Here is a 55917-nt window from a genome sequence, read left to right as displayed (position 1 = left end):
AGCCTTAAAAAGGCTTGCGACCTGCGTTACCGACAGTTTCCACCATCGAGCCATTTAGTTAGACAGGAAGGCCTAAAAGTCCGGACTTTTAGGAGCAGTACGCGCGCGTACGCACGCGCGAAGGAAATAGCAAGGGCAATTCGCCCATCCAAGCGATAAAACGCACTGCTACGCTTTCCTCTCCACGGAGGAAACACAATGCTGAACTCAGACCTGCTCCCGTCCTTACTCTTCAAAATTAACCAAAACCAACTCGCTCTGGAGGCTGCCATCATGGAGCTCACGCTTTGGGTTGAGCAGCGCGGTGCGACTGAAGTAGGCAACAATATCCGCGGTGCCCTTCAAACGATCGACAAGAACGAAGAGTTCATCAAGGTGGCGCTTGCGGTGATGATGACGCCGGAGTGAATGTAACCAGCTGGAGCGAAAACATCCGATGAGGCTGTTTTCGCTCCAGCCGCATCATCAGCGTGCTCGAAAACATCCCTTACGCACCTCCCAGAACGTAGCAAACCACCAGCAGCAGCCTTTATGAAGGATGATTAAGTCAATTTTGTGCTTGGCGAAACCCTTCGGGGTCTTTGAACAAAAGATACTTGGCGACGGCAACCAACAGGCATTATTGATACCAGCCTTTACTGTGCGACTCGGCTTCTGAGGAGCATCCGTAGCCGCAGGAACAATCGCTGATCCAGCATCAGAACTTAAACCGGCATTGGTGAATTGAGCTTATGAGATTCCATCCCGACGGCCCTTCCATACCGGATATCCTCCTAGAACGCTGTGATGCTGGCCGCGTCGTTTTTTTGTGCGGTGCCGGAGTTTCGCTGCCATCCGGAATGCCTACTTTTGTTGGCCTTACTCGGTACGCCATAGAGTTCTTTGACCCTCCGGCCGACTCAGAAATAATGGCCGCGTTTGGGCCATGGCTGGACGGTCAATCAGCGGCGAATGTCCCACTCGACCAAATCTTTAATCTCCTCCATCTTGAATACGGCAAGGATGAAGTTAACTCCTTGGTCACAGAGCGGCTGAATGCCCCTCTACAAATCGAAGGTTTTGGACATGAGCACGATCTGATCAGGCGGATTTCTTCGAGTCAAAGCGGCGTGCCACAAATTGTCACGACAAACTTTGACCGATTGTTCGAAGCGGGGCGGAAGGGAGAGCATCTGGTCTGGCACGTGCCGCCTGCTTTTCCTGATCTGAACTTCGGATCGAAGATTGAGGGAATAACTTATCTACACGGGCGACTGGTGGACGCAACCTCTGAAAGTCACCCCTATGTGCTGAGCAGCGCCGACTTCGGGCGCGCCTACCTCTCAGAAGGATGGGCCACCAACTTCATCAGGCACCTACTTGAACGATATACGGTCGTTTTAGTGGGTTATCAGGCGGAAGACCCTCCAGTCAAATACCTCCTTCAGGGTCTCAACCATGACGGGCAGTATGACCGGTCTAGACTCTATGCCTTTGACCGCGGGCTTTCTGAGGAAATTGAAGCCAAGTGGCGTGATCGAGGCGTTACAGCCATAGCCTATTCCGACCACACGGACCTCTGGAAGAGCATGGAAGCCTGGGCAAACCGCGCTGACGATCCGCGCAGGTGGCGTACATCCATAATTGCTAAAAGCCAGCAGGACCCGAAGGATCTAGCCCCGTATGAGCGAGGCCAAGTTGCTCATACTCTTCGCACAGTACAGGGGGCGAGATTATTTTCGGAGGCTGATCCAGTACCGCATCCTGAATGGGTGTGTGTGATGGATGCGAATGTCCGATCAGGAAAACGGAGTAGCGGATATGGCGGCGATGCAGAAACCTTCGACCCCATGGCCGCGTACGGGCTTGATGACGATCTGGTGGATATCTCTGAGGATGATCGCAGACAGGGTGTCAGCAATGACCATCTCCTAGTCTGGCGCGACGAAGACGACAATCCCCATGAGTCCCATCGGTTGGCTGGGCGACAGGCAGAAGGTTCCGAGGCAACGCCGGTTAGGCTTCGCCACCTTACTACCTGGATCAGCAAGTCCTTCGACAGTCCAGTGCTGGCCTGGTGGGCCATTCGACAGACCGGATTGCATCCACGATTGCTGCAACAGATCGAGTGGCAAATGGAGCATTCGAAGACACTCAGCGAGCGCGCTCGTCTTATCTGGAACCTCATCCTCGAACACCATCGAGACCCTCGCAATCGTCAGTGGAATGGCGAATGGTTCGACTTGATGAACCGGATCAACGCGGAGGGGTGGACGGCTAGTGTCCTACGAAAATTCCGGAGTGTCGCGACCCCGCGATTGGAGATCAAGCTACCGTTTGGCTTGGCGCAGTCCAAGCCACCGTCGATACCTTGGGAGGGAATTCATCTCGGCGACCTCGGCCAGTGCGAAGTCGTGTTCCTTGAAAGGCACAACGAAGATTTAAACGTCCCCGAAGATCTATTGCCGCAGGTATTTAGCATCTTAGAGGAGCAGTTAACCGTCGCATCAGGGCTACTGAGAGATATCGAAACCTCCTACTTCCATACCCCGACCTGCTATCCGGGCCGTGAAGTCGATGGGAATGATCGCGTCACAGACGCCGCGGAGACTGTGACTTGGTTCGTTCAACTTTTTGACCGGTTGGCAGCAAAATGGCCAGAACTGGCGAATGCACATGCAACGACTTGGCCTGCTACAGATCCTTTCTTCTTTCGAAAGCTCAAACTGTATGCGTTTAGTAAGGTAGAGGCCTTCGAGGCCGACCATGTTGCCCAGGAAGTCTTGCGCTTTGATCAGGAAGCATTCTGGGACATCCATGTAATTCGAGAGCTTCTTTTCCTACTGGCAGATCGATGGACTGAGTTCTCTCAAGAAAACCGGAACCGACTCACCGACCGCATCTTGATCGGCCCCGACCAGCTATCTCATTGGCTTGACGAGGAGTTCCATGGGCTGCGAAACAAGTTCGCCGTCAAATACGCTCGGTATCTCGAACTAAAGGGCTGTGAACTAACGGCAGATCGAAGTGAACGCCTTGCCAATATGACTAAAGACATTCTCGAATGGAACGACGCTTGGGCGACCTCAATGGTCATCGAACGAGGTTCTTACTCGGGGTGGGTCGATACGGATGAGAGGCCCGATGGTGTCTTGGACCTTCCCGTAACCGAAGTGGTCGCCAAGGCAAAAGAAGACCTGAAGCGTGACTTTCGTAGCCTCACTGAGAAAAGACCCTTCACCGGTTTGGTAAAAGCCAATCCGCGAAAGGCCTTGTCTGCGCTTACGATTGCAGCAAGGACTGGCGACTACCCTGAGATGTTTTGGTCGTCGATGATCAATGAACTTCCCGCAGACATCACGCCTAGGCTGAGACGGGTGTTTCTCAGCCGAATAACGCGACTTCCACATGAGGTTATCGTCGAACTGCGCCATACCTTGGGCCGATGGCTCGAAGAGAACTTGGACGAGATTCTTGAGTTTGATGTTGATCTCGGTTGGGCAGTCTACGATCACATCGTCGATGGCATCCTGAGCGGGGGAGCAGACGCACCGGGTAGCGGTCTTGACGAAGTCCGCCAAGGTGGGAAAGTCATTCAACGATCTCGGCGCACATACAACCATGCGCTCAACAGCCCAGTCGGCATGTGTATTGAAGCCCTTTTCAAGGCAGTCCCCGGAGAGAAGAAGGAGGCCGTTTCAGTAATCCCAGATTATTTAAAGTCCCGCGCTGAACGCCTGTTCTCGGCGCCAGGTGAAGGTTCAGATCATGCTGTGTCGGTTGTGTGCAGAAAGCTGAACTGGCTGATGTTCGTAGATCCTGCCTGGACTAAGGAAAACCTAATTCCAATGCTGGCGTTCGAGCATCCAGCTTCGGAACCAGCATGGAACGGGTTTCTTCATAGCGGACAGGCGCCTTGGTCGCCGTTGGCAGAAATAATCAAACCGCTCCTGCTAGAACTCATTCCGCGGATCGATGGATTTTCTTGGGATCGTGATCTCTCAAACGTAGCGGCTCAATGGCTAGGCATCATGCGGATATTTCACTCGAATAAACCGAGCGGCCTTTCACAGGGCCAAATGCGCTCGGTCTTTCGAGCGATGACTGACGATACTCGGAACCGGTTCATTGGGTGGTTGGGCCAGGTTGGGCAGGCAAACCAGAACGGCTGGGCCAATCATGTCATCCCCTTAATCAACGAGGACTGGCCGAGAGAACGCCGATACAGGACTTCTGCATCCATGAGAGCGTGGATAGGCTTGCTTGGTGGCACTGGCAATAGTTTCCCCGCAGTCTACGAAGCGGTGAAGAAATTCTTGGTCCCAGTGGAGACAAATGACCACCCGTTCTACAGGTTCACTCGAGAGATCAATGATGAAATACCGATTACCGCACTATTTCCTGAAGCGACTCTGGATTTGATGAACAGAGCTACGCCTCAGGCTCTCACTCATCCGACATTCGAGTTACCGAAAGTGCTAGCACTGATTGCGGAAACAGAATCTGACCTAACATCAGATCCACGCTATTTGCGTTTGATCGATCTCGTTGAACGAAGCTAGCTGTTGGGGAGCATTACGCTCTCTCACAACGTAGATTTCTGGTCTGAACACGTAATGCCGTCCACCAAACGAAAGCCCAGTGCCGCCAGGCGTGCGCAGGAAAAACAGAAAAAGCTGAGTGATCAATGGAGGCAACTCCGTAGTCTGGGGCTCCAAGCTTTTAGAGACTATTTCAGGGAAGGCCGCGATGGAGGCGAGATTCCGGAGGCTTTCCAGGCGCAAGCTGATAGAGGCCTTAATAACTTCAGCGCTCGGTTCTAGACTTTACGTCCTTGAATTTTGTACCGCCTGATGGACGCTCGCTAGATCTAGGCGGGGTGCGGTGACCTACCTTTTGTGTTTGTAAGCCTTTTCTGACCAACTGATCAGTAATTACCTACAGGAACGGCACTTCATTTGCGTAGAAGATGTCTTTAGGGCACAGTGCGGAGCTTTTCACACTGCCTGTGACCGCTGTAGCGGACCGATCGTCGGATTAGCCTTGCTTGAATTTTTGCTTTAATCCCTCTATGTCTATACACAGAAGCTCGGACCACCACTTCACTAACCAGCGCTAAGGAGGAAGGAACTATGTCAGTACAGAAAGCCACCTCAAGGGCGAGCAAGGTTCTTGAATTGTGCTGGGACGGCAGTCTTCCCGTGAACCCACAAGATCTCGCGGAAGACCTTCTGGTAAAAAACTACAGTCTTGACGATGACGAAAAGATCCCTGTCGTCGTGAAAGCACGCTCGTCTGCGCTTTTGAAGGGCGCCAGCGGCCAAGCGCGCTTGGAGCATAACGATGACGGATGGCTCTATGTGTGTGAGTACAATCGCGACGAGGTCAGCTATCGCAACAGATTCACAATTGCGCATGAGCTAGGTCATGTTGTGTTGGGGCACGTGACTGATGAGCGATCCCCAAAGCGCGATACGACTTTTACTAATGACGATCCTGATGAGCGGTATGCCAACGCTTTTGCTGCGACGCTCTTGATGCCCGAAAAGTACGTGCGGAAGCTGTACAGGTCGGCGCGAAACGTTCAAGAGTTAGCGGATGCCTTCGGGGTTTCCACTGCTGCGATGAATTTCAGGTTAAAGAATCTAGGAATAGTTTGATGGACGATGAGCCAGGGAGTGTTCTTGCGGCGAAGGGTGACGATTTGGGAGGGAGACCTGCTGAGAAGTGCTCCCCTAGTGTTGCCGATAGGCTAACCAACGAAGAAATTGAGAAGGACAAGCTTGGCCGGAAGATGGCATGGATATTTGCTTCCGTCATGGGGCTGCTGTCAATTTCATGCGTTATTTTCGCGCTTTGGACGGGTTATCACTTTCTCTACAAGCTCGATGACTTGGCGAGGCAAGATGATGTCACCAAACAGGCTCGATTGCTGGTCAGAGAAGTGTTCTTGGCCCAAGCGGCTCAAAACGGTACTGAGGTTAAAGTTTCCTCTGTAGTGGCTTCGCTGCCTGATAAGACTGTGGTCGAGAGTGCTGTAGAGGCACCCAGCGATAAAATATCGCTTCTTGCCCCTTTGATCCCCGCTACATTCTCTTCCGCACTTGGACTAATAATTCTGGTCACTTTGGCTAGGTTTATCTCTAATTTTGTATTGTCAGATAAGCGAAACCCGCCGAAAGAGCAGGACTACGGAGCCATCTCTGTTTTGGTCAAAGAGATTGGGTCTGTTGTGAGCACGCTTAGGGGCAAGGATAAATCTTAGTTCCGCTGCCATCATCCTTTGCGGTTCCGTTTTCTCAGAGTTTTGATCAGAGCTAAATTTTGGCAGGGATATTTCTGTAAAAGACCAGATTGAAGGGGTGTCCTCATTGTTGGACACCCTTTTTCATTTCATGAAGGGACTTTGAAGCAACCTCAGAGACGGTAACCGTCGCAGGGGGTTGAAGAGTAATCAGCCAGCCACTCCTCGTCTGTTTGTTCTTGCGGTGACTTACGCGAAACAACAGGTTCGTTAACTGCCGTATATTCGCTTGTACTGATTACCGTTTTACCGTGGTTGTCAGTCCCCGTGGTTGGATTCCCCTTGAAGCCTTGATTTGTCTGGGCTGTAGTCAAATCCTTGTCCGGCACTTTTGTCCGGCAGTTGTCCGGCAGTTGTCCGTCAATTGTCCGTCCCTTGTCCGGCTGAAAGGCTTTGCGTACCTCGACAGCAGTGATGTAAAGGGGGCGGAGCGATCCGGTGTCTAGCCGATTGTTTTGGTCGGCTGTCATATCTGCCGTAAACAGAATTCCCCGCAAATTGCCCAAGTAGTCATGGAACGACGACATACGCCTGGGCGTGGGAAGCCCGGTTGATTGCCAGAAACGATAGAGATGACTGCGTTTACCAATGCGAAAGTGCCCCTTCGGCAGAGGGGTGTCTTTCTTCCCCGCTTTGGTGGAAAGTTTACGATTCAGCTCCGCGTTGAAAATGGCGTGAGTATCCAGGCCACCAACAAACGACGGAAGCTGGATCGTCACACCAGCCGCCTTGTTTGTGCCATACAAGCCCGTCGAATAACCACCATACTCATATGCATCCATTCTGAGCGTAACCAGAATCTCGCGTAGAAGAGCTGGTGAATATTTGTCCCGCCAGTCCAGGGGTACAGGCATACCACTGGACGGGCGAATGACGAGCTGGCCATGCTCAATACTGATTTCGTTTCCTCGGGCGAGCAACTTCTCGACGGTGACGGTCATTAGAGTGCCAAGGCTTTGGTCAGTTTGTCCTCCAGCGCGATCAGGCCAACAACCGTGACCAGCATCAACAACTCGACGACGTGCGGGTGACGATGAATCCAGACGGTGACTTTCATCAGACAAGCCGGGGCCAGCAGGGCCAGGCGGGCGCGCAGATTAGTCATTGGATTCGCCCTCATTGGTGAAACGGTTTTTGTGCTTCAGGTAGGCCAGCACCTTGTCCGTCTTGTCGTGCTCACTGGACGGCAGGTTATAGCGCTTCACTAGGCAAGGTTCGCCCCAGCGGTTCGGGACGCGCTCGAAATGGCGATCAATGATCAGGTCGTGACAGCGGCCCAGCTCCGAAATAGTGCTAGGCAGGCAATGGTCACCAATGCGCTCAGCCTCGAAGCGGTTAAGGCTGATACCCGACCGCAGAACGGCCAGAATGCGGACGATCTTGCTTGGAGCTTCGGTGTTAGGCTGGTCTTGCGACGGGCTGCTCTGCTGGGATTGGGGGCGGCTCTTTTTCATTACGCACGCTCCTCGCCGGTATGGTTGGCGGTGCGGCTGGCCAGGAACGTGGCAAGGTCGCTGACGCGGTACTTCACCAGACGGCCTACCTTAAGGAAAGGCAGGTTGTAGCGACCGGTCGAACGCCACACTGCGAGAGTGTTCGGTTTAACGCCAAGAGCGTCGGCGGCTTGCTTGTCGTCTACTTGAACGGGTGGGTTGAGCGGGTTACAGCCAAGTGCTGCGAGAATCTCGGCTTTGATGGCGTCAATATTGGTTTGCATTGGGAAAGCTCCGTATCGATGTATAGATCGGAGCCAATTCTTGTTGGCTTCTTTGGATAAGGCCGACGTATCCAGCCCACTATCCACTTATCCACTTATCCACTTATCCCCTACCCATTACCCGAGCTTTGTTTGCCGAGGCGCTTGCGGATCGTATTTTTTGAGTCAGGTAGGTTGAGACGCTCTTTCACCAGAACCGCAAGCTCTCGAAGGCTGGCGGGCCTTTGCCGTAGTCGCTGAATCTCATCGGCGGTATCGCGCCATCGCTGGTGCTCGACGTCTCTTGCCTCATGTCGCTCTTGATTCTTCTCGGCAAAGTCCCGATTTTGCTTACGGTAATACTCACCCAGTGATGCGTCGGACTGATTCGGAGCAATGGCGGAGCTGGAGGTATCCAGCGTCGGCTGGGCCTTCTGTGTCTCAATCACCTCAAGCAGCTCGTCTTCATTGATGGGCACTTCATGGCCAACATTTATTGCCCAATCAAGAAAAGTCTTGAGTTCCTTTAACGTGAACGGGAAGGCGAGTACCGGCTCATCTGGCGTTCCTCTGGGGTGCTGCATAAGGAAGGTACGTTCAAGTTTCGTCAGGGAAGACAACACCCTGTCATCCGGCATTTTCAAGTAAACACCAGCTTTCCTGATCTCGAACCAGCTTCCGAAGTCATTCAGTGGTAGCCCGCCATGCTGGTCGGGCTCCACGATCCTGATGAAGTTGTAAAAGTCGATCCGAACACCTGCAAACTCGGGGCTTTCCAAATCCAATTCAAGCTCAGCGCCTTCCAATTCAGTTTCGCGAAAACCCATACCATCCTCAGGTAACTATTAAAGAAATATGTAACGTAAAGCCGTTGGTGGTTCGATTAACTACGGCGACGGTTCGGAATCAAAACCACTGGGGCGGTCTGCTTGACCCCCGCAGCCTCCAGCATGGCTTGCGTCGCCGTCTCGACAGACTGACGCACCGGATCGAGGTCGAGGCGGGCATAGATCGCCGTGGATTGGTGCGTCTTGTGATTGAGCGACTTCCCGATGATTGCCAAAGATGCGCCGGTCTTGGCTTGCCAGCTTCCAAGGGTGCGCCGCAGATCATGGATGCGTAGGTCGGTCATGTCGTAGAGCGCCGGATCAATTTTCAGCGCGGCAGCTATGGACCGAAAACGCTTCTCTGCGGCGGCTGGCGCAGTTGCGATCTCCTGACCCGCCTGTTTGCGCTCCTTGGTAGAAAGCTTGCCGAGCTCGCTCAGGTGGTCGAGAAGGCGGCGCAGGCTGGCACGCAGCAGGACGGCCGCCCATGCCTTTTTCGGCTCGACCAGATGGCCAGTCTTACCCTCGCCCGGAAACACGAAAGGAGATGTGCCAGTCGTGCGTTTGCGAGCCTTGAGTGCGGCCACGGCTTCAGGCGATAAAGTGACGTTCTGCGGTGTGCCATTCTTGGTAATGTCGATGCGCCAGACGCGGGCCTCCAGGTCAAGGTCGCGCCAGGCCATTGCCTGTACATTCGAGCGGCGCGCACCAGTGAGCAGCGCCAGCAAAAAGAAGTCGCTCAAACTTGACTCGCCGATGGCGGCGAACAAATAGGGCAGTTCGGCGGCTTGGGCGAAGCGGTCACGCGACACCACCATGTTTTTCTGAATGCGGCTGGCCGGGTTGGTGTCGCTGAAATGTTCATGGTCGGTTGCGTAGCCAAAGACCGAAGAAATGATAGCGACGGCTTTGTCCGCTTGGCGTGCGCTCTTCTTGCTTACCTTACTGTGAATCGCCTTCACCTCGGATCGGGTGATATGCGACAGCTTGTTGTTGGCGATGGCCACCATGTGAAGCCGTGCGGTATCGAGATAGTCCTTTTTTGTACGCTCGGTGATCGGAGAGCCATCACGCTTCTTTTTCTTCTCCAGCATCTCGGCCAGCATCTCGGCAAAGGTCGGCTCTTCGCGGATGGCGCGGCGAACGGCAGCCGGATTAGCCCCGGCCTCAATCTCGGCATTGATGACCGTGGCCTGCTTGCGCGCCTGTTCGACGGTCATAGTAGGGAAGCGGCCCAGCGTGACCCGCTCCGGCTGGCCTCCTTTCATGCGGCGATAGACGGAAAAGGTTTTAATGCCGGTGTACGACACTCGAAGCTGTAGGCCCTGAATCTTGGTGTCGTGATAAGTGGCGCGCTTGCCGGCCTCGGGTGTCGACAACGCGGTCAGTCGCTCCTTGCTAAATGAGATATGGCTTTCGCTGCTCATGTCTTCCTCGCCAGTTACGGGGTTACACTGGGGTTACGTTTCAGGTCGAAAATGGTGAATTTTCGTGTAACCCCGTAAAGGCAAGAATAGGCTTAAAGCCCTATTCTGTATAGGTTTATGGAGATTCGTAAATCAGTGGGCTTCGTCGAACCCTCTGACTTGTAATCAGTAGGTCCCGGGTTCGATTCCTGGTGCCGCACCATACAAAACAAAGCCCCTGCAGAAATGCAGGGGCTTTGTTGTTTCCGGGGTTTGAAAAAGCGCTTTCAGTGCCCCGCGCTCTGACCACCATCCACGTGCAGGATTTCGCCAGTCACGAACTTGGCGCCGTCCAGATACACGACCGCTTGCGCAATATCATCGATCTCGCCCATGTGACCGACCGGGTGCAGATTGCCCAGTGCTGCGTGGCTTTCTTCGCCGTGCATCGGGGTCTTGATGATGCCCGGGCTGACCGCGTTCACCCGGATCCCGCGCTTGGCGTATTCGATGGCCAGGGATTTGGTTGCTGCGTTGAGGCCGCCCTTGGTCAGTGAAGCCAACACCGATGGCACGCCGTCGATGGCGTGGTCCACCAGGCTGGTGGTGATATTGACGACGTGGCCGCTGCCTTGCTTTTCCATCTCGGCGATGGCGAGTTGGGTGATATAGAAGAAGCCATTGAGGTTCACCGACAACACATTGGCGTAGTCTTCTGCGGTGTACGCGGTGAACGGCTTGGCGATGAAGATCCCGGCGTTGTTGACCAGGGTGTCGATGCGACCGAAACGGGAAAGCGCTTCACGGATGACACGCTGGGCGGTTTCCGGCTCGCCGATGTCACCGGCCACGGTGTGAATGTCCGGATCGGTGGACGGCTTGATCGAGCGCGAAGTAGCGACGATCCGGTAACCGAGTTCACGAAAGGCTTTGACCATACCGTCGCCGAGACCCTGGGATGCGCCGGTGATGACGATGACTTTTTTCGAAATGCTCATGATGAAGACCTCTGACAATAAAGAATGGGGTAGAAAATCTGTAATCAGGCTTCGGCCGGGGCGTTCGCCACTTGTCGTAACATCTGTTCGTAGTACTCGACCGATTGCGAACCGGACACCAGGTGGCGACCGTTCAGCACCATGGCCGGGACCGAGTTGATGCCGTGCTGGCGGTAATAAATTTCAAGCTCACGCACTTCGCTGGCGAATGCGTCGGACGCCAGCACCTCGCTCGCACCTGCCGCATCCAGCCCCACTTCAGTCGCCAGGCGCACCAGCGTCGAGTGATCGCTCGGGTTCTGGCCTTCGCTGAAGTAGGCCCGTAGCAGCACCTTCTTCAGCTCGACCTGCCGGCCTTCCTGCAACGCCCACAGCAACAAGCGGTGCGCATCGAAGGTGTTGTAGAAGTGCGTGCGCTTCTCCAGATCGAACTTGAAGCCGATGGCCTCGCCGCGAGCGATCTGCATGGCCTTGCCGGCGGCGACGTCGTCGGCCGTTCTCCCGTACTTGCGCATCAAGTGCTCGACCGCTTGCTCACCTTCGGCCGGCATGTCCGGGTTCAACTCGAATGGCTTGTAGGTCAGCTCGACCGAGACTTCCCCGGCCACGTTCTCGATCGCCTGTTCCAGCGCCGTCGCCCCCAGTGCGCACCAGGGGCACACCACATCGGAAATGAAATCGATGGTGACGGAGAACGTCATGACTGCCCTTGCGTCTCGGCCAGTTGCTTGCGGTACTGGGTGGTGGTGATGCCGGCGTAACCCCAGTTATCGGTGTCGACTTCCTCGATCACGATGTGGGTCAGGTCAGGGCGTTTATTGAGCACGCGCTCCAGTGTTTCAGTGATCTCGGCAATAACCTGAGCTTTCTGCTCTGTGGTAACGCCATCGCGGGTGATGCGTACGGTTACGAAAGGCATGAGGGAAACTCCAGTGACCTTCCCGTCGGGATGATGGGAGAGGCGTTGGAGATGAATGTATGGGGTTGGCGGGAGGGGATAAAGGTGGGGGCGGGAACTTCATTCGTTACGTGGTGTAATGAATTAAAGAGAAGGCATGCAAAGTACTGGCGCCCATCGAGAAACCTGCCGACTTTCTCAAAAGTCGGCGATGTGTTGAGAATGGAGTTTGCCTTCTTAGCTAAATCGCTTGAAGGTCACGCAATGCCTCAGGATGCTGACTCGCCACACGCAACAGCGTCTGCGCTGCTCCCGTCGGTTGCCGCCGCCCCTGCTCCCAATCCTGCAACGTTCGCAAACTGACTCCAATCAGCTTGGCGAATGCACTTTGAGATACACCGACTTTGGCCCGTGCTTCAGCTGCCGTAGACAACGGCACCTCTGTCACGCGAGCGGCTTTGCCTGCTTTCATTTGACGCACAGAGTCCAGCAAGTCCTGCTGGAATTGCTCCAGTTCATTGACCATTGCTGATTTCCTCCTTCAGTTGCTTGAGGAAGGCCGCGGGTAAATTGTCGAACTTCGCCTTGGTGTAGGCGATTAACAACCAGATTGAGCCTTCAGAAAGCGTGTTGTAGTAAATCACACGGGTACCGCCTCGTTTGCCCATCCCGTTACGGGACCAACGGACCTTGCGAAGACCACCGCTGCCAGGAACCACATCGCCGGCCAGCGGATTAGCCGCCAGCCAGGTAATGAATTCATGACGTTCGCCATCGTCCCAGATGGATTCAGCATAACGCTTGAAAATTTCGGTTTCGATAATCGTGAACATGGACCCAACTATACGGCATTGCCGTATATGCGAGCAATCGATTTGAAGTGCTAAGACGTGTCGCAATTTTTCACTTTTTGCGACACGTCTTCCGAACATGTCGCCGCGGACGACACGTTCGAAAGACGTGTTACCGAAATCGAGTTTTGGCGACATGAGCAAATCAACAGCACAAAAAAGCCCCGAACCAGTCGGGGCTTCTTCATTCTCAGCCTTGCATCAAACCTCGACACCACACCCCATCATCAAAAGACGTTGATCGGGTAATCCACAAACACACGCACTTCGTTGCCGCTGACGTTGTACTCGCTCGACTTCTGCGACACACGCAGGACGGAGCTGCGCAGTTTTACGCTGAGGTCTTTGGCCGGGCCGCTTTGGACGACGTATTTGATCTGGTTGAAGATTTCGCGCTCGGTGCCGCCTTCGCTGGTGGAGGTGGTGATGTTGTCACCGCGCACGTAGGCCACGTTGTAGCTCAGGCCCGGTACACCGAAGGTGCTGAAGTCCAGGCCGTAGCCGACCTGCCAGCTGCGTTCGTCTTCGGCGTTGAAGTCGGACCAGTAGGAGTTCGCCAGGTAGATGGTATTGCCGCCGTCGCCGATGCGACCCTGGTCTTTCTGGTAGCCGCCGTAGGCGTAGCCCAGGTTGCTGTCGCCGGTGCTGCGCTGGTGAGCGAGGGTGAACGAGTGCGGGCCGGTGATGAAGGTGGCCGCCAGGCTCCAGATCTTGTTGTCGTCGCCGGTGATACCGTTTTCGCGGACGTAGGAATCTTCCAGCTTGGTGCGGTAGCCGTTGAAGTCCAGGGTCAGGGACTGATCCTTGTCGATCGGGAACACGTAGTTGGCGTTCACGTATTGCTTCTTCAGCACATCTTCGACGTCGGAAGCGTACAGCGCGGCCTTGAATTGCTCGGTGAACTGGTAGCTACCGCCCAATACGTTGATCGACTTCAAGCCACCGCTGTCACGGCCTTCGGCGCTTTTTCGCGACTCGGCGGTGAAGCGACCGGCGTCCAGTTGCAGGCCATTGATCTCTTTGGAGGTGATCAAGGTGCCGGTGTAGCTTTCCGGCAGCAGGCGCGAGTTGTCGTAGTTCAGCACCGGCAGGGCCGGCATCTGGTCGCCGTAGGTCAGGGTGGTGCTGGACAGGCGGAACTTGATCGCCGCGCCGCCCTTGGACAGGTCGTCGGCCGGTTGGCCGCTGTCGCCCTTCTTGAAGAAATCGATGCCTTGCGCGCCGCTACGGTCCTCGCTGCGTTCCAGGTTCAGGGCGTACAGGCCGAAAGCGTCCACCCCCACACCGACTGTGCCTTGGGTGAAGCCGGACGAGAACGTGCCGATGGCCGCCTGGCCCCACTCGGATTTATCCGGGTTGCCGTCTTTGTAGTCACGGTTCATGTAAGCATTACGCAGCAGCACTTTGAGGCTGCTGTCTTCAACAAAACCCTTGGATTCGGCCTGGTCGTTCGCCATGGCCTGTGTCGCACTCAACATCCCCAGAGCGATCAGGCTGATTCGCTTGTTCAACATCGTGTTCTTTTCCTTATTTCCGGTTGATACGCGCTGTGTCGAACGGCCGAAACGGCGCTATCGCGCTCTTTTTTCATGGCGAAAACAAAAAGGCCCGCCCACGATTTCTCGCGGCGGGCCTTTTTATAATTGTTGATCGTGGCAGTCGGCCACAGGCGTTGGGCCGAATCGTAGCTGCGCCCTCAACGATGTGTCAATTTCATGAATCTTCTAAAAACAGGCGAAAACCGTCTAAGAAATGGCTTTACGCGGCAGGAATATTCAATCATCGCAGCCATTGAGGCCACAGGCTGCTACGGAAATGGATGCCCCCTGATCAGGTAGCGACTGACCCAGCCACTGCGCAAATGCCTGGGGCTTGCCTAGCCATGGCCCGATATCGATCAGGGTGAATTGGTCATCGTGCTCAAGCGCCAGGGTCGGAAAGCCCTGCCCGCCGACCTTGGCCAGAAGAGCACGGCTGTTCCTGATATGGCCTTCGGTGTCGGCCGACCTGAAGGCTTTTTCGAAGGCTTCGCGGTCCAGCCCCATGCCCTGGGCAAGTTCAAACAGTACCGACTCGTCGGCGATGCGGCGCCCCTCAACGTAGTGAGCACTTTGCAATTTCCCCAGCAACTCCAGCCCGCGACCGGTCATTTGCTCGGCAGCCAGCACCGCAGCGATGGGTGGCGCCGAGTCGAACACGGCGCTGTGATCACGCAGCAACCCTTCGAAATAGGCTTCACCGAACGGCTGCCCGCTGTATTCGGCGATGCGCCGGTCGTGAGGCATGACGTAATTGCGCAGTTGTGGCGAAACCTTTTGCCGATTGGCCCCCGTCATCATGCCGCCACCGTGTGCAATCACGGGCAGCACAGCCTGGGCGGCTTGCACCAGCGGTTTGGCGCCGTAGCACCAACCGCACAAGGGGTCGTAGATGTAATGCAGGATCATGGGAAAGCTCCGACAGAAATTCAGGAAAATTCGATGTCGGCAGGTTAGTGCCGCAGCGGCCCCGGAAAAACGCCGGATTGGCTTTCAGTCTGTTGCTTGAATCGGCCGAATGGTTGCCTCACAAAACCCTGTGAGGTCTTGGTGATTGCATGAATCGGCGGGAAAAAAAAGCGCTGCCATCCCGGCAGCGCTTTTCTTGTTCAATCCGTTGTTTTTCTTCTTATCCTTCCATCACATCCCACAACGCATCCAGTTCCGCTTCGCTGAATAAACCAGCAGGGTAACGCTCGATCATCGTCCGGCGCGGATCAGTTTCGCTGATCTGACGCATTCCATTGGACTTGAACCAGTGCGCCAGGATCTGGAGCGATTCGCTATTTACTGCCAGGGGATGCAACGCCTTTTCGCCCACAACATTCACTTCGGCGTTCATTTCAGCGCTCTCTCCCGGTTTGTGAGCGGCTAACTTATCCAAGGTTTATGACAGAACATCGAAGTCCTCCCCCTCCCCGAGTTACAACAGCAGAGATACAAGAGCTGTGCCAAGGTTTCTGAAGTGTGTCCTTGTAGATACAAAAAAGCCCGCAGGCCTGTAGGGCCGCGGGCTCCGTGCAACAATGGTGGCTGATCGACAGCCTGAGGAATTTTGCAATCAACTCAAGCTGTTACGGCTTCACTCACTCCTTGTGCGGCGCGGGTTGTTGCTGGGTAAGGCAGTGAATATTGCCGCCCCCCAGTAACAGTTCGCGACCAGGCACCATCACCACTTCATGTTGCGGGAACAGGTTCTGCAAGATCTCCCTTGCCGGGCCATCCTGCGGATCGTCAAAGCACGGCGCGATGATGCCGCCGTTGACGATCAGGAAGTTCACGTAGGAACCGGCCAGGCGAACAGTCGGATTACGTTCCTGCGTACCGTCGACCGGATCGACACCGGCGCACTCTTGCTCGGTCGCAAACAGCGGACCCGGGATCGGCATCTTGTGCACCGTGAACGGGCGGCCCTTGGCGTCGGTGCTGCTTTGCAGCACTTTCATCGCTGCCTGGCAGCGCGGGTAGTTCGGGTCTTGCGGATCATCGGTCCAGGCCAGCAGCACTTCACCCGGGCGCACGTAGCAGCAGAAGTTATCCACATGGCCATCGGTTTCGTCGTTGAACAAGCCATCCGGCAGCCAGATGATTTTATCCACAGCCAGGTTCGCACTCAGGACCGCTTCGATTTCTGCGCGACTCATGTGCGGGTTGCGATTGCGGTTGAGCAGGCATTCTTCGGTGGTGATCAGGGTGCCTTCGCCGTCGACGTGAATCGAACCGCCTTCCAGCACGAAGCCTTCGGTGCGGTAGCGCGGGCTGCGCTCGATCTCGAGGATCTTGCCGCCGACCTGCGAGTCACGGTTCCACGGCGAATACAGGCCGCCGTCAAAACCGCCCCACGAATTGAAATCCCAGTTCACGCCACGGACTTCTCCCTTGTTGTTGATGACAAAGGTCGGGCCGGTGTCGCGGACCCAGGCGTCGTCACTGGACATTTCAACCACACGAATATTCGGCACGTCCAGACGGGCGCGGGCGTTTTCGTACTGGCCGGCGGAAACCGCCACGGTTACCGGTTCGAAGCGGGCGATGGCCTTGGCCACTGCCACGTGGGCGGCTTGTGCCGGCTTGCCACCCAGGCGCCAGTTGTCCGGGCGCTCGGGCCAGATCATCCAGGCCTGGGTTTGGGGTGCCCATTCGGCTGGCATGTAGAAGCCGTCGGCGCGAGGGGTGCTGTTCAACGTGGTCATGGCTCAGGACTCCGGAGTGACATTGATACCTGACAGAAATGGAAGCGCATTGGTACACGCCGTGGACTGGCCACTTTATATCCGATAAATATCGGCTTTTGAAGCACCTTACATCCACCGTTACAAAAACAACCGATAAAAAGCCGATATCAATCGAATTAAAACCACCATCCATGTGGGAGCGGGTTTGCTCCGGGCGGCGTTCCGACGAAAGCGGCATTCCAGGCGCAATATTTGCGTCGGATATACCGGCCTCTTCGCGAGCAAGTCGAATCGTCGCACCGCCGCTCCCACATTGGCCCGCATTTACAGGGGATATGTTTACAGCCCCTCCGCGAGCACCTTCGACAGCATGTCCACGAAGAAATCCACGCTTTGGCGCGAGGTGACCATCGGCGGCTTGATCTTGAGGATGTTCAGGTAATCGCCGGTCGGCTGCATGAAGATCCCCAGTTCACGCAAACGATCGCACAGTGCGGTGGTTTCTTCGGTGGCCGGTTCCAGGGTTTCGCGGTTGCGGATCAGTTCGACACCCAGATAGAAACCGGAACCGTGCACCGCGCCCACTAACGGATGAATATCGATCAATGCTTCGAGGCGCTTCTTGAAATGCCCGCCCACGACCTGGGCGTTCTCCCAGAGTTTTTCTTCTTGCATCACATCCAGCACAGCCATGCCGACCTGGCAACTGACCGGGCTGCCGCCTGCGGACGAGAAGAAGTAACCCTCGGCCTCCAGCGCCTCGGCGATTTCCCGGCGGGTGATGACCGCGCCCAGTGGCTGACCGTTGCCCATGCCCTTGGCCATGGTGATGATGTCCGGCACCACGCCCTGTTCTTCGAAGCCCCAGAAGAAATCGCCCATGCGCCCGTAGCCGACCTGCACTTCGTCGGCGATGCACACGCCGCCCCGAGCCCGGACCATGGCATAGACTTGTTTCAAATAGCCTGGGGGCAACGAGATACCGCCGGCATTGCCATACACCGGTTCGCAGATGAATCCGGCCAGTTGGCGATTCTGCTCGGCGATTTTCGCCAGGTTGTGTTCGACGCTGCGCACGTAATCCGGCGCGCTGTCGGGGCCACGGAATTCACCGCGATAGGTGTTTGGCGCGGTCACCGGGTGTACCCAGTCCGGACGGCTGCTCAAGGCCTTGGGGTTGTCGGCGATCGAGGTCGACACCGAATCCGCGCCCACCGTCCAGCCGTGATAGGCCTCCAGCACACTGAGCATGTCGCGGCCGCCGCTGTAGGCCCACGCCAGGCGAATCGCCAGGTCATTGGCCTCGCTGCCGCTGTTGACCAGGAACACGCGGTCCATGCCGTCAGGGGACAGCTTCAGCAAACGTTCGGAGAACTCGGCCACGGCTGCGTAATTGAAGCGCGAGTTGGTGTTGAGCAACGACCACTGGCGGCTGGCAACGGCGGCCATGCGTGGATGACCGTGGCCCAGCACCGCCACGTTGTTGAGCATGTCGAGGTAGGAACGGCCCTGCATGTCGATCAAATGGTTGCGCCAGCCACGCTCGATACGCGGCGGGTCGACGTAATAGTGTTTTTGCGTGCGGGCGAAGCTGGCATCGCGCCGGGCCAGCAAGGTCGGGCCGTCGAGTTCGGCTTCGGCGTCACAGGCCAGACCCAGCAACGCCGCCGGCGAAGGGCACAACGCCTGCCAGGCCGCCGCGCGCGAAGGCGTACAGAACAACGGCGCATTGATCGACGCGCCACGGCACAACTGCACGATCAATGGCCCGCTGACCGAGCCCAGTACCTGGCCTTTGACCAGGGCCGCGCCGCTGTGCAGCGACGGCGTGACGCCCCAAAGCCGCACGCTCAATTGCGGGCCGTCCAGTTGCAGCACGCCCGCCGATGGATGATGCACCACCCCGGCAAACGGCGCTTCGACCGCCGTGCCCTGAGGCACACGCAACTCGACGTGCAACGGGCAAGTGTCCGGTTCGGCTGCGCTGTCCGGGCGGGTGTGGGACAGGCGGTATTGCCCATAACGACTGGCCGCCAGGCCATGTGCCGCGGCCGCTTCATCCAGCAGGCGCTGATCGACGCCCTCCTGCTCCCAATTCCCGGCCTCGAAATGCGGACTGAGCACGCCCAGGTCTATCAGCGCGAACTCTCGCCCCACCAGGTTCGGCAACAGCGGTGCGAAACCTTCGCTGTCGATGGTGGGCAGGTTCTGGCCGACGGCGGTGAGGATCGCCGCTTCCATCAGCGCCAACGGCACCGACGTGGCCACACGGAAGATTTCCCATTCATGGACCAGATTGTCGCGGCTGTAGGCATTGCCAGGATCGATGCTGATCTGCTGTTCGCCGCTGAGCACCAACACCGCCGCGCGGGCGACAATCAGCGGCCACAGCGCCAGCAGTTCTTCGTGTTGCAACGGGTTGACCGCGTGATAGGCCTGGATTGCCGGCAAAATGCAGAACGGATCGCCCTCGCCATGATGCAGCAGCGCTGCGCAGGTCACCGACAGATCGGTAATGCGCCAGGTGCGCACCAGATCGCCGAAATCGATCACGCCTTGCAGCTGCCAATGGCGCTGCGCATCGCGCTGCCACACCACGTTGTCGTCGGTGATGTCCATGTGAATGGCCTGCACCGGCAGTTTGTCCTGCAGTGGCTGCAAATGCCGCTCGGCTTGCGCGGACGCTTCGATAATCAGTTTGCGCTGGGCCTCATCCTTGATCAATGGCAGCAAATGCGCGATCAGGGCGTGAGCATGGCGGGCGTCCCATTGCAGGGTTCGCTCCAGCCCCGGATGGTCGAAATCCGCCAGGGCCAGGTCCATTTCACCACACAGGCGCCCGAAACCGGACACCACCGTCGGGGTGAAACGAGCGAGGCTCGTCAGCGGCTGGCCTTCGATGTAGTCGAGCAGGCGAACGTGGACCGCCTGGTCATCCACGTCCAGCGACAGCAGGTCTGCACCGTTTTTCGCCGTGATAACACGCGGCACATGTACATCGGGATGTTCGCCCAGATGCTTGAGCCCGGCATGTTGTGCCTGGAGTTCCAGTACCGAGTAGTCGCCACGGCAGATTTTCAGGACGAAACGTCCCCGCTCGCTGTCGACGCGGTAGTTCAGGTCTTGCTGGCTGCCAAGGGCCTGCAACCTGCCACTGAACCCGTAATGTTCTTCCAGCAGCCCTAGCGCTTGCTCCGCAGACACCTGCGGGCTGGGCAAACTGGCGCGATGAATCAACGTGGCGAGCGGCATACAACGACCCCTGAAATTTTATTAGGCGCCTATATCGCCACTGGTTCGGGCGATACGCAACCCCCCGGAACTGGTATGAGGGCATTTGTGAACACAGTTGCTCCCACAGGTTTTGTTCTGGTACTCGCCTCGATCAGCACTTTGCGCAAGAATGGCGGCCATTAAACGCACACTGCTGGAGAGCCACCATGAATGTAGTGACCACCGACCTGCCCGGTGTTCTGATCCTCGAACCCAAGGTCTTTGGTGACGAACGTGGTTTCTTCTACGAGAGCTTCAACGCCAGGGCATTCAAAGAGGCCACCGGGCTGGAGACTGAATTCGTTCAAGACAATCACTCCCGTTCGCAGAAGGGCGTGCTGCGCGGCCTGCATTACCAACTGGAAAATACCCAGGGAAAACTGGTTCGCGTCACGGTCGGTGAAGTGCTGGACGTCGCCGTAGACATCCGTCGCAGCTCGCCTCACTTTGGTAAATGGGTCGCTGTGCGCCTGTCTGCCGCCAATCATCGCCAGCTCTGGGTCCCGGAAGGTTTCGCCCACGGGTTCGTGGTCTTGAGCGAATTTGCCGAGTTTCTTTACAAAACCACCGACTACTACACGCCATCGGCCGAGCGCAGCATTCGCTGGGACGACCCGGACCTGGCCATCGACTGGCAACTGCAAGGCACGCCGCAGCTGTCGGCGAAAGATCAGGCCGGGGTATTTTTCAGGGACGCCGATGTCTTTGCCTGACAGGCCGGCTGAAACTCGCCAATCAAGATGCAACTGACCCAAGGCGGGCAAGCCTAGGCATAATGCGCCTGTACCCACAGGCGCATGCTGCTCATGAAACCAACTCTTCCTCCCAGACCCCGTTGGCGCAGCCTGGCCCTGCTGGCACTGTGCCTGGCGCCGTTGCTGTGGCCGCTGGAGCATCTCGCCGAGCGTTACTACCGCAGCGAGCTGGCCAGCCAGAATCGTCAGACCCTCGACCTCTACGTCGCCAACCTGCTGGGTACCCTGCACCGCTATGAAGTGTTGCCGCAAATCCTCGGCGACCTGCCGGCCTTGCGTGCCGTGCTCGGCGCGCCGGACGATGGCGTCACCCAAGGCAATGCCAACCGCCTGCTGAAAAACATCGCCACCCAGACCGGTGCCGAAGTCATGTACCTGATGGACGCCACCGGCAAGACCCTGGCCGCCTCCAACTGGGACAAACACGACAGTTTTGTCGGGCGTAATTTTTCCTTCCGGCCGTATTTCAGCGAAGCCATGGCCGGGCGCCTCGGGCGCTTTTTCGGCCTGGGCACGACATCCGCCAAGCGCGGTTACTTCTTTGCCGCCGGCGTACGTGATGGCGAAAAAATCGTTGGTGTACTGGTAGTCAAGGTCGACCTCGACCACACCGAAAGCCTCTGGGGCAAAACCCCGGAACAACTGCTGCTGACCGACCACAACGGCGTGGTCATTCTCACTTCGCGACCGGAGTGGCGATTCCGCTCGACCCGCCCGTTGAGCGAAGACGAAAGCAAAGCCATCACGGCGATCCAGCCCTATCCAACCCGCGATCCAAAACCGCTGAAGCTCAATACCAATGCCTGGTTGACCCAGACCCGGCAGATCGCTGAAACCGGCTGGGACGTCAGCATCCTCGCCCCGCGCACCTTGATTGACCGCCCGGTGCGCACAGTGGTGGCTATCGGTGGCGCAACGTTGCTGGTGTTGATGCTGTTGCTTGGCCTGATGATGCAGCGCCGTCGCCACTACCTCGAACGCATCGCTTTCGAAGCCAAGGCCCGCCGCGAGCTGGAAGGCCGGGTCGCCGAGCGCACCAGCGATCTCGAGGGCCTGAACCGACGCCTGAAACAGGAAGTGCTGGAACGCGAGCAGGCCCAGCAAGAGCTGGTCCGCGCCCAGGATGATCTGGTGCAGGCCGGCAAGTTGTCGGCGCTGGGCACCATGTCGGCGAGCATCAGCCACGAACTCAATCAGCCGCTGGCAGCAATTCGCAGCTATGCGGAAAACGCCGAAGTATTGCTCGATCACCAGCGCACCGACGACGCCCGAGGCAACCTCAAGCTGATCAGCGAATTGACTGGTCGCATGGCCTCGATCATCGCCCACCTGCGCGCCTTTGCCCGACGCGACCGCCACGCCCCGGAAAGCGTCGCCCTGCAACCGGCGCTGGACGATGCCCTGGCCTTGCTGGCCAAGCGTCGACGCAGCATGGAAGTCGAACTGATCCGCGACTTGCCCGCCGCCACCCTGTGGGTCGAGGCCGGGGAAACCCGCCTGCGCCAGGTGCTCGGCAACCTGCTGGCCAATGCCCTGGACGCCCTGACGGAAAAAGGCCCGCCACGTAAACTCTGGCTCAGTGCCCAATCCACGGCCGATGGCGTCAACCTGTACATTCGCGACAACGGCCCAGGCTTTTGCATGGAAGCCCTTGGGCGCGCCAGCGAGCCGTTCTACACCACCAAGACCCGAACCCAGGGCCTCGGCCTGGGGCTGGCGATTTGCGAAACCCTGATGCGCGCCTTCGGCGGTGAACTGTCGTTCGCCAACCACAAGGAGGGCGGCGCCCTGATTACCCTGAAGCTGCGCGCAGGCGCACCGGGCGTGAGCCTGCAACCGTCCGAGGACCGAAGTGCATGACCATCGACAACCGCATTCAGGTCGTGTTGATCGACGACGATCCCCACTTGCGCCAGGCCTTGAGCCAGACGCTGGATCTGGCGGGCCTGAAAATCCTGCCGCTGGCCGAAGCCAAGGGCCTGGCCGCGCAACTTGAACGCGACTGGCCAGGGGTGGTGGTCAGCGACATCCGCATGCCCGGCATGGACGGTCTCGAACTGTTGACCGAACTGCACGCCCAGGACCCGGAGCTACCGGTGCTGTTGATCACCGGCCACGGCGATGTGCCGCTGGCGGTTCAGGCCATGCGCGCCGGAGCCTATGACTTTCTGGAAAAACCCTTCGCCAGTGACGCCCTGCTCGACAGCGTACGCCGCGCATTGGCCCTGCGCCGACTGGTGCTGGACAACCGCAGCCTGCGGTTGGCCTTGAGCGACCGCAACGAGCTGAGCACGCGCCTGGTTGGCCACTCACCTTCGATGCTGCGCCTGCGCGAGCAGATCGGCGCCTTGGCGGCGACCAGGGCCGACGTGCTGATCCTCGGCGAAACCGGCGCTGGCAAAGAAGTCGTGGCCCGGGCGCTGCACGATTTATCAAGCCGTCGCAACGGTCCGTTCGTGGCGATCAACGCCGGTGCCCTGGCCGAATCGGTGGTCGAAAGCGAACTGTTCGGCCACGAGCCCGGCGCCTTCACCGGCGCGCAGAAACGTCGCATCGGCAAGTTCGAATTCGCCAATGGCGGCACGCTGTTCCTCGATGAAATCGAAAGCATGAGCCTGGATGTGCAGGTCAAGTTGCTGCGCTTGCTGCAAGAGCGGGTGGTCGAACGCCTGGGCGGCAATCAACTGATCCCGCTGGACATCCGCATCATTGCCGCCACCAAGGAAGACCTGCGCCAGGCGGCGGATCAGGGGCGTTTCCGTGCCGACCTGTATTACCGCCTGAACGTCGCGCCGCTACGGATTCCACCGCTGCGTGAACGGGGCGAAGATGCGCTGATGCTGTTCCAGCATTTTGCCGATGAAGCCAGTGCCCGCCACGGCTTGCCCCCCCATGAACTGCAACCGGGGCAACGTGCGTTGCTGCTGCGCCACACCTGGCCCGGCAACGTGCGCGAGCTGCAAAATGCCGCCGAACGTTTTGCCCTCGGGCTGGAACTGGCCCTCGACAACAGCACGCCGGATGGCGGCGCTGGCAACAGGGTCGAAGTCGTCAGCGGCGGTTTGAGCGAGCAAGTGGAGAACTTCGAAAAAACCCTCATCGCCGCCGAACTGGCACGCTCGCACAGCTCCGTGCGCAGCGTTGCCGAAGCCCTCGGCATTCCGCGCAAGACCTTGCATGACAAACTGCGCAAGCACGGTCTGAGTTTCGCCGACAGTGGTGCCTCGGCCCACCCTGACGATCTCGACTGAGCTACCGTCCAATCATCCACTTCACGCCAGAGGCCCCTGAATGAGCCGCGACAGTCGACAACTGGAATCCGTTCTCCATCATGACATTCCCCTCACCCGGGACATGGGCCTCAAAGTGCTCGACTGGCATGACCAGCAACTGCGCCTGCACTTGCCGCTGGAAGCCAACGTCAACCACAAGAGCACCATGTTCGGCGGCAGCCTGTATTGCGGCGCGGTCCTGGCCGGTTGGGGCTGGCTGCATTTGCGCCTCAAGGAGGAAGGCATTACCGACGGGCACATCGTGATTCAGGAAGGGCAGATCAGCTATCCGCTGCCGGTGACGGGGGATGCCCACGCCATTTGCCAGGCGCCGGACCCGGTGATCTGGAAGAAATTCCTGACCACCTTCCAGCGATACAGCCGAGCGCGGTTGACGCTGCATACGCGGGTCGTCAATGAAGGTCGCGATGAGGATGCGGTGAGGTTTGTCGGGCAGTACGTGTTGCACCGCTGAACTTCAGATCGGTAAGAAACCCTGTGGCGAGGGAGCTTGCTCCCGTCAGGCTACACAGTAGCCGCAATAAAGCATTGGGGCCGCTTCGCGCCCCGACGGGAGCAAGCTCCCTCGCCACAAAAAGGTGTGAATCTCAGGACCGCGCCAATTCCAGCAGCTTCTGCCGCCAGGCTGCCTTCGCCGGCAATGCCAGGAAGAACGCGTTCAACAGCGACTCCCGCGCCGGATAGCTGAACGGCTCACCGCTCAACTCCAGTACTTCACCGCCCGCGCCTTCCAGCACACCTTGCGCTGCCGCCGTGTCCCACTGGGAAGTCGGTGCCAGGCGCGGATAGCAATCCGCCGCCCCTTCAGCCAGCAGGCAAAACTTCAGCGAACTGCCGATATTGGCCAGTTGCAGCTCGCCAAGGCTGGCGCTCAACCCGGCCAGCAAGCGCTCCTGCTCCGGGCTCGAATGGCGACGGCTGGCCACCACGGTGAAGGACTCACCGGGCGCTAATGCATCACGCACCTTGATCGCCACGGGCGTACCACCTTTATCGCCGCGCCAGGCACCGAGACCAGCGCCACCGACGTAAAAACGCCCGTTGGTCGGCATCGACACCACGCCGAACACCACCCGACCGTTTTCGATCAGCGCGATGTTGACGGTGAACTCTTCGCTGCCGCTGATGAATTCCTTGGTGCCATCCAGCGGATCGACCAGCCACCAGCGCTGCCAGCCGGCCCGCACGCTTTGGGGAATGTTGGCGTCCTCTTCGGAGAGCACCGGGATGCTCGGATCGAGCGCCGTCAACCCGGCCAGAATCAGGTGATGAGCAGCCAGGTCGGCAGCGGTCACCGGCGAATCATCAGCCTTTGCCGTGACGGCCGTGCCTGTGCGCCAGAACGGCAGGATCGCATCACCGGCCTGCAAGGCCAGTTCAATCACCGATGCCATCATCGGGTGTGGGAAATTCATGGCAGGAACGCTCCGCGCTGAGTCAACAGGTCTCGGGCCAGGTACAGCGCCGCCAAGGCACGGCCCTCGGTAAACTGCGGGTTTTGCGCCAGTGCCGAGAGTTCACGCAGATTGACCTTGTCCACCCGCATCGGCTCGGGCTCGTCGCCTTCCAGACGCTCTTCGTAGAGGTCGGTGGCCAGCACCACTTGGATCTTCTGGCTCATGTAACCGGGGGACAGCGACAACTCGGTCAGGTGCTCCAGCTGCCGCGCGCCAAAACCGGCCTCTTCCTTGAGCTCGCGCTCGGCCGCCGCCAGCACGTCTTCACCCGGCTCGATCAAGCCCTTGGGCAATGACATTTCATATGCATCCGTGCCGCCGCAATACTCCTCGACCAGCACCGCATGCTCGGCATCGAGCATCGCCACGATCATCACCGCGCCGTACCCGGCGCCCTTGCCGACCAGGCGTTCATACGTGCGCTCCACGCCGTTGGAAAAGCGCAGCTTCATCTCTTCCACGCAGAACAATCGACTGGTGGCGACAATTTCGCGGGCGAGTATGGTGGGTTTCTGGCGCATGCAAAGCTCCTTGGCGTGAACGCGCTACTATAACGCGGCTTTCCCGATTGTTTACGCCAGAAATCTTTCTACTGCCCGAGACGTTGCCATGCCTTCATTACCCTGGTCCGACATCGATACCGTTCTGCTGGACATGGACGGCACGCTGCTGGACCTGCATTTCGACAATCACTTCTGGATGGAGCACCTGCCCCAGCGTTACGCCGAACTGCACAGGGTCAGCCGGGCCATGGCCGAGATGGAATTGCAGCCGTTGTTCGAGCGCAATGCCGGCCAGTTGCAGTGGTACTGCCTGGACTTCTGGAGCACCGAACTGAAGCTGTCGGTGCGCGACCTGAAACTGGAAACCGCGCACCTGATCGCCCTGCGTCCGGATGCCGACACCTTTCTGGCGGCGATCAAACGGGCGGGCAAGCGCGTGGTGCTGATCACCAATGCCCATCGGGATGCGCTGTCGTTGAAGCTGGAAAAAATCGAACTGGCGCCCTACTTCGAACGCTTGATCAGTTCCCATGACTACGGCTTCCCCAAGGAAAACCCGCAATTCTGGGATGCGCTGCAAGCCGATATCGATTTCGATCCGGCGCGTAGCCTGTTCATCGACGACACCTTGCCGATCCTGCGCAGTGCACGGGACTTTGGCGTGGCGCATTTGCTGGCCGTGCGCGAGCCGGACAGCCGCAAGGGGCCGAAGGATACGGCGGAGTTTGCGGCGGTCGGGGATTATCGGGATTTGATTGCGGGACTTTGATTGACCGTAGGAGCTGCCGCAGGCTGCGATCTTTTCATCTTAATTGCGTCAAGGTCAAAAGATCGCAGCCTGCGGCAGCTCCTACGGGCCTCGTGTTACTCAGGAATCCGCAACGACTGCCCCGGATAGATCTTGTCCGGGTGCGACAGCATCGGCTTGTTGGCCTCGAAGATTTTGTTGTACTTGTTGGCATCGCCGTACACGCGCTTGGAAATCGCGCTGAGGGTGTCACCCTTCACCACGGTGACAAATACCGCCGCTTTCACGACCGGGCCGGTCACGGTGATCTGATCATCCACACTGCCAACCCCGGCGATATTACCCACCGCCAGCAGAATCTTTTCCTTCTCTTCCTGGCTCGCCACTTCACCGGTCACCGTGACCTTGTCGCCGTCGACCGTCGCCTGCACATTCGGGTTGCCCAGGCCGACCTTGCTGATGTGCTCCTTCAACTGCTCACTGGCGTTGGCGTTACCTGGCGTCAGCAAATCCAGCAATTTTTCGCCTGCTTCCTTCACAAAGCTCAAAAGACTCATGGTGCACTCTCCTTGGGTTTCGGGGTCCAGACGTCAAAGCCTAGACCACGGTCGTCACCTGCGAATCCAACCCGACCAATGACCCCGCTTGCGATAGAATCCGCACCTTCCCACCCCTTGGAGCGCAGATGGACATCAAGCAGCTGAAATTCCTCATCGCGCTCGACGAAACCCGCCATTTCGGCCAGGCCGCCGCGCGTTGCCACATCACTCAGCCGACCCTGTCCATGCGCCTGCGCAGCCTCGAAGAAGAACTCGACCTGCCGTTGGTCAATCGCGGCCAGCGCTTCGAAGGCTTCACCGCGCCAGGCGAGCGGGTGCTGGCCTGGGCGCGCACGGTGTTGGCGGCCTACGACGGCTTGTACGCCGAGGCAGCCGCCTGTCGCGGCAATCTGGTCGGCACCTTGCGCCTGGGCGTAGTGCCGTTGTCGAGCTTCGATCCGCTGCCACTGATGCAACGCTTGCACGCCGAGCACCCAAACCTGCGCTTCGAACTCTCGGCCCTGAGTTCCGAGCAGATCCTCGAGCAACTGGCGAACAATCGCCTGGACCTCGGCGTTTCCTACCTGGAACGCCTCGATACCGAACACTTCGACTCACTGGCCTTCAGCGAAACCCGCATGGGCCTGCTCTATGATCAACGCTTCTTCAGCTTTGGCGAGGCACCGCTGAGCTGGGAATCCTTGATCGAACTGCCGCTGGGCATGCTCACCAGCGGCATGCACTTTCGCCAGTCCATCGACCACAACTTCCACAGCCGTGGCCTGACCCCGCAACCGTTGCTGCAGACCGATGCCGTGCATCAACTGTTACAAGCCGTGCACGGCGGCTTGTGTTGCGCCGTAATGCCATTGAACGGCGGCCTCGAAGGCCTGACCGAACACTTGCGCCTGCAACCGATCGAGAACGCCCAGACCCTCGGACGCCTGGGGCTGATCATGCGTCGCAGCGCGCCACGCTCGGCGCTGGCAGAAGCCTGTTTTGCCCTCTATCAACAATCGCTGATCGGCGCTTGATCGACGGCATCTATCGGCAGATCAGTATTAGCGATTAGACGTGACAACTTGCCGCGCCTAGTCTTAAAGCTGATCAAACCGTCGGTGATGCCATGAACACCAAGCGCCCTGCATGCGCGGCGCCTGCCCTCGAAGCGCCCGCGCCCTCCGCAAGCCAGACGTACTGCTATAGCAATCTCGAATACTCCGAATCGGCCAGCACTGCGCTGGCCGAGGAAGTCGCGCTGGCGATTGCCTTCAACGGCATCAGCCAGGCGGTCATGCTGGTGACGCCCACGGACCTGGAAGATTTCATCGTCGGCTTCAGCCTGGGCAGCGGCATCATCCAGGACGCCACGGACATCTATGACCTGCAACTCAGCGGCTCGGGATCGGCGCAATACGCGCAAGTGACCATCGCCAACCGCGCGTTCTGGAACCTCAAGCAGCAGCGTCGGCAACTGGCCGGCACCAGCGGTTGCGGGTTGTGCGGCGTGGAAGCAGTCGAGCAGGCGTTGCCTGACCTTCAAGTATTGCCCGGCGCCCCATTGCCGCCGGTCGAATGGCTTGATGGCCTGCGCGAGCGCATCGGTGCCTTCCAGCCCTTGGGCCAACATTGCGGTGCGGTGCATGCCGCAGTGTTCATGAATGACAAGGGCGAGTTGCTGCTGGGCCGCGAAGACATCGGCCGGCACAACGCCCTCGACAAACTGATCGGCGGATTGATCCGGCAAAAAATCCCGACCGCTGGCGGCCTGGCGATTGTCACCAGCCGCTGCAGCCTCGAATTGATCCAGAAAGTCTTGCGCGCTGGCATCCAGACCCTGGTCAGCCTGTCGTCGCCCACGGGCCTTGCCGTGCAATGGGCCCGTCGCCACAACCTCAATCTCATCCATCTGCCTCAGAAGAATGCACCGCGGGTCTACAGCCCAACGTTGGAGAATCAAGCGTGAGTCAACACCGTCAGGCCGACCAGAAACCCGTCCCTCGCTTCAAGCCCTACAAAGGCCCGGCCGGTGGCTGGGGGGCACTGATCAGCGTGGCCCAGGCCTGGTTGACCAGCGACAACGCGCTGAAGAACCTGCGCATCATGCTCAAGACCAACCAGAACGGTGGCTTCGACTGCCCGGGTTGCGCCTGGGGCGATTCTCCGGAAAAGGGCATGGTGATGTTCTGCGAGAACGGCGCCAAGGCGGTGAACTGGGAAGCGACCAAACGCCGTGTCGATGCCAAGTTCTTCGCCAAGCACAGCGTCACTTCGCTGCTGGAGCAAAGCGACTATTGGCTCGAGTATCAGGGCCGCCTGACCGAGCCGATGAGCTATGACGCCGAGACCGATCGCTACAAGCCGATCAGCTGGGACGACGCATTCGCCCTGATCGCCAAACACCTGAACGGCCTGTCGAGCCCGGATCAGGCCGAGTTCTACACCTCGGGCCGGGCAAGTAACGAAGCGGCGTACCTCTATCAGCTGTTCGTGCGCGCCTACGGTACCAACAACTTCCCTGACTGCTCGAACATGTGCCACGAGGCCAGCGGTGTCGCGTTGTCACAAAGCGTCGGGGTCGGCAAAGGCACCGTGACCTTCGACGACTTCGAACACGCCGATGCGATTTTCGTCTGGGGCCAGAACCCCGGCACCAACCACCCACGGATGCTCGAACCGCTGCGCGAAGCGGTGAAGCGCGGCGCTCAAGTGGTGTGCATCAACCCGCTCAAGGAGCGTGGCCTGGAGCGTTTTCAGCACCCCCAGCACGCGATCGAAATGCTCACCAATGGCGACAAGCCGACCAACACCGCATTCTTCCGCCCGGCCCTGGGTGGCGACATGGCGATCATGCGCGGCATGGCGAAATTCCTCCTGCTGTGGGAGCGCGACGCGCAGAAAACCGGTGAGCCGGCGGTGTTCGACCACGACTTCCTCAACGGGCACAGCGTCAACGTGCTGGAATACCTGGCCGTCATCGACGACACCCCCTGGGAGCAGATCGTCGAGCAGTCCGGCCTGAGCCTGGTGGAAATCGAGCAAGCGGCGCGCATGTACGCCAAGGGCAAAAACGTCATCATGTGCTGGGCCATGGGCATCACCCAACACCGCCATTCGGTGGCGACCATCCAGGAAATCGCCAACCTGATGCTGCTGCGCGGCAACATCGGCCGGCCGGGTGCCGGCCTGTGCCCGGTGCGTGGCCACAGCAACGTGCAGGGCGACCGGACCATGGGCATCAACGAACGCCCTCCTGCCGCGTTCCTCGATGTCCTGGAGCGGCGCTTCCAGTTCAAGGTGCCACGCGACAACGGCCACAACGTGGTCGAGGCGATTCATGCGATGGCTGAAGGGCGGGCGAAAGTCTTCATCGGTCTGGGCGGCAACTTCGCCCAGGCCACGCCAGACAGCCCGCGCACATTCCAGGCCCTGCGAAACTGCGACCTGACCGTGCAGATCAGCACCAAGCTCAACCGCAGCCATTTGACCCACGGCAAGGACGCGCTGATCCTGCCGTGCCTGGGCCGCACCGACATCGATATCCAGACCCAAGGCCCGCAAGCGATCACCGTCGAAGACTCGTTCAGCATGGTCCACGCCTCCAATGGCCAACTGCAGCCGCTGTCGAACCAGATGCGCTCGGAACCGGCGATCCTGGCCGGCATCGCTGCCGCGACCCTGGGCAGCCACCCGGTGGACTGGAACTGGCTGGTGGCCGACTACAGCCGCATCCGCGACCTGATCGCCGAGACCATTCCCGGCTTCAAGGACTTCAACGAGAAAATCAAGAACCCGGGCGGCTTCTACCTGGGCAACAGTGCCGGTGCACGCAAGTGGAGCACCGCTTCGGGCCGGGCCAATTTCCGCTCGAACGCGCTGCCCAAAGACCTGGTGCACGAACGCACCCGCGCCACCGGAGTACTGCCGGACCTGATCATGCAATCGATGCGTTCCCATGATCAGTACAACACCACCATTTATGGCCTCAACGACCGTTATCGCGGCGTGAAAGGTCAGCGCGATGTGTTGTTCGTCAACGAAGCCGACATCATTCGCCTGGGCTTCAAGCCGGGGCAAAAGGCCGACATCGTTTCGCTCTGGGACGATGGCGTGGAACGTCGGGTAAAAGGCTTCACCCTGCTGGCGTTTGATATCCCGGCCGGGCAAGCGGCGGCCTACTATCCGGAGGTGAACCCGTTGGTGCCGCTGGAAAGCACCGGCGATGGCAGTGATACGCCGACATCGAAATTCGTGGCGATCCGGTTGGAAGCGGCGAGTGAGACCGGGTTGATCATGGCCAGGTCTGCGTAACGCGTGGTCTGTGCCGACCTCTTCGTCGGAACGTTCCGACGAAGACGGTAGATCAAACAACAAACTTTCCGGACCTTGCACTTTCCTTTCGCCCACAAAAAAGGCCGCTTTCTTATGAAAACGGCCTTTGCGAATAAGTAAAAGACCTGCAAAAAAACGTTAAGTTCCGCCCAAAAAACAGTAACTTGCAATATTGTATACAAGTCGTGTTATTCGTCGGATTTCGATTGTCACGCCCATTCCAGAGCCTCAGGATCGCGCCGTCATCCCCTTGAGGTTCCTCCATGAAGTTCTCCTCGATTCTCTTGTTGTCCCTTGGCCTGGTCAGCGGTATCGCGTCTGCTGGCGGCACCACCGAAGCCGGTGTAGGCGGCGCATTGGGCGGGGTTTTAGGCTCGGTCGTCGGTCAGTCGTTAGGCGGCAGCACAGGTTCCACCATCGGCGCGGCCCTGGGTGGCGCGGGTGGTAGCGCCGTCGGCGCAAACAAGCACAGCCGTGGCGAAGCAGCCCTTGGCGGTGCGTTGGGTGCAGCGGGCGGTAACGTGGTCGGCCGCAGCGTGGGCGGTACCACTGGCAGCCTGATCGGCGCCGCAGCGGGCGGCGGTGCTGGTGGCGCGCTGGGTAACTACATGGGCAAAGATTACGATGATGAGGACGGCGGTCATCGTTCGTATCGCGGCTATGACGATCGTCGTTACTACCGTGACGGCCATCCGGGCCGTGGCCATGCTTATGGCCATCGCAAGCACCACCACAAGTATTACCGCGACTAAGGCCCCGAGCGCCTCGCTGGTGAGTACAACAAAAATCGCAGCCCAAGGGCTGCGATTTTTTTTGCCTTACTGAACCACCAGACGTTCCAGTGCCCCGCGCAACCCGGCAGGAATCGCCACGGGTTGATTCGATGCACGATCGACAAACACATGCACAAAGCGCCCCGCCGCGCAGGCCTCGTCTTCTCCTTGCTTGAACACGGCCAGTTCGTACTGCACCGAACTGTTGCCCAGCTTGCCCACCCGCAGACCGATCTCGATGCGGTCCGGGAAGGCAATGGAAGCAAAGTAATCACAGGAAGAACTCACCACGAACCCCACCACCTCACCATCATGGATATCCAGGCCGCCGACTTCGATCAGGTAAGTGTTCACCGCCGTATCGAAGAAGCTGTAGTAGGTCACGTTGTTGACGTGACCGTAGGCGTCGTTGTCGTGCCAGCGGGTGGTGATGGGCTGGAAGTGCGGATAGTCGGTGCGTTGGGGCATTGGTGTTGATTCCTGAGTGGGTTCGCCAGTCTAAGGCGAAAACCGCGTTATCGTTCTTCGCGAGCAAGCCCGCTCCCACAATGGATCATCGCCGGACACAAATTTTGCAGGCAATGAAGTAACAGTGTGGGAGCGGGCTTGCTCGCGAAGGCGCCCTCACAGGCGCCACAACAATCACTTGTCAGCGAAGCCTTTGCCGGCTGCCGCCAACTCGCCAATCACCCGCGCCGGTTGCCAGTGATCGCCCTGACGCGTCTCAAGGTCCATCAAGCGCCGGTGAATGTCCGCCAGCCCTTGCTGATCGGCCCAGGCCATCGGCCCGCCCTTGTCCGCCGGGAAACCGTAACCGTTGAGGTACACCAGATCGATATCGCGGGCCGACCCGGCGATGCCTTCCTGGAGGATCTTCGCGCCTTCGTTGACCAGTGCCAGCAAACAGCGCTCGAGAATTTCTTCCGGGCCGATCTCGCGGCGCTGGAACCCCAGCTCCTCACTGACTTGAAGCACCAGTGCATCCACCTGCGGATCGTGTTCGGCCTGACGACTGCCGGGTTCATAGTGGTAAAAACCGTTGCCACTCTTCTGGCCAAAACGTCCCTGCTCACACAAACGATTATCCACCTGGACCTCCGGCGCATCCTGCCCGATGCCGGATAGCTGGCGCGAGCGCCATTGCAGGTCGACGCCCACCACATCGAACATGCGGAACGGCCCCATGGCGAAACCGAAGCCCTGCAGCGCAGCGTCAACCTGGTAGGGATAAGCGCCTTCCAGCAGCATTTTCCGCGCTTCGAGCACATAGGTATTGAGCATGCGGTTGCCGATGAAACCGTCGCAATTGCCCGACACCACACTGACCTTGCCCATGCGCTGGCCGAGCGCCAGCGCCGCGTCGAGTACCGCCGGTGCAGTCTGCGCGCCACGGACGACTTCCAGCAGTTTCATGATGTGCGCCGGGCTGAAGAAGTGCAGGCCCAGTACTTGTTGCGGCCGGCGTGTGGCCGCAGCGATGGCATCGATGTCCAGCGCCGAAGTATTGCTCGCCAGAATCGCTTCAGGCTTGAGCAGGCCATCGAGCTCGCGGAAGATTTTCTGCTTGAGCTCAAGGTTTTCGTACACCGCTTCGATGACCAGGTCGACATCGCGGATGGCCCCATAACCATCCGCCGCCGTAACCCGCGCCACACGGGCATCGGCTTCGCCTTGGTCAATGCGGCCCTGGCGCACGTTGTGGGCGTAGGTGTCGGCCACGGTGGCCAGCGCTTGCTCCAGCATTTGCGGATTGTTGTCGACCCACTGCACGGCCACCCCGGCGTTGGCCAGGCACATGACAATGCCACGGCCCATGGTGCCCGCGCCGATGACGGCGGCGCGCTGAATATTCGACGGTGTCTGGCTCATGTTTTGTTCTCTTGTTGGCGATCCGAAGACAGCCACCACCATAGTCAGCCACCAGGTTTTTTTGAAATTTATTCCTGTGATGAGCAACATTCAGCGGATGGATGTAGCCCTTTGAGCACACCGCAAACCCCTGTGGGAGCGGGCTTGCTCGCGAAGGCGATCCATCTAGTGGCAGTGATGGTGACTGACCCACCGCTTTCGTCGGATCGCCGCCCGGAGCAAGCCCGCTCCCACAAGGACCACGGTTCAGCCTGCCAGATGTTGCTCGGCCCACTCCCGCACCCCGGCATACGGATAATCCTCCAGCGCCGCAAACCCCGAAATCGACCGCGCCTTGAGCCTGGTGAACAACGGCACGCTGATCCCGCACAGAAACCGTGTCACGCGTTCAGCCGAGGGCACGTTGCCCGTGTACTGCTCGTGCCTGTGGATAAAACCGCCACACAGTGCCTCGAAATTCTTATCCACAAGGGCCGGCAACTCCGGTGGTGCCGGTAGCCGCGCCACTTGCCCATGACACACCGAACAATGCCCGCATTGCTGCGGCGCATTGTGGTCGCCGAAATACTCGGCCAGGCGATAACCCAGGCAACGGTCGGTGGCGAACAGGTCCAGCATCGCGTGAATCCGCGCGACCTCGGTGCGCTCATGCCGAGTGAAATAGCCGTGCAGTTCCTCGCTCAACGCGGCGCTGTCGAACCCGCTTTGCAGCACGCTGTAGACCTCGGTCATCTGCTTGCTTTCGAGCTCCACCCAGCCCTTCTCCTGGAAGTAATCCAGTGCCTTGACCACCCGACTGCGCTCGGCCTGATGCTGCTCGTACAACGCCTCGAAATTCACCGTGGCCCAGGTCCTTGCGCGGCTGGAGGTCTGGATGATCGCCGCGACAAAATCCCTGCGCTCGCCTTCGAAGCGTGCCAATAGCGCCTCGGGCTCCTGCACATACTTGAAACGGTACTCGGCGTAGTACGCGTAGCGCGGGGCGATCAACCCGCGCAACTCGAGCTGCACCAGCAAGGTCTTGAGCGGCAACTGGCGAATATTGCTCTGATCGGCCAACGGCCCCAGCAGAAACTCCCACTGCCCTTCGGTTGCGGCGGCATGCATCTCGTCAAGCACGCAACGGATGCCATCGAGCTCGGGCGTGTCGCCGTAGACGAAGTTCTCCAGCACGTTGAGGCTGTCGCGGTTGGCCAACACCAGGCAGTCCGACGGCTGCCCGTCACGCCCGGCGCGGCCGATTTCCTGGCTGTAGTTTTCGATGGATTTGGGCAGGTCGAAATGCACCACGTTGCGGATGTCACTCTTGTCGATGCCCATGCCGAAAGCGATGGTGGCGACGATGCAATTGGACTGCCCGCCCATGAATCGACGCTGGATCGCTTCCCGTTGCTCATGGGGCAACCCGGCGTGATAAGCCTCGGCCTGAATGCCGTTGCGGTTCAGGTGTTCGGCGATGTGCTCGGCGGTTTTCTGCAAGGTGACATAGACGATGCTCGGCTGGTCCGGACGCTGGTTCATCCATTCGACCAGACGCCTGCGCTTGTCCGCTCCGCGAACCGGTTCCACCAGCAAATTGAGGTTCGGACGATAGAAACCGGTGGTCACCACATCGTTGGCGGCAATGGCGAATTTCGCCTGCATGTCGGCGATGACCTTGGGCGTCGCCGTTGCGGTCAACAACAACACCTGAGGGATGTTGAACTGGCGTTGATAGTCGGGAAGCTTGAGGTAGTCCGGGCGAAAGTTATGCCCCCATTCGGAAATGCAGTGCGCCTCGTCCACCACCAGCAGCGAAATCGGTACTTGCTGCAAAAAATGCCGGAAGCGCTCGTTCTTCAGGCGCTCCACGGAGATCATCAAAATCTTCAGCTCGCCGGATTTTGCCCGGGTCATGACATCGCTGGCGTCATCGCGGCTCTGCGCCGAATCGATACTGCCCGCCGAGATGCCGTGACGTTGCAGGAACGCCAGTTGATCCTGCATCAACGCCAGCAGCGGTGAGACCACCAGCGTCAGGTGCGGCAGCAACAGCGCCGGCAATTGGTAGCAAAGGGACTTGCCGGAACCGGTGGGGAAAATCGCCGCCGCCGAGCGCCCCGCCAGCACGGCACTGACGGCCGCCTCCTGACCGGGTCGAAATTGTGGATAACCGAAAACCTGTTCCAGGGTGTTGTGCATAAGCTGTCACTCCGTTGACTGCTGCGGAGTCAAAAGCCTGGCCGGCGATCGCAGCAAGTCGAGAAAAGGTCGGGGGCAAAAACGATACCGGATGATACAGCGGATGATTCACTGATAACCCCGTAGGCATTTTTACCGGCAGCGACTTCGTCGCACAAACCTCCGACAATGTGTAAGCCTTATCCTCGGAACACGATAAATACCCTACAAAACCTGTCCATTTCAGCCATCTTGTCCCGCGACACCAGGTCCTTCTATAGTTTCCGGCGCGGCTGAAAACAGTGTCTCGGCCTGCCGGGAACACTTGCCGATTTCGCACAGGACCCACTCGATGAAAAAAACCGACACGCTGACAGCCCGCTATCACCCGCTCAAGACCCGCTACAGCGAAACCCCTGTGCTGGTCATCGATACCGAGGCCGACCCCTTCGAGATCCTCGACGCCGCCCGACAACGCATCCGCGCCGCCAGCGACCTGCTCGAAACCCTTTATTGCACGTGTTTCAAACAGGCCGAAGCGAGCGACATCCCCAAGATCGTCGGCGCCCTGTACCTGCTGACCCAGGATGGCAACGACCTGCTCGACATCGCCCGCCAGCGCTTACCGAAATTCACCGGCTGAAAAACACCACTCTCTCCTGTGGGGACGAGCCTGCTCGCGATGAACGATAACGCGGTCCCTCTGAGAACATACGAGTTCTGGAAATTTCGCTGTGGATAACTCTGTCAGCAACGACCTATGGAAGCTTCGGCAAGGTCCTACAAAACAAGACAACTTGTCGGCTATCGATGACCGGTCACTCACTCCTATAGTCCGGAGTGTCGCTGCCAAATCAGCGGCTTGGGCTTGGTCACCCGATGGAACACATAAACGCGTCCGTTGTATGCTGCCGGCACTCAAGTGTCTGCACGCTTTATGGTGGCTGTGTTTGGGACGCCTTCGAGCGTGCCGGTTTTGTGTGTTCTCCCGGTTGACCAACCCGAACACAGTCCACCTCCCATCGCTTGGTCACGATGGCGGTGGTTTCATCTAAAGCATTTGAGAATACATAAAATGAACAAATGGAACCCGTTCACCAACGAACGCTATCTCCCACTCCACACCAATCTCACCGATTCACAGCCCCTGATCATCGACACAGAGGCCAACCCCCAAGACATCCTCGAAGCCGCCCTCCAACGCATCCGGGCCTCCAGCGAATTGCTGCAAACCCTGCACTGCCAATGCTTCAAACACGGCGACCTCGAAGACATCCCGCACATCACCCACGCCCTCTACCTGCTGACCCAGGACGGCTGCGACCTGCTCAAGGTCGCCCAGCAACGCATGCTGAACTGGAAAGCGCCAGTCTGACGTCATTCACCAGAGTACCAAGTGGCATTATTCTGGCTGTTTAAACACAAAACAGCTGGAATAATGGCAGTTAGCATCCCTTCATTAAGGAAATCAGCGTCACGAAAATGGCGTCTTTTTCAATGTCCCAACCGCAGCTCACCTTTTCCTTTAAATGCTATTATTCTGGCAGTTATAGCGCCTTAATGAAGGAATATTGGCATATGGCCAAGAAGACAGCTCCACTCTTGCCCGCCGCTTCCAGACTACTTTTCGAGTTCGGCGAGCGACTGAAACTCGCTCGCCTGCGCCGCAAACTCACGGCTAAACAAGTCGCCGAGAGGGCGGGCATGTCACTGACAACTTTGCGCTCCCTGGAGTCAGGTGGGTCAGGGGTGACCATCGGAGCCTACCTGTCTGTCATGCAAGTTCTGGGTCTGGAAAAAGACTTGAGCAAACTCGCGGCATCCGATGAAGTGGGCCGTCAACTGCAGGACGCGCAACTGAAATCCAGGACCACCTCCGCCACAGGCTCAAGCCAGCGAGCACGCAGAACGAGTGCATTGAAAAAAAATGCTCCAATACCTGAAAAAGGCACTGGAGTGATTGAAAGTGCCACCACAGCAGATCTATCCGCTGACTACCCCTTCAACACCCACTCGCTTTCCAATCTATTGACCAAGAAAAAAACCAAGTCCACGACAGGTGAGAAATGACTCAGATTGCGGTGTATGCCGATTGGGAGTCCTTGAGTGGACCCAGACGTCTCGGCTTCCTGCATGCCCGAAAGGCCCGCTCCACAGAAGTCTTCGAATTTGAGTACGACAAGGCTGCGCTGGCAGATCCCGAGTTGAACTTCACACCCCTGGACCCTCGAATCGGGCTCTATGAAGGTCGTCAGTTCCCGGGGCAACATCAAAACCGATTTGGCGTGTTCGCTGATTCAAGCCCGGATCGGTGGGGTCAATTACTGATGAAGCGACGACTGGAACGCGATATCCGCGACGGCCTGGCTGCCAAAGGCAGCAAGCTCCACGAGTCAGATTTCCTGTTAGGCGTACATGACCTCTATCGGGTCGGTGCGATCCGCTACAAACTCAATGACCAAGGCAACTTTCTCGATGATCGTGATGGCGTGGCCGCCCCACCCTTCATTGAGTTGCGGGCATTGGAGCAAGCAAGCCGCGCTTTGGAAAACGATCCGGACAACACCTCACTCGATGGCCGCGAGTGGCTGAGAATGCTGATCGCACCTGGAGGCTCACTGGGTGGCGCCCGCCCCAAGGCCAGCGTTGCAGACGAGCAGGGTCACTTGTGGATTGCCAAGTTCCCCAGCACCCGCGATGACTATGACATTGGCGCTTGGGAACTGGTGGTGAATGCCTTGGCCAATCATTGTGGTCTGCGAGTCGCGACCGGTATCGCCCGACGCTATGCCAGTGATCATCACTGCTTCATGGTCAAGCGCTTCGACCGCACTGAACGGGGTGGCCGACTGCACTTTGCCTCAGGCATGACCATGACTGATCGCATTGACGGTGACGATGCCTCAGTCGGCGCGAGCTACCTTGAGTTGGCTGAAGTGCTCATGGAGCACGGCTCGGAAACCAAAGCAGACTTACGGGAATTGTGGTCTCGGATTGTGTTCAACATCCTGGTCTCCAACAGCGACGATCACCTGCGTAACCATGGCTTTATCCTCGATCCGGGTCGTGGATGGCGATTGTCTGCCGCCTATGACATGAACCCGGTGGCCTATGCCGACGGCTTGAAGCTCAACATCACCGATACCGATAACGCACTGGATCTGGAGCTGGCCCGGGAAGTGGCAGAGTATTTTCGGGTCAGTCGTGCGGATGCAGAAAACATCATCGACAGCTTCAAAGAAGTTGTCAGCCAATGGCCAACACTAGCGGGGGCACTGGGGCTATCGAAACGTGAGCAGGATAATATGGCGCCTGCATTTCGATTAGCGGAGCCTACGTCATGAACCTCGCCCCCAACCTCCCCGACGACGACTTGATGCAGCAACTCATGCAATTGCTGCATGAAGAACTCGGCTTCCCCGAACGCAAAACCATCAACCTCGGCACCTCGATCAATTTCGACCTGGGCTGCAACGGTGCAGACGCCCGGAATTTGATCGAAACCCTGGAAGACCACTTCGCCATCGATTTCGTGGATTTCGACAGTTATCGCTATTTTCAGCCCGAAGGCTTTGACGTGAATCTAAAGCGAAAAGCCAAGGGTCGCGGCGAGAAGGTGCCATTGACCATCGGCATGCTCTACCGGGCCATCAAGGCCGAACGCTGGGACACGCAGGAGCTGGAAGGCCTGTAACGACGCGAACAAAAAAGCCGCCCCGAAGGGCGGCTTTTTCATTACTTCAATCCAAAACTTACAACTTTGGACCCGCAGCCTTGATCGCGTCGCTCACTTCGAACTTCTTGAAGTTCTCGATGAACAGGCCGGCCAGTGCTTTGGCGGCCTCGTCGTAGGATGGCTTGTCAGCCCAGGTGTTGCGTGGGTTCAGCAGGCCAGTCTCAACGCCCGGTACGGCCACTGGCACGTCGAGGTTGATGGTGTCCAGGTGCTCGGTCTCGGCACCGATCAGCGCGCCGCTCTGGATCGCTGCGATCACGGCACGGGTGGTCGGGATGTTGAAGCGTTTGCCGACGCCGTAGCCACCGCCGGTCCAGCCGGTGTTGACCAGGTAGACCTTGGAACCGAAGCCGCGGATGCGCTTGATCAGCAGCTCAGCGTATTCGCCGGCCGGACGCGGGAAGAACGGTGCGCCGAAACAGGTGGAGAAGGTCGACTTGATGCCGCTGCCCGAACCCATTTCGGTCGAACCGACCAGAGCGGTGTAACCGGACAGGAAGTGGTAAGCCGCTTGTTCTTCGTTGAGGATCGACACTGGCGGCAGCACGCCGGTCAGGTCGCAGGTCAGGAAGATCACAGCGTTCGGCTCGCCACCGAGGTTCTTCTCGGAGCGCTTGGCAACGTGCTCCAGCGGGTAGGCGGCGCGGCTGTTCTGGGTCAGGCTGACATCGGCGTAGTCGGCGTGCTTGGCATCGTCGATAACGACGTTTTCCAGTACCGCGCCGTGCTTGATGGCTTTCCAGATAACCGGCTCGTTCTTCTCGGACAGGTCGATGCACTTGGCATAGCAACCGCCTTCGATGTTGAACACGACGCCTTCGCCCCAGCCGTGCTCGTCGTCACCGATCAGGTAACGGCTTTCGTCGGCCGACAGGGTGGTCTTGCCGGTACCGGACAGACCGAAGAACAGGGTCACGTCGCCTTCTTCGCCGATGTTGGCGGCGCAGTGCATTGGCAGTACGTCGGCAGCCGGCAGCAGGAAGTTCTGCACCGAGAACATGGCTTTCTTCATTTCACCGGCGTAACGCATGCCGGCGATCAGCACTTTCTTCTGTGCGAAGTTGAGGATCACGCAGCCGTCGGAGTTGGTGCCGTCACGCTCTGGCACGCACTCGAAGTTGGCAACGTTGAGGACCTGCCACTCGTCACGACCCGCCGGGTTGTACTGAGCCGGGTTGATGAACAGGCAACGGCCGAACAGGTTCTGCCAGGCAGTCTGGGTGGTCATCTTCACGGCCAGGTAGTGCTCGGAAGCCGCACCTACATGCACGTGGGAAACGAAATGCTCTTGCGCGTTGTTGAATGCCTCAACGCGAGCCCACAGGGCGTCGAACTTGTCGGCCGGGAACTTGCGGTTGATCGGGCCCCAGGCGATGGCGGCCTGGGTGCTTGGCTCTTCAACGATGAAACGGTCGACTGGCGAACGGCCGGTACGGTGACCGGTACGAACAACCAGTGCGCCGGTATCGGCAAGCTCGCCTTCACCGCGATTGAGGGCTTCTTTAACCAGATCATCAACACTCAGATCGGTGTACACGGCATTGTTGGCTTGCGTCATGAGGTTCCCCGTCGGCCAGTGGCCGAGTGCTCCAAACGTTTTTGTAGTAGAAAGTCGTGCACTACTACCGCGAAAAAAGTGGGCCGGATTATGCCAGAAAAGCCCAAAAAGAGTAGGCCCCTCCTGTCGTAACGGCGTTAATCCGGCACAAGGCAGTGAATTTACCTGCGCTGAATCGTTTTAGTGACGGGTATCTGACGGCGTCTCGATACCCGCGCCGGCGAACAATTGAGTGACATCGGCCGCGTCAAACAGGTAGCGCTGATTGCAGAACTGGCAATCGATTTCGATGTTGCCACCGTGTTCGACCACCAGTTGCTGCGCGTCTTCCATACCCAGACTGACCAGCGCATTGGCCGATCGTTCGCGCGAGCAACTGCAACGGAAGCGCAGCTTCTGCACATCGAACAGACGCACCTGCTCGTCGTGATACAAGCGATGCAGCACGGTTTCGTTGTCCAGGCTCAACAGCTCATCGGCGGTCAGCGTACCGCCCAGGGTGGTGATGTGCTGCCAGCTGGCGGCGCGTTCGTCTTCGTCTTTCAAACGGTCGGCAGGCAGTTGTTGCAGCAACAGGCCACGGGCGCGACGGCCATCGGCGTACAGCCAGAAACGCGTGCCGACTTGCTGGGACATGACGAAGTAGTTGGTGAAGCATTCGGACAGGGTGGCGCCGTCGAGGTCGACGATGCCCTGGTAGCGCTGGCCCTGTTTCGGGTCGATGGTCAATGCCAGCACGCCGTCCGGCATCAGGTCGGCCAGGGTTGCATCGGCAGCGATGCGGTCCGCGTCGTAACGGGCCAGACCACGGATGTCGCGCTCGCTGGAGCACTCGATCATCAGCAGCGGGATCGGGCCTTCGGAACGGGCCTGCAGAATCAGCAAGCCATCGAACTTCATCGTGCCAACCAGCAACGACGCGGCCGCCATCAGCTCGCCGAGCAGTTGCGCAACCGGCTGCGGGTAGGCGTGTTTGGCCAGGACTTCGGCGTAGCTGAGCTCCAACGAGACCAGCTCGCCACGGGTGTCGCTGTCATCGAAGATGAAGCGTTGGGTGAAGTCGTTATCCGCGTGATCGGTCATAGGTCTGGGTATCTGAAGTAGTGAAAATGGTTACAGGAAACAGGAAATTGACCTTGCGCCACCCCTCGGGTGCGCAACGTTCAGCCATGAAAGGCATTTTATGAACAATCCGGGCCTGATCCAAGCAAGGTGGAACAAGCGCTGATGGGTTCCGGGTCGCTTCCCGCCCTGCACTGCTGGCAATGTGGTTATGGCCTACAGGTCAGAGACTGTGTGTGATTTTCGACGAGCGGCGATATCGTCCATGCAATGCACTGCTGGCCAGGCACAGATATGGATGCGCACCGGGTCAATTGCAAGTCTGGGCCCGAAGGCGCGGTGAAACTGGCGAGTGCGCGGCACTCGCCCGAGCAATATCTGTATCAGTCGTCGTTACTGCTGCCACGAAACTTGAACAAATCCCGCCGCTGCTTCTTGCTCGGCTTACCGTCGGTGCTCACGCCCAGGGCTCCGGCCTTTCTTTGCGCCGCAGCCTCTTCGCGCTTGGCGATGCTGGCCAGGGTCTCGGCATACAAGGTTTGCGCCTGCGGTGCGCCGCGACGAACGATCGACAGTGCCAGGACTACCACCGTGCGCTCCTCGAAACCGGTGCGAATCACGAACTCATCGCCGATTCGTGGCTCTTTACCCGGCTTGCAGCGTTCGCCCCGGCAATGCACCTTGCCGCTTTCAATCGCTGCCTTGGCCAGGGCGCGGGTTTTGTAGAATCGTGCAGCCCACAACCATTTATCGAGGCGGACTTTGTCGTCCTCTTCGTTTTTTTGTGCCATGGAATTTCCTCATTCTGAAATATTGGTGAACTGTACTACCGTTTCTGACGTACCAAGAATTTCACCGGCTCGGATTACAATGCCGACATTCCATAACCTCCCTGGGAGGCTGGAAATCCGGGCCGTAGATATCTGTCGCCTTTTAATCATTATTCTGCGTGAATACCGCGAATCCGGCCGCATGCGGCCCGAGCGGTTTCTACCGGTTGAGCACTATTGAAGACATTTGACCATTTGACCGTTGTCGGTCTGCGCGAGTGGGTGGCGCTCCCGGATTTGGGAGTCGCCGGCCTTCGGGCAAAAATCGACACCGGTGCCAGCACCTCAAGCCTCCACGCCACCGAAATCGAGCCGTTCGAGCGCGATGGTGAGCAGTGGGTGCGTTTTACCGCCCACCTGGGTTCCGTCGTACAACTGCGCCACCGACGCTGCGAAGCTCCGTTGGTGACGATGAAAACCATTAAAAGCTCAAACGGTCACGCGCAGGTGCGATACGTGATCAGCACCACCCTGGCCCTTGGTGATCGGGTCTGGCGGGTCGAGTTCACGCTCGCCTGCCGCAAGTCCATGCGTTATCGCCTGTTGCTCGGTTCCAAAGCCCTGATCCACGGCCAGTTGGTGGTCAATCCGGGCATCAAGTATGTACAAGACAAGCCGGTGTTCCCGGTATCTACCTCCTCCACAGGTGTTGCATGAAGATCGCTGTGCTGTCGCGGAATCCGCGTCTGTATTCCACCCGTCGTCTGGTCGAAGCCGGCACCGAGCGTGGCCATGAAATGGTGGTGGTCGACACCTTGCGCGCCTACATGAACATCGCCAGTCACAAGCCGCAGATCCACTACCGCGGCAAACCGCTGGAGGGTTTCGATGCGGTGATTCCACGGATCGGCGCATCCGTGACCTTTTATGGCTGCGCAGTGTTGCGCCAGTTCGAAATGATGGGGGTATTTCCGCTCAACGAATCGGTGGCCATTGCCCGTTCCCGGGACAAGCTGCGTTCACTGCAATTGTTGTCCCGTCGCGGGATCGGCTTGCCGGTGACCGGGTTTGCCCACTCCCCCGATGACATTCCCGACCTGATCGAAATGGTCAACGGCGCGCCGTTGGTGATCAAGGTGCTGGAAGGCACCCAGGGCATCGGCGTGGTGCTGTGCGAAACCGCCACGGCCGCGGAATCGGTGATCGAGGCGTTCATGGGCCTCAAGCAGAACATCATGGTTCAGGAGTACATCAAGGAAGCCGGTGGTGCGGACATTCGCTGCTTCGTCGTCGGCGACAAGGTGATTGCAGCGATGAAGCGCCAGGCCAAACCCGGCGAATTCCGCTCCAACCTTCATCGCGGTGGCAGCGCGAGCCTGATCAAGATCACCCCGGAAGAGCGCATGACGGCGTTGCGTGCGGCGAAGGTCATGGGGCTGGCGGTGGCAGGCGTCGACATCCTGCGCTCCAATCACGGGCCGTTGGTGATGGAAGTGAACTCGTCGCCAGGGCTTGAGGGGATTGAGACCACCACCGGGAAGAATGTGGCGGGGATCATCATTGAACATCTGGAGAAGAATGGCGGGCCGAATATGACCCGGACCAAAGGGAAGGGCTGAGGCTCATCTACTGTGGCGAGGGAGCTTGCTCCCGTTGGACCGGGCTGGCGCTCCAGACCGAAGGACCTCCCAAATCTCACAATCGTGTTCTTGTACTTCAGACACGGTTGTCTGGTTTTGCGGCTGCTGCGCAGCCGAACGGGAGCAAGCTCCCTCGCCACAAAGGCCTCTGTGTTTGCTAAACGGCATCCCGCGGCAGCATCAACCCCAACGGCAACCGCACCCGCGCTTCCAGCCCTCCGCCCGAGCGGTTGCGCAGCTCAACGTTGCCGCCATGCATCGAAGCAATCCGCTTCACGATTGCCAATCCCAACCCGGTACCCTTGCCACCCCGGGCACGATCACCGCGGGTGAACGGATTGAAAATCGCCTCCAGCTCCGAAGGGTCGATCCCGGCGCCACGGTCCATGACACTCAGCACTACATACGGTGCGCTGGTGTCCCCGGACACATACGCCGCCACCTCTACACCGCTTCCGGCATGATGCAGCGCGTTGCCGATCAGGTTGTTCAGCAGCCGCTTCATCGATACCCGACGCAGCGGAAACGGCTGGATAGGCTCCAGGCGCAATCGCACTTTTTCTTCGGTCTGGTTAAACGGCGCGGCAACTTCACGGACCAGCTCGCTCAGGTCAACCTCTTCCACCGACTCGTCGCGCCCGTCACGAATGAACGCCAGGAACTGATCGAGAATCGCGTCCATGTCTTCGATGTCGCGCACCATGTCGTCGGTCAGGTCGGTGTGATCGCCCATCAATTCCAGGGACAGGCGCAAGCGGGTCAACGGCGTGCGCAAGTCGTGGGACACTCCGGCCAGCATCAGTTCACGCTCGCGACCGGCCTGCTCGACGTCTTCGGCCATCTGGTTGAAGGCGCGGTAAACCTCGGTCATCTCACTCGGTGTATCGCTGATTGGCAGGCGCACGCTACGGCCCTGGCCGAGTTGCCGCGCGGCATACACCAGACGCTTCAAAGGTTGATTGAGCTGGCTGACAAAGATCCAGGCCGAAGCGGTGGACAGCAGGCCAATCGCGAGGAACCAGCCCAGCACGTTCCAGATTTTCTGGCCGCGCAACGGATGGGGATAAAGCGGTACTTTCAGCCAGCCATCGCCCAGGCTTGGCGCCCGGACCCAAAGCGCCGGTGGCGAATGCATGCGCAGCCGGACTTCAGTGTCGGCACCCAGCTCCGCTTGCATCTGCCGCTGGTAGATCTCGCTGTAAGGCCAGTGCTGTTCGCCTTCCGGCACGCCGGCACCCACTACCCGGATCAAGGTCGCGGCCTCGGCAATCTTGCCGCGGTTTTCTTCATCGGCCGCCCAATAGGCGCGCAGCGTCAGGGCGACACCGTGGCTGTACTGGCGGTCCACCAGCACGTCTTCGTTCATCAGCAGATAAACCAGGGTCAGTGCCTTGGAGAAGAGTACGACGATGAGCACCAGCCAAAGGGTGCGGGAGAAGAAGCTCTGGGGGAACCAAACGGGGGTTTTCATGGATAACCGTTAAACACTTGCAGGAGCGAGCGATGCTCGCATATTGCGGGTCGCGAGTCTGCGGACAGGATCGATTGATCCGCTGTCCGCGTGACCCGCTCCTACAAATCGCCAATCACTTGGTGGCGGCACCATCCGGTACAAACACGTAACCCACGCCCCAGACAGTCTGGATGTAACGCGGTTTGGACGGATCGGGCTCGATCATCCGGCGCAGACGGGAGATCTGCACATCGATGGAACGCTCCAGGGCATCCCACTCGCGACCACGGGCCAGGTTCATCAACTTGTCGCGGGTCAGCGGTTGACGGGCGTTCATCACCAGGGCCTTGAGTACAGCGAACTCACCGGTGGTAAGCATGTGCACTTCTTCGCCGCGCTTGAGCTCGCGGGTGGCCAGGGACAATTCGTAGTCACCGAAGGTCACGCTTTCGTCTTCGCTGCCCGGGGCGCCAGGCACTGGAGCCGACTGGCGACGCAATACCGCCTTGACGCGAGCCATCAGTTCATCGGGGTTGAACGGCTTGGCCAGGTAATCGTCGGCACCCAGCTCCAGGCCCTTGATGCGGCTCAGCTCGTCGCCCTTGGCGGTGAGCATGATGATCGGAATCTGGTTGTTCGCGTTGCGCAGGCGGCGGCAGGCAGTCAGGCCGTCCTCGCCGGGCAACATCAGGTCGAGGACGACCAGGTTGAACACTTCGCGCGCCAGCAGGCGATCCATTTGCTCGGTGTTCGGTACGGCGCGGGCGCGGTAGCCTTTGCTGACGAAAAAACGCTCCAGCAGGCTGCTGAGCCCCGGATCGTCGTCAACGATAAGAATTTTTTCGCCTTCAGCAGTTTGTGCAGTGCTGCTCATTGGATGCTCCTTTGATCTCGGCACGCATTATGGCGTAGCTGCCGTTATACGCACCGTGTTCATTGTTAGCAGATTTTTCCTCTAGCGCCAGAAAACCGGCCATTGCACCTGCACCCGCGATGTCCCCGAATGCCGGAACGCTGGTTATAATGCGCGGCCTTTTGTGTCAGGCAACATCAGACAGGTACTACAGACCGACACCATTTTTTTCATGGCGCCGGCAGTAATTGTTCGATTTCACGGGTCAACGGGATACCTTTTGATCCAGGTAGCGGCGCAGGCCAGGCCGCTCAACCAGACTCGCCCAGGCCCTATCCCGGCGCCTGCGAGCCTGCTTTCACAATTTGTCAGGTGGTTTTATGGACAGCATCAACAGCCGCATCGCCGAGGAACTCGGTGTACGCCCACAACAGGTCGAAGCGGCCGTCGCGCTACTCGATGAAGGCTCTACCGTTCCCTTCATCGCCCGTTACCGGAAAGAAGTGACCGGCAGCCTCGACGATACGCAATTGCGTCATCTGGAAGAGCGCCTGCGCTACCTGCGAGAACTCGACGAACGGCGTATCAGCATCCTCGCCAGCATCCAGGAGCAGGGCAAGCTGACCCCGCAACTTGAGCGCGACATCAAGCTCGCCGACACCAAGACCCGTCTCGAAGACTTGTACCTGCCGTACAAGCAGAAGCGCCGCACCAAGGGCCAGATCGCCCTGGAAGCCGGCCTCGGCGAGCTGGCCGACGGCCTGTTCAACGACCCGTCCCTGAGCCCGGAAACCGAAGCCGCACGCTTTATCGATGCGGAAAAAGGCGTGGCCGATGTGAAGGCGGCCCTCGAAGGCGCCAAGTACATCCTCATGGAACGCTTCGCCGAAGACGCGGGCCTGCTGGACAAGCTGCGCAATTACCTGAAGCAGGAAGCCACCCTCAGTGCCCGAGTGATCGCCGGCAAGGAAGAGGAAGGCGCCAAGTTCCGCGACTATTTCGAACACGACGAACCGCTCAAAAGCATGCCGTCGCACCGCGCGCTGGCGATTTTCCGTGGCCGTAACGAAGGCATCCTCAGCTCCGCGCTGAAAGTCGGCGACGAACTGCCAGGCACCATGCACCCGTGCGAAGGCATGATCGGCCAGCAATTCGGCATCCAGAACCAGAACCGCGCCGCCGACAAATGGCTGGGCGAAGTGGTGCGCTGGACCTGGAAGGTCAAGCTCTACACCCACCTGGAAACCGATCTGCTGGGCGAGCTGCGCGATGGCGCGGAAACCGAGGCGATCAACGTGTTCGCCCACAACCTGCACGACCTGCTGCTGTCGGCCCCGGCCGGCCCGCGCGCCACTTTGGGTCTCGACCCGGGCCTGCGCACCGGTTGCAAGGTCGCCGTGGTCGACTCCACCGGCAAACTGCTGGATCACGCAACGGTTTACCCGCACGTGCCACACAACAAGTGGGACCAGACTCTCGCCGTGCTCGCCGCCCTGTGCGCCAAGCACTCGGTGGACCTGATCGCCATCGGCAACGGTACCGCCAGCCGCGAGACCGACAAGCTGGCCGCTGAACTGATCAAAAAATACCCGGCCATGAAGATGACCAAGGTCATGGTTTCCGAGGCCGGTGCATCGGTTTACTCGGCGTCGGAGCTGGCCTCCAAGGAATTCCCGGACCTCGACGTGTCGATCCGTGGCGCCGTGTCGATTGCCCGTCGCCTGCAAGACCCGTTGGCTGAGCTGGTGAAGATCGACCCGAAATCCATCGGTGTCGGCCAGTACCAGCACGACGTGTCGCAACTGAAACTGGCCCGTGGCCTGGATGCGGTTGTCGAAGACTGCGTGAACGCCGTCGGTGTCGACGTGAACACGGCTTCCGTAGCGCTGCTGGCACGGATCTCCGGCCTCAACGCGACCCTGGCGCAGAACATCGTCAGCCATCGCGACGAGCATGGCGCGTTCAAGACCCGCGCAGCGCTGAAGAAAGTCGCGCGCCTGGGCGAGAAAACCTTCGAACAAGCCGCCGGATTCCTGCGCGTCATGAATGGCGAAAACCCGCTGGATTCGTCGGCGGTTCACCCGGAAGCCTATCCGCTGGTTCAGCGCATCGCCGCTGAAACCGAGCGTGACATCCGCTCGCTGATCGGCGATGCCGCGTTCCTCAAGCGTCTCGATCCGAAGAAGTACACCGATGAAACCTTCGGTCTGCCGACCGTGACCGACATCCTCCAGGAGCTTGAAAAGCCTGGGCGTGACCCGCGTCCCGAGTTCAAGACCGCCGAGTTCCAGGAAGGCGTCGAAGACCTCAAGGACCTGCAACTGGGCATGATCCTCGAAGGCGTGGTGACCAACGTGACCAACTTCGGTGCCTTCGTCGATATCGGCGTGCATCAGGACGGTTTGGTGCACATCTCCGCACTTTCGGAGAAGTTCATCAAGGATCCACGGGAAGCGGTGAAGGCCGGTGACGTGGTGAAAGTGAAGGTCATGGAAGTCGACATCCCGCGCAAACGCGTGGGCCTGTCGATGCGCATGAGCGACACCCCGGGCGAGAAAATCGACGGCGCTCGCGGCGCGCGTCCGGGGTCGGCGCCACGCCAGTCCCAGAACACCGCACCGCGCAAGGAAACCACGGCGGCAGCACCGAGCAACAATGCCATGGCTTCGTTGTTCGCCAATGCCAAGCAGTTGAAGAAACGCTGATGGACATTCCCGCCGGGCTGACCGAAAGCGCGTTTTTCAAGCTGTTGGGCTGCCGCTTGCACAGTCTGGAAACCGGGGTGGCGCAAGTCGCCCTGGCGCTGGAACCCGAGCTGCGCAATCGCGGCGGCAAGCTGCACGGCGGGGCCTTGTTCAGCCTGGTGGACATTGCCATGGGGCTGGCCTGTTCCAGCACCCACGGCTTTGACCAGCAGAGCGCGACCATCGAGTGCAAGATCAACTACATCCGCGCCGTCTCTGACGGCGAGGTGATGTGCACGGCGCGGGTGATCCACCCGGGTCGCCGCACATTGGTGGTCGAGGCCGATGTGGTGCAGGGCGACAAACTGGTCGCAAAAGCACAAGGCACGTTCGCTGTCCTGTAGCTACTCGTTATCGATTTGAGTTAATTTCAGCAGAACGCAACCTGTGGGAGCGGGCTTGCTCGCGAAGGCGGTGTATCAGGTGGCATCTGTGCTGACTGACACACCGCCTTCGCGAGCAAGCCCGCTCCCACATTAGTTGCGGCGAGTTCAAAAAACCAGGCGAAAACGCCAGTTTTAACTTCACCCTTGTAGACCGTCTTGCCCACCCCCATATTGGGGCGACTGACGCGTGAAGGAATCCAACTTGAGCGAACTTCTCAACCGCCGCCTGGCTCTGCTCGGCGAGCGCGCTAACCTCTCTCTGCTCGAACAGTGCCTTCACGGCATCGAACGTGAATGCCTGCGCGTGACCGATGAAGGTCGCCTGGCGCAAACGCCGCACCCGGAAGAATTGGGTTCCGCGCTGACCAATGAACAGATCACCACCGACTATTCCGAGTCGCTGCTGGAGTTCATCACCCCGGCCCTGCCCGACCCGGCGGACACACTGGCAAGCCTGGACAGCATTCACCGCTTTGCCTACAGCAAGCTCGGCAACGAGTATCTGTGGAGCCCATCGATGCCGTGCCCGTTGCCGGCCGAGGAAGACATCCCGATCGCCTATTACGGCACGTCCAATATCGGGCAGCTCAAGTACGTGTACCGCAAGGGCCTGGCCCTGCGTTACGGCAAGACCATGCAGTGCATTGCCGGCATTCACTACAACTTTTCCCTGCCGGAAAAACTCTGGCCGTTGCTCAAGCAGGCCGAAGGCTTTGTCGGCACCGACCGCGACTTCCAGTCGTCGTCCTATATCGCGCTGATCCGCAACTTCCGCCGCTACAGCTGGCTGCTGATGTACCTGTTCGGTGCTTCACCGGCACTGGACGCCGGCTTCCTGCGCGGTCGTTCGCACCAGTTGGAACAACTGGACCCGCATACCCTGTACCTGCCGTACGCCACCAGCCTGCGCATGAGCGACCTGGGTTACCAGAGCAACGCCCAGGCCGGCCTGACGCCGTGCTACAACGATCTGAACAGCTACACCGACAGCCTGCGCAAAGCGGTGGCCACGCCGTATGCGCCATACGTCGAAGTCGGCACCCACCAGGATGGCGAGTGGGTACAGCTCAACACCAACATTCTGCAGATTGAAAACGAGTACTACTCCAACATCCGCCCGAAACGCGTGACCTACACCGGCGAGCGCCCTATCCAGGCGCTGATGGCCCGTGGCATCCAGTACGTCGAAGTACGCTGCCTGGACATCAACCCCTTCCTGCCGATGGGCATCGATCTCACCGAGTCACGCTTCCTCGATGCGTTCCTGCTGTACTGCGCACTCAATGACAGCCCGCTGCTGACCAACACCAGTTGCGGCAACGCGACCTCGAACTTCCTCAGCGTGGTCAAGGAAGGTCGCCGTCCGGGCCTGCAACTGCAGCGGGATGGCCAGCCGGTTGACCTGAAGGAATGGGCCGGCGAGCTGCTGGAAAAAATCGCTCCTCTGGCGGCGATGCTCGACCAGAGCCATGGCGGTGATGCCCACAGCAAGGCGCTGGACGCCCAGATGTCGAAGGTCCAGGACCCGTCCCTGACGCCGTCGGCCCAGGTATTGGCGGCGATGGCTGAACACAAGGAAAGCTTCGCCCAGTTCTCCCTGCGCCAGAGCCAGGCCCATGCCGAGTTCTTCCGCAGCGAGCCGTTGTCGGCCGAGGAGCAGGCGAAGTTTGAAGAGCGGGCGCGTTCGTCGCTGGCTCAGCAGGCTGAACTGGAGCAGAACGAAGTCGGTGATTTCGATGTGTTCGTCGGGGCATACCAGGCGAGCATTCTGGCGATCAGTAACTAATCGGCGCCTGTAAGAAAGATCGCAGCCTTCGGCAGCTCCTACATTGGAATGCGTTTCCTGTAGGAGCTGCCGAAGGCTGCGATCTTTTTGTTTCCAGCCCATTCACAATGACTCACCGGGTTTTCCCCTCATAAGCTAATTCTAAAAAGTTATTTATTTTCGAATTCTTAGATCATTTAGTCTCTTTCTCACGCCGGCATTCGGTCGCCTGACAAGGAGCTTTCTGATGAAACTGACTTTCCCTCTTCGCTTGCTGGCGGCCGCTTCCTTGGCTACCGCAAGTTTTTTTGCCCAGGCAGCCGACTTCACCGTCGCCTACCAGACCACCGTTGACCCGGCGAAAGTCGCCCAGGCTGACGGCGCTTACGAAAAGGCCACCAAGGCCGATATCAGCTGGCGCAAATTCGACAACGGTGCCGATATCATCGCCGCCATTGCCTCCGGCGACGTGCAGATCGGCTACCTCGGTTCCAGCCCCCTGACCGCTGCGATCACTCGTAAAGTCCCGGTCGAAACCTTCCTCATCGCCACCCAGATCGGCGCTGCCGAAGCCCTGGTCGCCCGCGACGGTTCCGGGATCAAGACCCCGCAAGACCTGATCGGCAAGAAAATCGCCGTGCCGTTCGTTTCCACCGGCCACTACAGCCTGCTGGCTGCGCTGAAGCACTGGAACATTGATCCATCGAAAGTCACCGTCCTCAACCTGGCTCCGCCCGCGATCATTGCTGCCTGGAAACGCGGTGACATCGACGCCACTTACGTCTGGGACCCGGCCCTCGGTGTCGCCAAGGAAAACGGCAAGGTACTGATCACCTCCGGTGAGCTGGCCAAGTTCGGCGCACCGACCTTCGACGCCTGGATCGTGCGCAAGGACTTCGCCGAGAAGCACCCGGAGATCGTCACCGCGTTCGCCAAAGTGACCCTGGACGCCTACGCCGATTACCGCAAAGACCCACAAGCCTGGCTGGCCAATCAGGGCAACGTCGACAAGCTTGTAAAACTGTCTGGCGCCAAGGCCAGCGACATTCCATTGCTGCTGCAAGGCAACGTCTACCCGCTAGCGGCTGACCAGGTGCTCACCCTCGGCGCGCCGACCACCAAAGCCATCACCGACACGGCGGCGTTCCTCAAGGAACAAGGCAAGGTCGAGGCGGTACTGCCGGACTACGCGCCGTACGTCAGCGCCAAGTTCATCACCAACTGATCGGGAGTCAACGCGATGGCCTTGCTACAGCTGGAGCGCATCAGCGCACAGTACCCCGGCAACCCGGAACCGGTGTTGGCGGATATCTCCCTGAGCCTGGGGCCCCGGCAATTGCTGGTCGCCCTCGGCCCGTCCGGCAGTGGCAAGACTTCGCTGTTGAACCTGATTGCCGGCTTCGTCGAACCCAGCGCCGGGCGCATCACCCTCGACGGCGTGCCCGTCAAAGGCCCGAGTGCCGAGCGCGGCGTGGTGTTCCAGGACGACGCGCTGCTGCCGTGGCAAAACGTGCTGGCCAACGTCGGGTTCGGCCTGGAGCTGGCCGGTATCGCCCGGGACAAACGCGAAGCTCGCGCCCGGGAAATGCTCGCCCTGGTCGATTTGTCCGGTTTTGAACAGCGCCGCATCTGGCAACTTTCGGGCGGCCAGAAGCAGCGTGTCGGCCTGGCCCGCGCCCTCGCCGCCGACCCACGCGTGTTGCTGATGGACGAACCTTTCGGAGCCCTCGACGCCTTCACCCGCGAGCAAATGCAGGAGTTGTTGCTGCAAGTCTGGCAACGCACCGCCAAACCGGTGTTCCTGATTACCCACGACATAGAAGAAGCCGTATTCCTCGCCACCGACCTGATTCTGTTGGCGCCCAACCCTGGGCAAATCGTCGAGCGTCTGAGCCTCGATTTCGGTCAGCGTTATGCCGCCGGTGAGTCGGCTCGCTCAATCAAGTCCGACCCGCGTTTTATCGAAACCCGCGAACACGTACTCGCCAAAGTGTTCTCCCAACGCAGTGCCGCCCAGCGGCAGGAGCGCGCATGAGCAGTTATGAAATTCCCGTCGCAGCGATAACGCCAGGCTCAGCCGTGATTGCGGCAAGTCGCCGTTTGAGCACCCGGTGGATCAGTGTGCTGACACTGGTCGCTCTCGTTGCTATTTGGTGGGCCGTGACGGCGACCGGCTTGATCGAGCCGCTGTTCCTGCCGCCGCCCTCCGCCGTTCTGCAAAAAGGCTGGCTGCTGGCGACCTCGGGTTACATGGATTCAACCCTGTGGCAGCACCTCGGCGCGAGCCTGAGCCGCATCGGCCTGGGCCTCAGCTTTGCGATTCTCACTGCCGTGCCGGTGGGAATTGCCATCGGTGCCAACCGTATCGCCCGTGGCGTGCTCGACCCGCTGATCGAGTTCTACCGGCCGATCCCTCCGTTGGCCTATCTGCCGCTGATCGTGATCTGGTGCGGCATCGGTGAATTGTCCAAAGTGCTGCTGATCTACCTGGCGATCTTCGCCCCGATTGCCATCGCCACCGCCACCGGTGTGCGCACGGTCGACCCGGCCAAATTGCGTGCCGCGCAGTCGCTGGGCGCAACCCGCGTGCAGTTGATTCGCCACGTCATTTTGCCGAGTGCCTTGCCGGACATTCTGACCGGTGTGCGCATCGGCCTCGGCGTGGGGTGGTCGACCCTGGTCGCCGCCGAATTGATCGCCGCCACCAGCGGCCTGGGCTTCATGGTGCAATCGGCCGCGCAGTTTCTGGTCACCGATGTGGTGGTACTGGGGATTCTGGTGATCGCACTGATCGCCTTCGCGATGGAACTGGGCCTGCGTGCCCTGCAACGCAAACTGGTGCCGTGGCATGGCCAGGCTCACTGAATAATTTCCCTGTGAGAAACCCTGTGGGAGTGAGCTTGCTCCCACAGTAATCAACACCCCCGAATTTCAAGAGAATCACCATGAGTGACTTGACCATCGTCCCCTTAAGCTCCGCCCTCGGCGCACAGATCAGTGGCATCGACATCAGCCAGCCGCTGAACCTGGAGCAACGCGATGCCATCGAACAGGCCCTGCTCAAGCATCAGGTGCT

The 55917-nt window shown here is 59.1% G+C and carries 54 protein-coding genes (1 of these 54 cut by a window edge); 27 read left to right on the top strand and 27 right to left on the bottom strand.

The annotated features are described in order from the left end of the window. Positions 1 to 198: 198 nt before the first annotated feature. From ACM6G4_RS16675 to ACM6G4_RS16660, 4 genes are all read left to right on the top strand, one after another. Positions 199 to 408 carry a hypothetical protein gene (locus tag ACM6G4_RS16675; protein WP_414914142.1) on the top strand — a complete coding sequence of 70 codons (210 nt, stop codon included), beginning with the start codon at positions 199 to 201 and terminating at the stop codon, positions 406 to 408. A 323-nt stretch (positions 409 to 731) separates the two neighbouring features. Continuing rightward, positions 732 to 4541 (top strand): SIR2 family protein, encoded by a 3810-nt coding sequence (locus ACM6G4_RS16670; RefSeq protein ID WP_414914141.1) that lies wholly within the window; start codon positions 732 to 734, stop codon positions 4539 to 4541. Positions 4542 to 5111: 570 nt separating this feature from the next. Further along, positions 5112 to 5639 (top strand): ImmA/IrrE family metallo-endopeptidase, encoded by a 528-nt coding sequence (locus ACM6G4_RS16665; protein ID WP_414914140.1) that lies wholly within the window; start codon positions 5112 to 5114, stop codon positions 5637 to 5639. Further along, positions 5639 to 6244 carry a hypothetical protein gene (locus ACM6G4_RS16660; protein WP_414914139.1) on the top strand — a complete coding sequence of 202 codons (606 nt, stop codon included), beginning with the start codon at positions 5639 to 5641 and terminating at the stop codon, positions 6242 to 6244. The genes ACM6G4_RS16665 and ACM6G4_RS16660 overlap by 1 nt, the downstream gene beginning before the upstream one ends. Positions 6245 to 6396: 152 nt before the next feature. Here the strand turns inward: ACM6G4_RS16660 and ACM6G4_RS16655 are convergent, their stop codons facing one another. The 16 genes from ACM6G4_RS16655 to ACM6G4_RS16580 all read right to left on the bottom strand — a co-directional run bounded on the left by ACM6G4_RS16655 (position 6397) and on the right by ACM6G4_RS16580 (position 20424). Further along, positions 6397 to 7224 carry a hypothetical protein gene (locus tag ACM6G4_RS16655; protein WP_414914138.1) on the bottom strand — a complete coding sequence of 276 codons (828 nt, stop codon included), beginning with the start codon at positions 7222 to 7224 and terminating at the stop codon, positions 6397 to 6399. Then, positions 7224 to 7388: a hypothetical protein gene (locus tag ACM6G4_RS16650; RefSeq protein WP_414914137.1), complete on the bottom strand. Its 165-nt coding sequence runs from the start codon at positions 7386 to 7388 to the stop codon at positions 7224 to 7226. The genes ACM6G4_RS16655 and ACM6G4_RS16650 overlap by 1 nt, the downstream gene beginning before the upstream one ends. Then, a complete protein-coding gene (locus ACM6G4_RS16645) occupies positions 7381 to 7737 on the bottom strand; it encodes a hypothetical protein (RefSeq protein ID WP_414914136.1) in 357 nt (118 codons plus the stop codon). Before ACM6G4_RS16645 ends, ACM6G4_RS16650 begins: the two co-directional genes overlap by 8 nt. Beyond that, on the bottom strand, positions 7737 to 8000 hold the full coding sequence (locus ACM6G4_RS16640; RefSeq protein WP_414914135.1) for a helix-turn-helix domain-containing protein: 264 nt from the start codon (positions 7998 to 8000) through the stop codon (positions 7737 to 7739). Before ACM6G4_RS16640 ends, ACM6G4_RS16645 begins: the two co-directional genes overlap by 1 nt. Before the next feature lie 110 nt (positions 8001 to 8110). Next, the gene (locus ACM6G4_RS16635; RefSeq protein ID WP_414914134.1) at positions 8111 to 8806 is read right to left on the bottom strand and encodes a hypothetical protein; all 696 of its coding nucleotides are present in this window, start codon (positions 8804 to 8806) and stop codon (positions 8111 to 8113) included. Positions 8807 to 8862: 56 nt separating this feature from the next. Beyond that, complete coding sequence (locus ACM6G4_RS16630; RefSeq protein ID WP_414914133.1) at positions 8863 to 10233, bottom strand: tyrosine-type recombinase/integrase; 1371 nt, start codon at positions 10231 to 10233, stop codon at positions 8863 to 8865. 266 nt (positions 10234 to 10499) lie between these two features. Then, positions 10500 to 11210 carry an SDR family NAD(P)-dependent oxidoreductase gene (locus ACM6G4_RS16625; RefSeq protein WP_414914132.1) on the bottom strand — a complete coding sequence of 237 codons (711 nt, stop codon included), beginning with the start codon at positions 11208 to 11210 and terminating at the stop codon, positions 10500 to 10502. Between the two features lie 44 nt (positions 11211 to 11254). Then, complete coding sequence (locus ACM6G4_RS16620; RefSeq protein WP_414914131.1) at positions 11255 to 11911, bottom strand: DsbA family oxidoreductase; 657 nt, start codon at positions 11909 to 11911, stop codon at positions 11255 to 11257. Continuing rightward, on the bottom strand, positions 11908 to 12129 hold the full coding sequence (locus ACM6G4_RS16615; protein ID WP_056726888.1) for a tautomerase family protein: 222 nt from the start codon (positions 12127 to 12129) through the stop codon (positions 11908 to 11910). The genes ACM6G4_RS16620 and ACM6G4_RS16615 overlap by 4 nt, the downstream gene beginning before the upstream one ends. Positions 12130 to 12349: 220 nt before the next feature. Continuing rightward, positions 12350 to 12634 (bottom strand): helix-turn-helix domain-containing protein, encoded by a 285-nt coding sequence (locus tag ACM6G4_RS16610; RefSeq protein WP_056726889.1) that lies wholly within the window; start codon positions 12632 to 12634, stop codon positions 12350 to 12352. Then, on the bottom strand, positions 12624 to 12941 hold the full coding sequence (locus ACM6G4_RS16605) for a hypothetical protein (RefSeq protein WP_056726890.1): 318 nt from the start codon (positions 12939 to 12941) through the stop codon (positions 12624 to 12626). The genes ACM6G4_RS16610 and ACM6G4_RS16605 overlap by 11 nt, the downstream gene beginning before the upstream one ends. Positions 12942 to 13186: 245 nt before the next feature. Next, the gene (locus ACM6G4_RS16600) at positions 13187 to 14473 is read right to left on the bottom strand and encodes an OprD family porin (protein WP_414914130.1); all 1287 of its coding nucleotides are present in this window, start codon (positions 14471 to 14473) and stop codon (positions 13187 to 13189) included. A gap of 261 nt (positions 14474 to 14734) precedes the next feature. Next, positions 14735 to 15406, bottom strand: coding sequence for a DsbA family protein (locus tag ACM6G4_RS16595; RefSeq protein ID WP_414914129.1), 672 nt, complete (start codon positions 15404 to 15406; stop codon positions 14735 to 14737). A gap of 220 nt (positions 15407 to 15626) precedes the next feature. Beyond that, a complete protein-coding gene (locus tag ACM6G4_RS16590) occupies positions 15627 to 15839 on the bottom strand; it encodes a hypothetical protein (protein ID WP_008003171.1) in 213 nt (70 codons plus the stop codon). 244 nt (positions 15840 to 16083) lie between these two features. Continuing rightward, positions 16084 to 17190 (bottom strand): agmatine deiminase, encoded by a 1107-nt coding sequence (aguA, locus tag ACM6G4_RS16585; protein WP_414914128.1) that lies wholly within the window; start codon positions 17188 to 17190, stop codon positions 16084 to 16086. Between the two features lie 321 nt (positions 17191 to 17511). Further along, positions 17512 to 20424, bottom strand: coding sequence for an aminotransferase (locus ACM6G4_RS16580; RefSeq protein WP_414914127.1), 2913 nt, complete (start codon positions 20422 to 20424; stop codon positions 17512 to 17514). Positions 20425 to 20612: 188 nt separating this feature from the next. Here ACM6G4_RS16580 and rfbC point away from each other — a divergent pair, with 188 nt between their 5' ends. The 4 genes from rfbC (at position 20613) to ACM6G4_RS16560 (ending at position 24947) form a co-directional block, all read left to right on the top strand. Continuing rightward, positions 20613 to 21158 (top strand): dTDP-4-dehydrorhamnose 3,5-epimerase, encoded by a 546-nt coding sequence (rfbC, locus tag ACM6G4_RS16575; protein WP_056726895.1) that lies wholly within the window; start codon positions 20613 to 20615, stop codon positions 21156 to 21158. 93 nt (positions 21159 to 21251) lie between these two features. Then, complete coding sequence (locus ACM6G4_RS16570) at positions 21252 to 23060, top strand: sensor histidine kinase (protein ID WP_223541940.1); 1809 nt, start codon at positions 21252 to 21254, stop codon at positions 23058 to 23060. After that, positions 23057 to 24451, top strand: coding sequence for a sigma-54-dependent transcriptional regulator (locus ACM6G4_RS16565; protein WP_056726896.1), 1395 nt, complete (start codon positions 23057 to 23059; stop codon positions 24449 to 24451). Before ACM6G4_RS16570 ends, ACM6G4_RS16565 begins: the two co-directional genes overlap by 4 nt. A gap of 40 nt (positions 24452 to 24491) precedes the next feature. Beyond that, positions 24492 to 24947 carry a thioesterase domain-containing protein gene (locus ACM6G4_RS16560; RefSeq protein ID WP_056726897.1) on the top strand — a complete coding sequence of 152 codons (456 nt, stop codon included), beginning with the start codon at positions 24492 to 24494 and terminating at the stop codon, positions 24945 to 24947. 133 nt (positions 24948 to 25080) lie between these two features. Here the strand turns inward: ACM6G4_RS16560 and cysQ are convergent, their stop codons facing one another. Both cysQ and nudE read right to left on the bottom strand, forming a co-directional pair. After that, on the bottom strand, positions 25081 to 25908 hold the full coding sequence (cysQ, locus tag ACM6G4_RS16555) for a 3'(2'),5'-bisphosphate nucleotidase CysQ (RefSeq protein ID WP_414914126.1): 828 nt from the start codon (positions 25906 to 25908) through the stop codon (positions 25081 to 25083). Next, a complete protein-coding gene (gene nudE / locus ACM6G4_RS16550; protein ID WP_414914125.1) occupies positions 25905 to 26471 on the bottom strand; it encodes an ADP compounds hydrolase NudE in 567 nt (188 codons plus the stop codon). Before nudE ends, cysQ begins: the two co-directional genes overlap by 4 nt. A gap of 88 nt (positions 26472 to 26559) precedes the next feature. On the opposite strand from nudE, the gene yrfG reads away from it, so the two are divergent. Beyond that, positions 26560 to 27222, top strand: coding sequence for a GMP/IMP nucleotidase (yrfG, locus tag ACM6G4_RS16545; RefSeq protein WP_056726900.1), 663 nt, complete (start codon positions 26560 to 26562; stop codon positions 27220 to 27222). 95 nt (positions 27223 to 27317) lie between these two features. Here yrfG and lysM read toward each other — a convergent pair whose 3' ends face one another. Then, positions 27318 to 27758 carry a peptidoglycan-binding protein LysM gene (gene lysM, locus ACM6G4_RS16540; protein WP_007972838.1) on the bottom strand — a complete coding sequence of 147 codons (441 nt, stop codon included), beginning with the start codon at positions 27756 to 27758 and terminating at the stop codon, positions 27318 to 27320. 128 nt (positions 27759 to 27886) lie between these two features. Between lysM and ACM6G4_RS16535 the strand changes: the two genes are divergently transcribed. The 4 genes from ACM6G4_RS16535 to ACM6G4_RS16520 all read left to right on the top strand — a co-directional run bounded on the left by ACM6G4_RS16535 (position 27887) and on the right by ACM6G4_RS16520 (position 32824). After that, positions 27887 to 28774, top strand: a complete 888-nt coding sequence (locus tag ACM6G4_RS16535) for a LysR family transcriptional regulator (protein WP_056726901.1) — start codon at positions 27887 to 27889, stop codon at positions 28772 to 28774. A 92-nt stretch (positions 28775 to 28866) separates the two neighbouring features. Beyond that, a complete protein-coding gene (fdhD, locus tag ACM6G4_RS16530) occupies positions 28867 to 29706 on the top strand; it encodes a formate dehydrogenase accessory sulfurtransferase FdhD (protein ID WP_223541938.1) in 840 nt (279 codons plus the stop codon). Then, positions 29703 to 32051, top strand: a complete 2349-nt coding sequence (locus ACM6G4_RS16525) for an FdhF/YdeP family oxidoreductase (protein WP_409079091.1) — start codon at positions 29703 to 29705, stop codon at positions 32049 to 32051. Before fdhD ends, ACM6G4_RS16525 begins: the two co-directional genes overlap by 4 nt. Positions 32052 to 32335: 284 nt before the next feature. Continuing rightward, entirely contained in the window at positions 32336 to 32824 is a 489-nt protein-coding gene (locus ACM6G4_RS16520) for a glycine zipper domain-containing protein (RefSeq protein ID WP_414914124.1), read from the top strand. A 66-nt stretch (positions 32825 to 32890) separates the two neighbouring features. Here ACM6G4_RS16520 and ACM6G4_RS16515 read toward each other — a convergent pair whose 3' ends face one another. From ACM6G4_RS16515 to ACM6G4_RS16505, 3 genes are all read right to left on the bottom strand, one after another. Next, positions 32891 to 33313 (bottom strand): acyl-CoA thioesterase, encoded by a 423-nt coding sequence (locus ACM6G4_RS16515; protein ID WP_007972849.1) that lies wholly within the window; start codon positions 33311 to 33313, stop codon positions 32891 to 32893. 174 nt (positions 33314 to 33487) lie between these two features. Next, positions 33488 to 34714, bottom strand: a complete 1227-nt coding sequence (locus ACM6G4_RS16510) for a 3-hydroxyacyl-CoA dehydrogenase NAD-binding domain-containing protein (protein ID WP_414914123.1) — start codon at positions 34712 to 34714, stop codon at positions 33488 to 33490. Positions 34715 to 34960: 246 nt separating this feature from the next. After that, the gene (locus ACM6G4_RS16505; protein WP_414914122.1) at positions 34961 to 36895 is read right to left on the bottom strand and encodes an ATP-dependent DNA helicase RecQ; all 1935 of its coding nucleotides are present in this window, start codon (positions 36893 to 36895) and stop codon (positions 34961 to 34963) included. Between the two features lie 331 nt (positions 36896 to 37226). On the opposite strand from ACM6G4_RS16505, the gene ACM6G4_RS16500 reads away from it, so the two are divergent. The 5 genes from ACM6G4_RS16500 to ACM6G4_RS16480 all read left to right on the top strand — a co-directional run bounded on the left by ACM6G4_RS16500 (position 37227) and on the right by ACM6G4_RS16480 (position 40568). Further along, positions 37227 to 37517: a hypothetical protein gene (locus tag ACM6G4_RS16500; protein ID WP_046040800.1), complete on the top strand. Its 291-nt coding sequence runs from the start codon at positions 37227 to 37229 to the stop codon at positions 37515 to 37517. Positions 37518 to 37949: 432 nt separating this feature from the next. Continuing rightward, a complete protein-coding gene (locus ACM6G4_RS16495; protein WP_116580876.1) occupies positions 37950 to 38249 on the top strand; it encodes a hypothetical protein in 300 nt (99 codons plus the stop codon). A gap of 203 nt (positions 38250 to 38452) precedes the next feature. Beyond that, a complete protein-coding gene (locus tag ACM6G4_RS16490) occupies positions 38453 to 38944 on the top strand; it encodes a helix-turn-helix domain-containing protein (protein ID WP_095942253.1) in 492 nt (163 codons plus the stop codon). Continuing rightward, entirely contained in the window at positions 38941 to 40218 is a 1278-nt protein-coding gene (locus ACM6G4_RS16485) for a type II toxin-antitoxin system HipA family toxin (protein WP_414914121.1), read from the top strand. The genes ACM6G4_RS16490 and ACM6G4_RS16485 overlap by 4 nt, the downstream gene beginning before the upstream one ends. Beyond that, positions 40215 to 40568, top strand: coding sequence for a DUF1493 family protein (locus tag ACM6G4_RS16480; RefSeq protein ID WP_414914120.1), 354 nt, complete (start codon positions 40215 to 40217; stop codon positions 40566 to 40568). The genes ACM6G4_RS16485 and ACM6G4_RS16480 overlap by 4 nt, the downstream gene beginning before the upstream one ends. Before the next feature lie 58 nt (positions 40569 to 40626). Here ACM6G4_RS16480 and ACM6G4_RS16475 read toward each other — a convergent pair whose 3' ends face one another. From ACM6G4_RS16475 to ACM6G4_RS16465, 3 genes are all read right to left on the bottom strand, one after another. Next, entirely contained in the window at positions 40627 to 42168 is a 1542-nt protein-coding gene (locus tag ACM6G4_RS16475) for a phosphoenolpyruvate carboxykinase (protein ID WP_223541933.1), read from the bottom strand. A 180-nt stretch (positions 42169 to 42348) separates the two neighbouring features. Continuing rightward, positions 42349 to 43251, bottom strand: coding sequence for an Hsp33 family molecular chaperone HslO (hslO, locus tag ACM6G4_RS16470; protein ID WP_414914119.1), 903 nt, complete (start codon positions 43249 to 43251; stop codon positions 42349 to 42351). A 362-nt stretch (positions 43252 to 43613) separates the two neighbouring features. Beyond that, entirely contained in the window at positions 43614 to 44021 is a 408-nt protein-coding gene (locus ACM6G4_RS16465) for an RNA-binding S4 domain-containing protein (RefSeq protein ID WP_008045331.1), read from the bottom strand. 234 nt (positions 44022 to 44255) lie between these two features. On the opposite strand from ACM6G4_RS16465, the gene ACM6G4_RS16460 reads away from it, so the two are divergent. Together ACM6G4_RS16460 and rimK are read left to right on the top strand one after the other, a co-directional pair. Next, positions 44256 to 44717 carry an ATP-dependent zinc protease gene (locus ACM6G4_RS16460; RefSeq protein WP_080925313.1) on the top strand — a complete coding sequence of 154 codons (462 nt, stop codon included), beginning with the start codon at positions 44256 to 44258 and terminating at the stop codon, positions 44715 to 44717. Beyond that, complete coding sequence (gene rimK, locus ACM6G4_RS16455; protein WP_007972871.1) at positions 44714 to 45619, top strand: 30S ribosomal protein S6--L-glutamate ligase; 906 nt, start codon at positions 44714 to 44716, stop codon at positions 45617 to 45619. Before ACM6G4_RS16460 ends, rimK begins: the two co-directional genes overlap by 4 nt. A 178-nt stretch (positions 45620 to 45797) precedes the next feature. Here rimK and ACM6G4_RS16450 read toward each other — a convergent pair whose 3' ends face one another. Both ACM6G4_RS16450 and ompR read right to left on the bottom strand, forming a co-directional pair. Then, positions 45798 to 47111, bottom strand: coding sequence for an ATP-binding protein (locus ACM6G4_RS16450; protein ID WP_056726917.1), 1314 nt, complete (start codon positions 47109 to 47111; stop codon positions 45798 to 45800). 115 nt (positions 47112 to 47226) lie between these two features. Next, positions 47227 to 47967: a two-component system response regulator OmpR gene (ompR, locus tag ACM6G4_RS16445; RefSeq protein WP_056726918.1), complete on the bottom strand. Its 741-nt coding sequence runs from the start codon at positions 47965 to 47967 to the stop codon at positions 47227 to 47229. Between the two features lie 359 nt (positions 47968 to 48326). Here ompR and ACM6G4_RS16440 point away from each other — a divergent pair, with 359 nt between their 5' ends. The 7 genes from ACM6G4_RS16440 to tauD all read left to right on the top strand — a co-directional run. Beyond that, complete coding sequence (locus tag ACM6G4_RS16440; protein WP_056726919.1) at positions 48327 to 50651, top strand: Tex family protein; 2325 nt, start codon at positions 48327 to 48329, stop codon at positions 50649 to 50651. Then, entirely contained in the window at positions 50651 to 51034 is a 384-nt protein-coding gene (locus ACM6G4_RS16435) for a PaaI family thioesterase (protein WP_056726920.1), read from the top strand. Before ACM6G4_RS16440 ends, ACM6G4_RS16435 begins: the two co-directional genes overlap by 1 nt. Before the next feature lie 244 nt (positions 51035 to 51278). Continuing rightward, a complete protein-coding gene (gene gshA / locus ACM6G4_RS16430) occupies positions 51279 to 52862 on the top strand; it encodes a glutamate--cysteine ligase (RefSeq protein WP_414914118.1) in 1584 nt (527 codons plus the stop codon). 226 nt (positions 52863 to 53088) lie between these two features. Next, entirely contained in the window at positions 53089 to 54066 is a 978-nt protein-coding gene (tauA, locus tag ACM6G4_RS16425) for a taurine ABC transporter substrate-binding protein (protein ID WP_046040783.1), read from the top strand. Positions 54067 to 54081: 15 nt separating this feature from the next. After that, positions 54082 to 54876: a taurine ABC transporter ATP-binding subunit gene (tauB, locus tag ACM6G4_RS16420; RefSeq protein WP_056726923.1), complete on the top strand. Its 795-nt coding sequence runs from the start codon at positions 54082 to 54084 to the stop codon at positions 54874 to 54876. After that, entirely contained in the window at positions 54873 to 55706 is an 834-nt protein-coding gene (tauC, locus tag ACM6G4_RS16415) for a taurine ABC transporter permease TauC (RefSeq protein ID WP_414914117.1), read from the top strand. Before tauB ends, tauC begins: the two co-directional genes overlap by 4 nt. An 80-nt stretch (positions 55707 to 55786) precedes the next feature. Continuing rightward, positions 55787 to 55917 carry the 5' portion of a taurine dioxygenase gene (gene tauD, locus ACM6G4_RS16410; RefSeq protein ID WP_056726925.1) on the top strand. The gene runs 712 nt beyond the window's last position, so only the first 131 of its 843 coding nucleotides appear in the window; it begins with the start codon at positions 55787 to 55789; its stop codon lies off the right edge, out of view.

This window comes from Pseudomonas sp. IT-P258, from assembly GCF_949767825.1.
In the GTDB taxonomy this organism is placed as follows: Bacteria; Pseudomonadota; Gammaproteobacteria; order Pseudomonadales; family Pseudomonadaceae; genus Aquipseudomonas; species Aquipseudomonas monachiensis.
The sequence above is the reverse complement of the archived record's forward strand: the minus strand, read 5'-3'. Positions and strand labels throughout refer to the sequence as shown.

What these genes read in the sequence shown, in the direction of transcription:
- lysM (WP_007972838.1), bottom strand. Translation starts at nt 27,758, where the DNA reads ATGAGTCTTTTGAGCTTTGTGAAGGAAGCAGGCGAAAAATTGCTGGAT.
- tauA (WP_046040783.1), top strand. Translation starts at nt 53,089, where the DNA reads ATGAAACTGACTTTCCCTCTTCGCTTGCTGGCGGCCGCTTCCTTGGCT.
- ACM6G4_RS16490 (WP_095942253.1), top strand. Translation starts at nt 38,453, where the DNA reads ATGGCCAAGAAGACAGCTCCACTCTTGCCCGCCGCTTCCAGACTACTT.
- ompR (WP_056726918.1), bottom strand. Translation starts at nt 47,967, where the DNA reads ATGAGCAGCACTGCACAAACTGCTGAAGGCGAAAAAATTCTTATCGTT.
- ACM6G4_RS16480 (WP_414914120.1), top strand. Translation starts at nt 40,215, where the DNA reads ATGAACCTCGCCCCCAACCTCCCCGACGACGACTTGATGCAGCAACTC.
- ACM6G4_RS16535 (WP_056726901.1), top strand. Translation starts at nt 27,887, where the DNA reads ATGGACATCAAGCAGCTGAAATTCCTCATCGCGCTCGACGAAACCCGC.
- ACM6G4_RS16600 (WP_414914130.1), bottom strand. Translation starts at nt 14,473, where the DNA reads ATGTTGAACAAGCGAATCAGCCTGATCGCTCTGGGGATGTTGAGTGCG.
- ACM6G4_RS16615 (WP_056726888.1), bottom strand. Translation starts at nt 12,129, where the DNA reads ATGCCTTTCGTAACCGTACGCATCACCCGCGATGGCGTTACCACAGAG.
- ACM6G4_RS16505 (WP_414914122.1), bottom strand. Translation starts at nt 36,895, where the DNA reads ATGCACAACACCCTGGAACAGGTTTTCGGTTATCCACAATTTCGACCC.
- hslO (WP_414914119.1), bottom strand. Translation starts at nt 43,251, where the DNA reads ATGACCGATCACGCGGATAACGACTTCACCCAACGCTTCATCTTCGAT.
- ACM6G4_RS16515 (WP_007972849.1), bottom strand. Translation starts at nt 33,313, where the DNA reads ATGCCCCAACGCACCGACTATCCGCACTTCCAGCCCATCACCACCCGC.
- aguA (WP_414914128.1), bottom strand. Translation starts at nt 17,190, where the DNA reads ATGACCACGTTGAACAGCACCCCTCGCGCCGACGGCTTCTACATGCCA.
- ACM6G4_RS16560 (WP_056726897.1), top strand. Translation starts at nt 24,492, where the DNA reads ATGAGCCGCGACAGTCGACAACTGGAATCCGTTCTCCATCATGACATT.
- ACM6G4_RS16595 (WP_414914129.1), bottom strand. Translation starts at nt 15,406, where the DNA reads ATGATCCTGCATTACATCTACGACCCCTTGTGCGGTTGGTGCTACGGC.
- ACM6G4_RS16620 (WP_414914131.1), bottom strand. Translation starts at nt 11,911, where the DNA reads ATGACGTTCTCCGTCACCATCGATTTCATTTCCGATGTGGTGTGCCCC.
- ACM6G4_RS16435 (WP_056726920.1), top strand. Translation starts at nt 50,651, where the DNA reads ATGGACATTCCCGCCGGGCTGACCGAAAGCGCGTTTTTCAAGCTGTTG.
- ACM6G4_RS16450 (WP_056726917.1), bottom strand. Translation starts at nt 47,111, where the DNA reads ATGAAAACCCCCGTTTGGTTCCCCCAGAGCTTCTTCTCCCGCACCCTT.
- rimK (WP_007972871.1), top strand. Translation starts at nt 44,714, where the DNA reads ATGAAGATCGCTGTGCTGTCGCGGAATCCGCGTCTGTATTCCACCCGT.
- ACM6G4_RS16640 (WP_414914135.1), bottom strand. Translation starts at nt 8,000, where the DNA reads ATGCAAACCAATATTGACGCCATCAAAGCCGAGATTCTCGCAGCACTT.
- ACM6G4_RS16635 (WP_414914134.1), bottom strand. Translation starts at nt 8,806, where the DNA reads ATGGGTTTTCGCGAAACTGAATTGGAAGGCGCTGAGCTTGAATTGGAT.
- ACM6G4_RS16495 (WP_116580876.1), top strand. Translation starts at nt 37,950, where the DNA reads ATGAACAAATGGAACCCGTTCACCAACGAACGCTATCTCCCACTCCAC.
- ACM6G4_RS16610 (WP_056726889.1), bottom strand. Translation starts at nt 12,634, where the DNA reads ATGGTCAATGAACTGGAGCAATTCCAGCAGGACTTGCTGGACTCTGTG.
- ACM6G4_RS16660 (WP_414914139.1), top strand. Translation starts at nt 5,639, where the DNA reads ATGGACGATGAGCCAGGGAGTGTTCTTGCGGCGAAGGGTGACGATTTG.
- ACM6G4_RS16475 (WP_223541933.1), bottom strand. Translation starts at nt 42,168, where the DNA reads ATGACGCAAGCCAACAATGCCGTGTACACCGATCTGAGTGTTGATGAT.
- ACM6G4_RS16625 (WP_414914132.1), bottom strand. Translation starts at nt 11,210, where the DNA reads ATGAGCATTTCGAAAAAAGTCATCGTCATCACCGGCGCATCCCAGGGT.
- ACM6G4_RS16605 (WP_056726890.1), bottom strand. Translation starts at nt 12,941, where the DNA reads ATGTTCACGATTATCGAAACCGAAATTTTCAAGCGTTATGCTGAATCC.
- tauC (WP_414914117.1), top strand. Translation starts at nt 54,873, where the DNA reads ATGAGCAGTTATGAAATTCCCGTCGCAGCGATAACGCCAGGCTCAGCC.
- ACM6G4_RS16510 (WP_414914123.1), bottom strand. Translation starts at nt 34,714, where the DNA reads ATGAGCCAGACACCGTCGAATATTCAGCGCGCCGCCGTCATCGGCGCG.
- fdhD (WP_223541938.1), top strand. Translation starts at nt 28,867, where the DNA reads ATGAACACCAAGCGCCCTGCATGCGCGGCGCCTGCCCTCGAAGCGCCC.
- ACM6G4_RS16675 (WP_414914142.1), top strand. Translation starts at nt 199, where the DNA reads ATGCTGAACTCAGACCTGCTCCCGTCCTTACTCTTCAAAATTAACCAA.
- ACM6G4_RS16500 (WP_046040800.1), top strand. Translation starts at nt 37,227, where the DNA reads ATGAAAAAAACCGACACGCTGACAGCCCGCTATCACCCGCTCAAGACC.
- ACM6G4_RS16580 (WP_414914127.1), bottom strand. Translation starts at nt 20,424, where the DNA reads ATGCCGCTCGCCACGTTGATTCATCGCGCCAGTTTGCCCAGCCCGCAG.
- yrfG (WP_056726900.1), top strand. Translation starts at nt 26,560, where the DNA reads ATGCCTTCATTACCCTGGTCCGACATCGATACCGTTCTGCTGGACATG.
- ACM6G4_RS16565 (WP_056726896.1), top strand. Translation starts at nt 23,057, where the DNA reads ATGACCATCGACAACCGCATTCAGGTCGTGTTGATCGACGACGATCCC.
- cysQ (WP_414914126.1), bottom strand. Translation starts at nt 25,908, where the DNA reads ATGAATTTCCCACACCCGATGATGGCATCGGTGATTGAACTGGCCTTG.
- rfbC (WP_056726895.1), top strand. Translation starts at nt 20,613, where the DNA reads ATGAATGTAGTGACCACCGACCTGCCCGGTGTTCTGATCCTCGAACCC.
- ACM6G4_RS16630 (WP_414914133.1), bottom strand. Translation starts at nt 10,233, where the DNA reads ATGAGCAGCGAAAGCCATATCTCATTTAGCAAGGAGCGACTGACCGCG.
- ACM6G4_RS16465 (WP_008045331.1), bottom strand. Translation starts at nt 44,021, where the DNA reads ATGGCACAAAAAAACGAAGAGGACGACAAAGTCCGCCTCGATAAATGG.
- ACM6G4_RS16520 (WP_414914124.1), top strand. Translation starts at nt 32,336, where the DNA reads ATGAAGTTCTCCTCGATTCTCTTGTTGTCCCTTGGCCTGGTCAGCGGT.
- ACM6G4_RS16485 (WP_414914121.1), top strand. Translation starts at nt 38,941, where the DNA reads ATGACTCAGATTGCGGTGTATGCCGATTGGGAGTCCTTGAGTGGACCC.
- ACM6G4_RS16645 (WP_414914136.1), bottom strand. Translation starts at nt 7,737, where the DNA reads ATGAAAAAGAGCCGCCCCCAATCCCAGCAGAGCAGCCCGTCGCAAGAC.
- ACM6G4_RS16590 (WP_008003171.1), bottom strand. Translation starts at nt 15,839, where the DNA reads ATGAACGCCGAAGTGAATGTTGTGGGCGAAAAGGCGTTGCATCCCCTG.
- ACM6G4_RS16655 (WP_414914138.1), bottom strand. Translation starts at nt 7,224, where the DNA reads ATGACCGTCACCGTCGAGAAGTTGCTCGCCCGAGGAAACGAAATCAGT.
- ACM6G4_RS16570 (WP_223541940.1), top strand. Translation starts at nt 21,252, where the DNA reads ATGAAACCAACTCTTCCTCCCAGACCCCGTTGGCGCAGCCTGGCCCTG.
- ACM6G4_RS16670 (WP_414914141.1), top strand. Translation starts at nt 732, where the DNA reads ATGAGATTCCATCCCGACGGCCCTTCCATACCGGATATCCTCCTAGAA.
- tauB (WP_056726923.1), top strand. Translation starts at nt 54,082, where the DNA reads ATGGCCTTGCTACAGCTGGAGCGCATCAGCGCACAGTACCCCGGCAAC.
- nudE (WP_414914125.1), bottom strand. Translation starts at nt 26,471, where the DNA reads ATGCGCCAGAAACCCACCATACTCGCCCGCGAAATTGTCGCCACCAGT.
- ACM6G4_RS16650 (WP_414914137.1), bottom strand. Translation starts at nt 7,388, where the DNA reads ATGACTAATCTGCGCGCCCGCCTGGCCCTGCTGGCCCCGGCTTGTCTG.
- ACM6G4_RS16440 (WP_056726919.1), top strand. Translation starts at nt 48,327, where the DNA reads ATGGACAGCATCAACAGCCGCATCGCCGAGGAACTCGGTGTACGCCCA.
- ACM6G4_RS16665 (WP_414914140.1), top strand. Translation starts at nt 5,112, where the DNA reads ATGTCAGTACAGAAAGCCACCTCAAGGGCGAGCAAGGTTCTTGAATTG.